Annotated in this window: 48 protein-coding genes, 1 tRNA gene and 1 riboswitch (1 of these 50 running past the window's edge); of the genes, 29 read left to right on the top strand and 20 right to left on the bottom strand. The window is 69.1% G+C overall.

Annotated features, from left to right (window positions below; all coding sequences use genetic code 11):
* Positions 1–180: 180 nt before the first annotated feature.
* The 4 genes from MKK55_RS15900 (at position 181) to MKK55_RS15915 (ending at position 4,352) form a co-directional block, all read left to right on the top strand.
* The gene (locus tag MKK55_RS15900; protein WP_243936239.1) at positions 181–1,293 is read left to right on the top strand and encodes a hypothetical protein; all 1,113 of its coding nucleotides are present in this window, start codon (positions 181–183) and stop codon (positions 1,291–1,293) included.
* A gap of 433 nt (positions 1,294–1,726) precedes the next feature.
* Positions 1,727–2,461, top strand: a complete 735-nt coding sequence (locus tag MKK55_RS15905) for a hypothetical protein (RefSeq protein ID WP_243936241.1) — start codon at positions 1,727–1,729, stop codon at positions 2,459–2,461.
* Positions 2,462–3,383: 922 nt separating this feature from the next.
* Positions 3,384–3,836, top strand: a complete 453-nt coding sequence (locus tag MKK55_RS15910; protein ID WP_243936243.1) for a hypothetical protein — start codon at positions 3,384–3,386, stop codon at positions 3,834–3,836.
* A 291-nt stretch (positions 3,837–4,127) separates the two neighbouring features.
* The gene (locus tag MKK55_RS15915) at positions 4,128–4,352 is read left to right on the top strand and encodes a hypothetical protein (RefSeq protein WP_243936252.1); all 225 of its coding nucleotides are present in this window, start codon (positions 4,128–4,130) and stop codon (positions 4,350–4,352) included.
* A 181-nt stretch (positions 4,353–4,533) separates the two neighbouring features.
* On the opposite strand, the gene MKK55_RS15920 is transcribed toward MKK55_RS15915, so the two are convergent.
* The 6 genes from MKK55_RS15920 to MKK55_RS15945 all read right to left on the bottom strand — a co-directional run bounded on the left by MKK55_RS15920 (position 4,534) and on the right by MKK55_RS15945 (position 14,290).
* Positions 4,534–6,558: an ATP-binding protein gene (locus MKK55_RS15920; protein ID WP_243936254.1), complete on the bottom strand. Its 2,025-nt coding sequence runs from the start codon at positions 6,556–6,558 to the stop codon at positions 4,534–4,536.
* A gap of 167 nt (positions 6,559–6,725) precedes the next feature.
* On the bottom strand, positions 6,726–8,429 hold the full coding sequence (locus MKK55_RS15925) for a site-specific integrase (protein WP_243936263.1): 1,704 nt from the start codon (positions 8,427–8,429) through the stop codon (positions 6,726–6,728).
* 93 nt (positions 8,430–8,522) lie between these two features.
* Positions 8,523–8,607 (bottom strand) — tRNA-Leu (locus MKK55_RS15930).
* A 152-nt stretch (positions 8,608–8,759) separates the two neighbouring features.
* Positions 8,760–9,503 carry a TetR/AcrR family transcriptional regulator gene (locus MKK55_RS15935; RefSeq protein WP_243936265.1) on the bottom strand — a complete coding sequence of 248 codons (744 nt, stop codon included), beginning with the start codon at positions 9,501–9,503 and terminating at the stop codon, positions 8,760–8,762.
* A 421-nt stretch (positions 9,504–9,924) separates the two neighbouring features.
* Positions 9,925–13,068: an efflux RND transporter permease subunit gene (locus MKK55_RS15940; RefSeq protein WP_243936267.1), complete on the bottom strand. Its 3,144-nt coding sequence runs from the start codon at positions 13,066–13,068 to the stop codon at positions 9,925–9,927.
* A gap of 10 nt (positions 13,069–13,078) precedes the next feature.
* Complete coding sequence (locus MKK55_RS15945; protein WP_243936269.1) at positions 13,079–14,290, bottom strand: efflux RND transporter periplasmic adaptor subunit; 1,212 nt, start codon at positions 14,288–14,290, stop codon at positions 13,079–13,081.
* A 192-nt stretch (positions 14,291–14,482) separates the two neighbouring features.
* Here MKK55_RS15945 and MKK55_RS15950 point away from each other — a divergent pair, with 192 nt between their 5' ends.
* Complete coding sequence (locus MKK55_RS15950) at positions 14,483–14,665, top strand: hypothetical protein (protein WP_147841615.1); 183 nt, start codon at positions 14,483–14,485, stop codon at positions 14,663–14,665.
* Between the two features lie 90 nt (positions 14,666–14,755).
* On the opposite strand, the gene MKK55_RS15955 is transcribed toward MKK55_RS15950, so the two are convergent.
* Positions 14,756–15,988 carry an NAD(P)/FAD-dependent oxidoreductase gene (locus tag MKK55_RS15955; RefSeq protein WP_243936271.1) on the bottom strand — a complete coding sequence of 411 codons (1,233 nt, stop codon included), beginning with the start codon at positions 15,986–15,988 and terminating at the stop codon, positions 14,756–14,758.
* Positions 15,985–16,947, bottom strand: coding sequence for a LysR family transcriptional regulator (locus tag MKK55_RS15960; protein ID WP_243936273.1), 963 nt, complete (start codon positions 16,945–16,947; stop codon positions 15,985–15,987). Before MKK55_RS15960 ends, MKK55_RS15955 begins: the two co-directional genes overlap by 4 nt.
* Before the next feature lie 188 nt (positions 16,948–17,135).
* Here MKK55_RS15960 and MKK55_RS15965 point away from each other — a divergent pair, with 188 nt between their 5' ends.
* From MKK55_RS15965 to MKK55_RS15980, 4 genes are all read left to right on the top strand, one after another.
* Positions 17,136–18,194 (top strand): class 1 fructose-bisphosphatase, encoded by a 1,059-nt coding sequence (locus MKK55_RS15965; protein ID WP_243935487.1) that lies wholly within the window; start codon positions 17,136–17,138, stop codon positions 18,192–18,194.
* Positions 18,195–18,218: 24 nt separating this feature from the next.
* The gene (locus MKK55_RS15970) at positions 18,219–19,079 is read left to right on the top strand and encodes a phosphoribulokinase (RefSeq protein WP_147727025.1); all 861 of its coding nucleotides are present in this window, start codon (positions 18,219–18,221) and stop codon (positions 19,077–19,079) included.
* A gap of 109 nt (positions 19,080–19,188) precedes the next feature.
* A complete protein-coding gene (gene rpe / locus MKK55_RS15975) occupies positions 19,189–19,875 on the top strand; it encodes a ribulose-phosphate 3-epimerase (protein WP_243936277.1) in 687 nt (228 codons plus the stop codon).
* 10 nt (positions 19,876–19,885) lie between these two features.
* Entirely contained in the window at positions 19,886–20,629 is a 744-nt protein-coding gene (locus MKK55_RS15980; RefSeq protein WP_243936281.1) for an HAD-IA family hydrolase, read from the top strand.
* Positions 20,630–20,633: 4 nt separating this feature from the next.
* Here the strand turns inward: MKK55_RS15980 and MKK55_RS15985 are convergent, their stop codons facing one another.
* Positions 20,634–21,689 carry an SDR family oxidoreductase gene (locus tag MKK55_RS15985; protein WP_147841610.1) on the bottom strand — a complete coding sequence of 352 codons (1,056 nt, stop codon included), beginning with the start codon at positions 21,687–21,689 and terminating at the stop codon, positions 20,634–20,636.
* Positions 21,690–21,891: 202 nt separating this feature from the next.
* Here MKK55_RS15985 and MKK55_RS15990 point away from each other — a divergent pair, with 202 nt between their 5' ends.
* Positions 21,892–22,638: a YebC/PmpR family DNA-binding transcriptional regulator gene (locus tag MKK55_RS15990; protein WP_147727021.1), complete on the top strand. Its 747-nt coding sequence runs from the start codon at positions 21,892–21,894 to the stop codon at positions 22,636–22,638.
* Between the two features lie 17 nt (positions 22,639–22,655).
* Here the strand turns inward: MKK55_RS15990 and MKK55_RS15995 are convergent, their stop codons facing one another.
* Positions 22,656–22,946, bottom strand: coding sequence for a hypothetical protein (locus MKK55_RS15995; RefSeq protein WP_147841609.1), 291 nt, complete (start codon positions 22,944–22,946; stop codon positions 22,656–22,658).
* A gap of 178 nt (positions 22,947–23,124) precedes the next feature.
* Here MKK55_RS15995 and ruvC point away from each other — a divergent pair, with 178 nt between their 5' ends.
* Positions 23,125–23,688 (top strand): crossover junction endodeoxyribonuclease RuvC, encoded by a 564-nt coding sequence (gene ruvC, locus MKK55_RS16000; RefSeq protein ID WP_147841608.1) that lies wholly within the window; start codon positions 23,125–23,127, stop codon positions 23,686–23,688.
* Between the two features lie 6 nt (positions 23,689–23,694).
* On the opposite strand, the gene MKK55_RS16005 is transcribed toward ruvC, so the two are convergent.
* Positions 23,695–24,309, bottom strand: a complete 615-nt coding sequence (locus MKK55_RS16005) for a YceI family protein (protein ID WP_243936283.1) — start codon at positions 24,307–24,309, stop codon at positions 23,695–23,697.
* 176 nt (positions 24,310–24,485) lie between these two features.
* On the opposite strand from MKK55_RS16005, the gene ruvA reads away from it, so the two are divergent.
* The 3 genes from ruvA to bfr all read left to right on the top strand — a co-directional run bounded on the left by ruvA (position 24,486) and on the right by bfr (position 26,158).
* Positions 24,486–25,103 (top strand): Holliday junction branch migration protein RuvA, encoded by a 618-nt coding sequence (gene ruvA, locus MKK55_RS16010; protein WP_243935490.1) that lies wholly within the window; start codon positions 24,486–24,488, stop codon positions 25,101–25,103.
* A gap of 230 nt (positions 25,104–25,333) precedes the next feature.
* Entirely contained in the window at positions 25,334–25,612 is a 279-nt protein-coding gene (locus MKK55_RS16015) for a bacterioferritin-associated ferredoxin (protein ID WP_243936285.1), read from the top strand.
* Between the two features lie 48 nt (positions 25,613–25,660).
* Positions 25,661–26,158: a bacterioferritin gene (bfr, locus tag MKK55_RS16020; protein ID WP_147727192.1), complete on the top strand. Its 498-nt coding sequence runs from the start codon at positions 25,661–25,663 to the stop codon at positions 26,156–26,158.
* Positions 26,159–26,204: 46 nt separating this feature from the next.
* On the opposite strand, the gene MKK55_RS16025 is transcribed toward bfr, so the two are convergent.
* The gene (locus MKK55_RS16025) at positions 26,205–26,834 is read right to left on the bottom strand and encodes a pyridoxamine 5'-phosphate oxidase family protein (RefSeq protein ID WP_279596234.1); all 630 of its coding nucleotides are present in this window, start codon (positions 26,832–26,834) and stop codon (positions 26,205–26,207) included.
* A 254-nt stretch (positions 26,835–27,088) separates the two neighbouring features.
* On the opposite strand from MKK55_RS16025, the gene MKK55_RS16030 reads away from it, so the two are divergent.
* Positions 27,089–28,081 carry an NAD(P)H-dependent flavin oxidoreductase gene (locus MKK55_RS16030; RefSeq protein ID WP_243936287.1) on the top strand — a complete coding sequence of 331 codons (993 nt, stop codon included), beginning with the start codon at positions 27,089–27,091 and terminating at the stop codon, positions 28,079–28,081.
* Here MKK55_RS16030 and MKK55_RS16035 read toward each other — a convergent pair.
* The 5 genes from MKK55_RS16035 to MKK55_RS16055 all read right to left on the bottom strand — a co-directional run bounded on the left by MKK55_RS16035 (position 28,066) and on the right by MKK55_RS16055 (position 33,927).
* Positions 28,066–29,265: a sensor domain-containing diguanylate cyclase gene (locus MKK55_RS16035; RefSeq protein WP_243936289.1), complete on the bottom strand. Its 1,200-nt coding sequence runs from the start codon at positions 29,263–29,265 to the stop codon at positions 28,066–28,068. The two genes, MKK55_RS16030 and MKK55_RS16035, sit on opposite strands and share 16 nt — an antisense overlap.
* 177 nt (positions 29,266–29,442) lie before the next feature.
* Positions 29,443–30,741: an HlyC/CorC family transporter gene (locus tag MKK55_RS16040; RefSeq protein WP_147841603.1), complete on the bottom strand. Its 1,299-nt coding sequence runs from the start codon at positions 30,739–30,741 to the stop codon at positions 29,443–29,445.
* 113 nt (positions 30,742–30,854) lie between these two features.
* Positions 30,855–32,114 carry a glycosyltransferase family 87 protein gene (locus MKK55_RS16045; RefSeq protein ID WP_243936291.1) on the bottom strand — a complete coding sequence of 420 codons (1,260 nt, stop codon included), beginning with the start codon at positions 32,112–32,114 and terminating at the stop codon, positions 30,855–30,857.
* A gap of 81 nt (positions 32,115–32,195) precedes the next feature.
* Complete coding sequence (gene aroB / locus MKK55_RS16050) at positions 32,196–33,314, bottom strand: 3-dehydroquinate synthase (protein WP_243936293.1); 1,119 nt, start codon at positions 33,312–33,314, stop codon at positions 32,196–32,198.
* A 7-nt stretch (positions 33,315–33,321) separates the two neighbouring features.
* Positions 33,322–33,927 carry a shikimate kinase gene (locus MKK55_RS16055; protein ID WP_147727186.1) on the bottom strand — a complete coding sequence of 202 codons (606 nt, stop codon included), beginning with the start codon at positions 33,925–33,927 and terminating at the stop codon, positions 33,322–33,324.
* Between the two features lie 338 nt (positions 33,928–34,265).
* Here MKK55_RS16055 and MKK55_RS29225 point away from each other — a divergent pair, with 338 nt between their 5' ends.
* From MKK55_RS29225 to MKK55_RS16085, 6 genes are all read left to right on the top strand, one after another.
* On the top strand, positions 34,266–34,418 hold the full coding sequence (locus MKK55_RS29225) for a histidine kinase (protein WP_147730042.1): 153 nt from the start codon (positions 34,266–34,268) through the stop codon (positions 34,416–34,418).
* Positions 34,415–35,401 carry a site-specific tyrosine recombinase XerD gene (locus MKK55_RS16065; RefSeq protein ID WP_313898914.1) on the top strand — a complete coding sequence of 329 codons (987 nt, stop codon included), beginning with the start codon at positions 34,415–34,417 and terminating at the stop codon, positions 35,399–35,401. The genes MKK55_RS29225 and MKK55_RS16065 overlap by 4 nt, the downstream gene beginning before the upstream one ends.
* A gap of 61 nt (positions 35,402–35,462) precedes the next feature.
* Positions 35,463–36,698, top strand: coding sequence for an App1 family protein (locus MKK55_RS16070; protein WP_243936295.1), 1,236 nt, complete (start codon positions 35,463–35,465; stop codon positions 36,696–36,698).
* A gap of 84 nt (positions 36,699–36,782) precedes the next feature.
* A riboswitch (cobalamin riboswitch) is annotated at positions 36,783–36,991 on the top strand.
* A 293-nt stretch (positions 36,992–37,284) separates the two neighbouring features.
* On the top strand, positions 37,285–39,498 hold the full coding sequence (locus MKK55_RS16075; RefSeq protein WP_243936297.1) for a TonB-dependent receptor: 2,214 nt from the start codon (positions 37,285–37,287) through the stop codon (positions 39,496–39,498).
* Position 39,499: 1 nt separating this feature from the next.
* A complete protein-coding gene (locus tag MKK55_RS16080) occupies positions 39,500–40,990 on the top strand; it encodes a PepSY domain-containing protein (RefSeq protein ID WP_243936299.1) in 1,491 nt (496 codons plus the stop codon).
* A 144-nt stretch (positions 40,991–41,134) separates the two neighbouring features.
* On the top strand, positions 41,135–42,064 hold the full coding sequence (locus MKK55_RS16085) for a 3-keto-5-aminohexanoate cleavage protein (protein ID WP_243936302.1): 930 nt from the start codon (positions 41,135–41,137) through the stop codon (positions 42,062–42,064).
* A 6-nt stretch (positions 42,065–42,070) separates the two neighbouring features.
* Here the strand turns inward: MKK55_RS16085 and MKK55_RS16090 are convergent, their stop codons facing one another.
* The gene (locus tag MKK55_RS16090; RefSeq protein ID WP_243936303.1) at positions 42,071–43,456 is read right to left on the bottom strand and encodes an FAD-binding oxidoreductase; all 1,386 of its coding nucleotides are present in this window, start codon (positions 43,454–43,456) and stop codon (positions 42,071–42,073) included.
* Between the two features lie 224 nt (positions 43,457–43,680).
* Here MKK55_RS16090 and MKK55_RS16095 point away from each other — a divergent pair, with 224 nt between their 5' ends.
* Positions 43,681–43,938: a hypothetical protein gene (locus MKK55_RS16095; RefSeq protein ID WP_147729370.1), complete on the top strand. Its 258-nt coding sequence runs from the start codon at positions 43,681–43,683 to the stop codon at positions 43,936–43,938.
* A 103-nt stretch (positions 43,939–44,041) separates the two neighbouring features.
* On the opposite strand, the gene MKK55_RS16100 is transcribed toward MKK55_RS16095, so the two are convergent.
* Together MKK55_RS16100 and MKK55_RS16105 are read right to left on the bottom strand one after the other, a co-directional pair.
* Positions 44,042–44,743, bottom strand: a complete 702-nt coding sequence (locus MKK55_RS16100) for a hypothetical protein (RefSeq protein ID WP_243936305.1) — start codon at positions 44,741–44,743, stop codon at positions 44,042–44,044.
* Positions 44,744–44,785: 42 nt separating this feature from the next.
* Positions 44,786–47,482 carry an ABC transporter ATP-binding protein gene (locus tag MKK55_RS16105; protein WP_243936307.1) on the bottom strand — a complete coding sequence of 899 codons (2,697 nt, stop codon included), beginning with the start codon at positions 47,480–47,482 and terminating at the stop codon, positions 44,786–44,788.
* A gap of 279 nt (positions 47,483–47,761) precedes the next feature.
* Between MKK55_RS16105 and MKK55_RS16110 the strand changes: the two genes are divergently transcribed.
* The 7 genes from MKK55_RS16110 to MKK55_RS16140 form a co-directional block, all read left to right on the top strand.
* A complete protein-coding gene (locus MKK55_RS16110) occupies positions 47,762–48,964 on the top strand; it encodes a glycosyltransferase family protein (protein WP_243936309.1) in 1,203 nt (400 codons plus the stop codon).
* Positions 48,961–50,271 (top strand): glycosyltransferase, encoded by a 1,311-nt coding sequence (locus MKK55_RS16115; protein ID WP_243936311.1) that lies wholly within the window; start codon positions 48,961–48,963, stop codon positions 50,269–50,271. The genes MKK55_RS16110 and MKK55_RS16115 overlap by 4 nt, the downstream gene beginning before the upstream one ends.
* Positions 50,259–52,208, top strand: a complete 1,950-nt coding sequence (locus tag MKK55_RS16120; RefSeq protein ID WP_243936313.1) for a glycosyltransferase — start codon at positions 50,259–50,261, stop codon at positions 52,206–52,208. Before MKK55_RS16115 ends, MKK55_RS16120 begins: the two co-directional genes overlap by 13 nt.
* Positions 52,205–54,046: an ABC transporter ATP-binding protein gene (locus MKK55_RS16125; protein ID WP_243936315.1), complete on the top strand. Its 1,842-nt coding sequence runs from the start codon at positions 52,205–52,207 to the stop codon at positions 54,044–54,046. The genes MKK55_RS16120 and MKK55_RS16125 overlap by 4 nt, the downstream gene beginning before the upstream one ends.
* Positions 54,043–54,957 carry a hypothetical protein gene (locus MKK55_RS16130; protein WP_243936317.1) on the top strand — a complete coding sequence of 305 codons (915 nt, stop codon included), beginning with the start codon at positions 54,043–54,045 and terminating at the stop codon, positions 54,955–54,957. Before MKK55_RS16125 ends, MKK55_RS16130 begins: the two co-directional genes overlap by 4 nt.
* 137 nt (positions 54,958–55,094) lie before the next feature.
* Complete coding sequence (locus MKK55_RS16135) at positions 55,095–56,951, top strand: ABC transporter substrate-binding protein (protein WP_243936319.1); 1,857 nt, start codon at positions 55,095–55,097, stop codon at positions 56,949–56,951.
* Positions 56,948–57,671, top strand: the 5' portion of a protein-coding gene (locus tag MKK55_RS16140; protein ID WP_147724992.1) for an ABC transporter permease. 293 nt of this gene lie beyond the right edge of the window; only the first 724 of its 1,017 coding nucleotides appear in the window; its start codon is at positions 56,948–56,950; its stop codon lies off the right edge, out of view. Before MKK55_RS16135 ends, MKK55_RS16140 begins: the two co-directional genes overlap by 4 nt.

The raw sequence follows: 57,671 nt of genomic DNA on the forward strand, positions 1-57,671 counted from the left end.
CCGCGACGAGTGCTTCGAGCCGAAGGCGATCCGAGGTGGAGAGCGTGAAAGAGATGCCACTGCGCATCCCGCCAGACTCGCAGGATGGGGCGCAAACCGAAACCCCACACGGACTCAACCGTCAGGGCTCAACCACTAGGAAACGGCAAGTACGGCACTCCCTCAAAGCCGGTCTCCACGATGACGCTCGATGAAGCCTTCGCGTTCGGGCGTGAGGTGAAAAGCCGTCACGGCTCATCGTCGGCACTCGGCCGCTACCAAATCGTCGGCAACACCATGCGATCTGCGCAGGCAGCGTTAGGTCTCCCCGGCACAGCCACGTTCGATGCCGCCACTCAGGATCGCATGGCGCGGTGGATCGCCCGAAATCAGGGTCTTGGCGCATGGGAGGGCTTGAAGTCCAACCCTGGGGCGATGGCTCGGGCTCAGTCCGCCATGTCGCGAGGTGGTGCGAAAGACGTTCCTGGCGGTGGTGCTGTTCCTCCGTCCACAGATGGCGGCGACGTTCTCGGCCGGATGCGGGCACTTCGTTCAAGCGGTTCAGTGATCAATGAGCAATGCGTCGCCCTGGCGAAGGCTGCCGTTGGTGTTTCGGGCTCGGTGACTGAGTGGCGTAAGGGCGTCGGCGCCGAGGCAGGCACCCTTACGCCTGGAACACCTGTTGCGACCTTCCTCAATCGAGATGGTTCTCAGTCATCTCGATACGCAGGCAGCGGAACCGGAACCATGGGCGCCGGCACCGATCACGCGGCCGTATTCCAGAACTACATCCGCGACAAGGCCGGCAACATCACTGGGATGCGGGTTGCCGAACAGTACAAGGGCTCAGGCGGAGTGAAGTCGAAAGACTACTCGTTCGGCTCGGGTTTCGGAGAGAAGAACGCGTCGAACTACAACGCCATTCTCGGAAAGACCGGCGACTTCCTCGGTGGCTCTGCCAATCCCATGAACCGCACGTCGAACGCCGTTGCCGAGGAGTCCAGGAAGCTTCGCGACGTTGGCGACGGGATCAAATCGACGGGATGGCGAAAGGCTGGCGAGGCTGGTGGTCTCGGTTCCGGCCCGAATGCTCCTGCGGCACCCTTGGGCGAGTCTGCTCCGATCCGCAACGTCAACACGCTGCAATCGAGCGGTGTATCGCCGGCTGGCGGTGGTGGTTCAAGTGGTTCTGGTGCCGTCATTCAGATCAACGGACATAACGGCGATCCCGAAGCTCTAGCGAATGCCGTTCAACGTCGGATTAACGAGGCCATGAACCGTCGTTCCCACGACGTGGACCACGTCTATTCGTAACACAACGACAGGCCGAGGCGCTGAATACTGATGCCTCGGCCAAGCTTGAACGCTGCATGGCTTCTTTGCCATGAATCAAAGTGTTCCTGGCCATTTCGATTTATGCAAACGCACACGCAAGACCACTCGACTTGCTGTAGCGGTGCAAGTCGAGTAGAGTCGTTTCTTCGATTGATCGAAGCGATGAATTTAACGTCTAACCCTAACAGGCAGTCAGGAACAGGCAGTCAGGGTAGTTTTTCCACCAAAGACTTCGGTTGCAGCCGAAGTCTTCAGCGCAGGGCGACACGGCGACGATACTCGGCAGGGGGTCGCAATGTCGATATGATCGATGGGTTCTAGTAACACGGCGGCGGCAAAGCGGCAAGGCTTTGTCGGGCCTAACACTAATCAGCGCTCGCCTCGCATGGCTGAATCGCCTGCTGGGACGACGATGTTCGTCATCCGCGACGCGATGAAGCCCAAGCGGCGGAACCCGCTGCGGAACAAGCGGACGCTTTGGTCTCCGGCGAGGGTGGTTTCCGTCGCCAACCTCTTCAAGTCGGATATCGAGAAGTTCATCACCGGTACGTTCGGCGGCCCGTGCCTGACTGACGACGCCGTGATGTTCTATGAGCCGCTGGTGCGAATTCTGTGTGTGAGGTTTGTCGCGATGGAAGAGGATGGTCGCAACCCCAGGCCGGTCGACTCCTGCGGCTGGGCCATGAAGTTCATGCCTCGGTTCGCTCTTGAGCAGGGCCGGGCATGGTTCGAAGAGCAGGAGCGGGTGATCACCGCGTCGTTCGGTGCTGCCCTTCCCGCGCTGCCTAGCGCCGACGAACTCGCAGATGCAATCGGTGTTCGCCATCAGAACGTCGTCGACTTCAGGCTGAGGTCTATCGGCGCTACCGACCGTCGCGCACCTCAGCGTGCCGTGGAGAGGAAGGCGAAGAAAGCCGTGTGTGAGCGCAAGCGACGGGCTAAGGCTGGCGCGAAGGCTCAGGCGAATTCCAAGGCGTCGACAAAGCCGTGGGAGTCTTTGGGCATGTCTCGTTCCACGTTCTACCGGAAGCTCGCCGATGGGACTGTGGTCGAGGTCCAGAGCCCGTACGATGTCGCCCAGGATGCACCGAAGCGCCCGAACCTCCGCCTCGTGAAAAACGACTCGGTTCGCTCTAAGTCATTGTAACCATGCGTATTTTCGTGAGGCTTGGTATCTCCGGTGCTTGTGCAGGAGATTTGAGAACATGCGCAGAACGTCGAGCTAAGTCATTGATTTCAAACGATAATTTTTGGACGAAATGCACAGAAATCCGGTATCTCGCATGCGATAAGTCATTGTAATCGTTAGTGTTTTTTGAACCGTGAGACTGTTTCGTGGCACGAGACCAAATCGTGGCGGACAGCTATAGCAGGAAGCTCACGCTTCCTGAATCCTGCATCACCTCGAACGCGTCGGCATCGTGCCGGCGTGGGCGATGGGGAGACGAAACCCAGATCACTCCGAACGCCGCGTAGCCACGGAATGGCCCGGCCAGGGTCGTGGAGAGGCGTGAAGCGCGGACCCCTGTGCTGCACGGTCTGCACCTGATCAGCTTCATCTGGGGAACACGGCGCTCGATGAACCTTTCTTTCTTTACCAAGGAAAATCTGGGCTCGAACGGCGGCTCCCTACCTGCATCGTTGCGGCTGTGATCAGCCGTACTAAGACCTTTACCATGATAAATGCTGATCTTACGTCTGCGCTTGTCCCAGAACGTCGAGCATAACCCATCCGTCACTGTATCTCGGTCCAAGTCTGGAATACTCGACCAAGGGCAAGAACCAACATCAATCCTGGTAAAGGAAAGTCGGCGATAACGTCCAAACATGCTCCAACGATTAGTCTGACACTGAACCCCAGACGTCATTCTGTGCTATAACGTTTGCATGGACACACTCCTTTCGAATCAAGCATATCCATGAGCGACATTGTTCCGACGATCTCGCCCAAGATCACGGACAAGCGCCGGGAGACCGGAACCTGCCGCGTCTGCACGATGTGAACCGCACGCCGATCCAGAACGACCTCAACGCCGCCCAACCATCCATCTTGGAAAAGAAAGCATCACGTGATCACCGCCCGCCGTCGTGGCCGTCAGAACCGCACCGTTACGCCACCCACGCCAGACACTCCGCCGGTTTCCGCCCAGGTCGCCCGCCTTCGTATGTTGCTCCGCGAATTCTCATCGAAAGCGCCGATCACATTGCCGCTGGTAACGATGCCCGAGTCGACGGACGAAGCGGTGGGTCTCGTTCCTGACGCACGCGCTCAAGCTCGGGCTGAGGAATACCTGCGGGCTGCCATAGGCTATCGTCTCCGGCAGGATGAGCAGCGACGGACGGCCGAGAGAGAAATGCGGGCCGCATTCAACGTTGATCACCGAACGGTGGCCGTCGAGGTGCCCGATAGCTCCTTCACCCTGCTCTCGGCGACAGATGTGCTCTCGCCCGTCGAGGCCGAGATCGTTGAGCAGATGATGCGGATCGCGTCTCTTCCGTACCGGGACCAACCAACCGCTTGACGCCATCGGGAAACCACCCGTTGCCGGGAGCTCTAGCAAATCAGGCCCGGCGCCAGCGAGTCGGCGTCATTTCGTTCACTGCCTCGCCGCCCCGCCCGTCCACACAGCGGCCCGCTGGCGGCGTTGGCGGCCTCCCGCCTCACTCGGATGCCCTGAACGACGAACGGGCCTCCACGGGGCTCCTACGCGGTTGTTGGCGAGACGATCCGTTTCAGGACGGCCGCCGACGCTGAACCAAGCCACATTCCTGGTAAAGCAAAGACTTTGCCAACAATCAAAGGACTAACCGAAATGAACACCACTGATACCGACGAAGGTTTCACCGGCCAGGGTCGCAGCATCACGTTGTTTCTCGATGACGACATTCGAGACGACATCGACATCATCGCCAGCGTCAACGGGATTTCGAGGTCCAAGGCCGCACGGGCGCTGCTCCGCTTCGGAATCTGCGTTACTCTGTCGGAAGACCCCGATGTTGCCGCTCTGGTCGGACGGCTGGCGCAGCCCCAGAATTAGATCCTATTTTCGCTTGACGTCAGCACTGACTCGGGTTAGGGGCGCATCGCTAACTCGGGTTAGGGGCGCATCGCTAAGTCATTGCTTTGGAATGGTTTTTAACGATTTTGAATTGTCTGCGAATCACAGCAAATAGGAGCTTTGTCTCTAAAAAACACGCTCATATGCCGATGGACAAATGTTATATTTTAAGCCGTTTGAAGAAAGCTTCGTTTCTGAGTCTCGCGTCCTTTAAGACGTATTTGTAGCTGAGCGCTTGGATAAACGCATTGTAATTAGCATTGAAACCATAGTACCCACTTCCTCCAGGGAGTGGAACGTTGATTTGTGCCATGCGAAGCCATTTTTTCATATTCGGCGTTATGTCAGCAATGATGTAGCAAAAGAACGGAGTATTATCCGTCACCTCTTGTATTTGACCACCGCTTTTATCTAAAACTTTGTGGGCTCGCATATCTTCGATGTATGAATATATCTGAGTAAATGGATTTTCATCGTCGTCATAGTCGTTTCGAACAGGCTTCTTAAACTCAATGATTACGACGGGCTGATCTGTTCCAGGTCGGTGATATGCCGACCTGCCGGTGAACAGCACAACATCTGGCCGATCGTCTGAGTTAGAGCCGTTGATGAACGTTCGAAGCTTTCTATCGGATGCCCAATATTCGTAGTACGTAAGCTTATCGTCTATAATCCAAAGATTATGATCATCAACGCGGACTTGCTGATTTTCAACGCGCATTGGTACTACGAAGCTGTGGAGGGCGGCTTCGGCTTCATGCTTCAATTCGCCGTTTGGTTTGTACCCCAACCGACGCTCAAGCAAATCTAAAACTACTTTTCTTTTGACAGTGTAATCAGCAAGAACAGAATACTCTTGTTGCGATAGCTTCGAAAGGATCGCCTGTACACCAGCCTCGATTGTATCCTCAGATGCGTTCGCAGCGTTTTTTGACAGAGCTTCGACACGCCGCTCAACCTCTCGATTTTCTCGGAAGTCATAGAGAGCAAGTTGTTGATATACCTGTTCCGCGGATCTAAAATTCCGCGGCATTTTAGTCTCAGCGAACTCCCGAGGATTTTCGATTAAATACGAATAACGCGGATACTTCTTTACGATCTGACGCGTAAGCTCTGTTTGTTGAGCAATAACCCGCTCAATTTGAAAATGCAAAGCATTCCCGATTTGAGCGATTGCGAGTCTTTTGATCGTATCAAGGGTGTATTGATCAAAATCGAAGCTGGTTCGTTCGGAATTTACTGTATTATCGAGGAATTCACCGGACAAGACACCTGCGTAAACATGCTTGCCGTCGCGCTCTTCGATGTAAGTCGTCAGTCCAAGCGTGTTACCTATATCAAATTCAGCAACGACCCTGTCATGGGCAGTGAAATATAGTTTATGAGAGGCTTTGCCTTCGACGATTCCGCGCTCTAGCAGATTATGATTGAGTTTTAGGGTCTCGCCTTCAGCGCCAGTGAATGAGAATGAGCCAAAGTCATGCTTCTTCTCTCGTAGAAATTCTCCCAGATCAACGGTATCTTCATCGGTTTCTACAGTGATTTTCGGGAAACTAGATGACATCAGGTACGGGAGGAAGTGAGCTATAAGCTTTCTGATAATTGTATCGATCTGGGTGGGCATACGCGAAACATACTCAGCCCTCATGTTCTGCAGAGTGACAGTAGTCCCCGTATCTGAGACTTCGCCATTTAAGGTATTGATAGCCCGGTTGTGATAGTTGCGAATTGGCCGTGCATTGTCTAGGACAAAATCAAATGAGCGTTCTTGCAATTGCTTACCAACTTTGTAACGGCTTAAAACTGTAGCGCCCTCAAAGACCTTCAGCCAAGACAATCGTCCAACACCTTTACCACCCCGCTTTAATTTCCAATCGCTATCGTAAGTGCGGAACGACGCATAATTTTTATCATCAAGACCAATACCGTTGTCTCTGACTTCGACGCTCCGGCGGGGTCCATCGAAACCGATCAGCGAGACCGCGATTACTCCTCTCTCGGCCCAATCATCTTTGAACCTATCGTTTACAGCGTGAAGCGCATTATAAACCGCTTCAAACATTGGGATCAGCGCGTTAGACGGTGCCGAAGGACCTAACGCCAAATTCCGAACACGCCGTTTTAGATCAGGGATAAGGGAGGTCTCATCATCATAATTGCCGTCAAAATCGGGCGTGGCGGGCATGGATATGAATCACCAATGCGTGTTTGGTCACCGACCGTACTGGGATCGGCTTTGTGTTCCAACGATAGCGATACTCGCTTCGTTTAGAAATGCGCACCGGCAAGGTAGCCACAGGCGTGTGCGTGGCGTGTCCCTCCAGCAATCTCCCTGTGCGTTCTCGAAAATGATCAAGCTCGTGCATCCGGAGATGTAATGTCATTATCGTCCGGATCTCGCCTCGAACAACACGATGCGGTGGGAATGGGTATGGATGCGACAGCGCGTGCAAGCGTTTTCATATCGAAATGACGATACGTGCCGCCTTCTGTCTTGGGAGCATGTCCCTGGATGTGATCAGCAACAGAGTCTAGCATACCAATTTTGGGAGCAGCCGACTTGAACCAATGCCTCAAAGCGTGATTCGGAGCTTTCCGAGGATTGTTAAAACCCTGTTGCCGAATCCATGACGCCAAATGATTGCTAACGCCTTTGCTTGCGTGTCGTGCGGTATCGGATCGATTGTGCTTGTAGAACAGGGGCCCCGTTCCCCGCTGCGCTACAAAATCTAAAAATCCGGATTCAAGTACCGCAGGATGAAGTGGAACTACCCGCTCGCTCCATGCCGTTTTGAGATTTCCACCATCAACCGCCGGTTCAAGTTCCATACACGGAACCCCGTCGATCTCTCGGACCTTCTCGGCCCAAAGCTGTGCGACCTCCGCGACGCGTGCACCGCTCGTTGCAAGAATGAGGGGAAGGAAGCGTCTGGCTGGATGGGTCTCCGCCGCGCACAATGCGAGCAGGCGTGCCAATTCGGCGTCTTCGTAAGGGAGTTTCCGCATACCCGCCTTCGCCTTCGCCGAGACCTTCACGCCTTCGGCCGGGTTGGTCTTCAAGCGCTTGTTTGAAACGCCGAACCGATAAAGCGCCCGAAGGCAGGCCAAATCGCTGTCGTTGATCGTCTTGGCCGCTCGGCCGGCGGCAACGCGGGCATCCTTGAAGGCCACCACGTCGCGATCTGTGACGCGTGCGGCATCATCGTGACCCAGGTGCTTGGCGAAGGCCGTCACGATGCCGCGCCATGTCGTTTCCGTGCTGCCCGCCGGCTTGGTCTCGGCCTTCCATCTGTCGAAAAGCTCCGACAGAGTGATGCCAGAAGCCTTCCCTTCGAAAGGAGGAAAGCGGCTTGCCTTCGGATCGGGCGTGTAGTCGCCAGCCGCCGCACGCTTCAAGGCCAAACCTGCATCGAGGCAAGCGTCGGCAACGTGCTCAAGCAACTGAATCCGTGTCGCCCGATCGACGTGAAGTCCACGCTGTTGCAGCACCCACAACGTGAGCCGCCCGCAGCGATCCTCTAGCGCGGCGCGATCACCGGATGGCGGCATGGCATCGATCCCGGCGGTAAGATCGGGGCCGAACAGCCGAGCGGCTTCAGCCCTTTCGTCCGCGAGTTCGCCGGGCGTGATCGTTGGCGCGGTCGGGATACGTCCCTCACGTGCCGCCCGAACAAACGCCTTCCACGCCGACCACATCTCCGGCGTCCCCGGATCGTCATCGAAATTCGCTCGGAGAAGCTGGTAGACATCGCCTGCGAGCCCGACCAGTTGCCGATGGTTCAGCTTCGATCCGCCCTTTCGGACCTGATCGTAAATCCGCTCAAGGTGTTCCAGCACCCGGAGCCGGCGGGCCGTCGCCACCACGTCGTCGCGGGTGTGTAACGAACCCTTGATTCGATCGCTGAGCTTGAGGGAGAGAATCGCCTCAGGGTCGGATCGCATCGCCGGCAGGACGACTGCGACATGCATCCCACGCAACCGTTCAGCGACATCGGTCGGAACGCGCGCCTGGATTTGATGGATGCGGGAGTCAGTTCGGAAGGCGTGGCGTTGCATAAGCCGGATCATCGGATCGTGTACCCCGGTGTTGTACCCCGGTCCGATCCGAAAAATCCAATGTTTTCAGTGTTTCAACGACTTAGTTTGGCGTGGTGCCCAGGAAAGGACTCGAACCTTCACCTCTTGCAAGACTGGTACCTGAAACCAGCGCGTCTACCAATTCCGCCACCTGGGCTCGCCGGGCGCTCGGCGCCGACGAAGGCTCGTTTAGGGGGTGGCATCGGTGGCGTCAATCGGGATTCCGCATGTGCGGGCGTTCGACCGCCCGGTGTGATCGCGGCGCTCGCCTCGACGCGGATGGCCGGCCCGATGGCGAGCGCCAGCGCGTCAGAGGCTCGGCGCCGGCTCGCCGTCCTCCACGTCCGGCGTGCGCGACCGGGACCGGCGATCGAGCAGAGACCGTCCGAGCGCGCGGAACGGCGCGACGAGCCGGCGGGCGTCCTCGGCGCGTTCCATGAAGTGCTCGCCGCTGCGGATCTCCTTGTCGAGGCGGGCCATGGTCCGGGCGAGCGACGGATCGTCGTCCTGCAGCCAGGTCTCGACCACGCGGGCGAAGGCGATGACGACGCCCTGGAGCTTGAGCCGGCCGAGCGGGCCCTCGGTGTCGATCCCGGCCGCGGCTAGCATGTACCGGTGGGAGTTCAGGGCCACGCCGTTCAGGGCCAGCATCGACAGCACGTCGCCGCGCAGCGCGAACGAGATGCGCCGCAAGGCCGGCTTGTACGGCGTCATCGCGTCGAGCCGGCGCATCAGCACGTCGAACAGCCGCTCGCGGGTCGGCTCCTCCGCGAGGTCGGCACCGTCCTCCTCGAGCACCTTACGGTCGATGATCCGGGCGAGGCCGGCGAGAATCGCGCCCTTCGACGGGAACAGGTCGCGCAGCTCCGCCAGGCTCAGACCCGCCTCGCGGGCGATGTCGCCGACCTCGATGTCGTTCCAGGGCTGCTCGGCCGCCAGCCGCATCAGCGCCTCCACCGCCGCCTCGCGCGGGGGCTGCGTCGGCGGCTCGTGATGGGTGCCGGGATCCGCCGGCTTGCGGCCCTTCTTCGGCGAGCCTGCTGTCTCGGTCATGCGGCCTGCTCCTGCCTGATGTCGCGCGCGCTCCGAAGGGGCGACGCGCCTCGTGACGATCGACCCGCGAAACGGCCGATCCTGTCTCGCTCCCTATGTAGGAACGCGGGCGGACGAGGGCAGTGCCTTTGTGCGCGCTTGCCGCACGAGGACGATGGCACGACATGCCCATTGGGCGCACGCGAGGCGCGGTGTTCGACGATGGCGGCACGATCGCGCGCCGGCCTTGCCCGCCCTGCTCTCCATCGCGGCCGTGGTCGGCAACGCGGTGGTGGATCATGGGCCGAAGGCGCTTGCGGCGCCGGCGCGGTGAGCGACAGGCCTCTCATCGCGGGATGACGGAACCGCGAAGCGCTCGGATCGACCGCCCGAACGCGATGTCCGCGCCCCGATCGAAGATGCGCGTGCGCCGAAGCGTCCCCTACTCTGCCGCAACCCGAGGCGGCGCCGGGTAGCCCCGCCCATCGTTGGCGGGATGGCCGGAAGGCGCTCGCCCCGCCTCCTCCGGGTCGTCGCGCGCGCCGACGAAGCGGGAGAACAGGCGGACGATCAAGCGGGAGAGGTCGTCCATCAGCACGAAGATCGCCGGCACGAAGACCAGCGACAGGCCGGTCGAGACGATGAGGCCGCCGATCACCGCGATCGCCATCGGGGCCCGGAACTCGCCGCCGATGCCGAGCGCCATCGCGGAGGGCACCATGCCGGCGGCCATGGCGATCGTGGTCATCACGATCGGCCGCGCGCGCTTGCGGCCGGCATCGATGATCGCGGTGGCGCGGTCGACGCCGCGACCCATCTCCTCGACGGCGAAATCGACGAGCATGATCGCGTTCTTCGTGACCACGCCCATCAGCATCAGGATGCCGATGACGACGGGCATCGAGATCGGCTTGTGGAACACCAGCAACCCGAGGATCGCGCCGCCGATCGACAGCGGCAACGAGAACAGGATCGTCATCGGCTGCAGGAACGAGCCGAACAGCAGGATCAGCACGCCGAACACCATCATCAGCCCCGCGCCCATGGCGAGGGCGAAGCCGGAGAACACCTCGCCCATCACCTCGGCGTCCCCGGTCTGGCTGATGGTCACGCCCGGCGGCAGGGCCTGGGCGGTCGGCAGGTGCATGACCTGGTCGATCAGCGAGCCGAGGGCGTCCGAGCCCTGCATGTCGCCTTCCAGCGCCACGCGGATCGCCCGGTCGTAGCGGTCGATTGCGGTCGGGCCCTGCCCGAGAGACAGGTCGGCCACCGTCGAGAGCGGCACCGCGGCGCCGCCCTTGACCGGGACCTTGAGGGTCTCGAGTTGGGCGAGGTCGCTGCGCAGGGTCTCGGGCAGCTGCACCCGGATCGGCACCTGACGGTCGCGCGCGTTGAACTTGGCGAGGTTGGCGCCGATGTCGCCGATGGTCCCGACGCGCACCGTCTCGGCGATCAGGTCGGTGGAGACGCCGAGATCGGCCGCGACCCCGGCCTTGGGGCGGATGCGGATCTCGGTGCGGTCGAGCGGCGCGGTCGAGATCACGTTGACGAGGTGGGGCACCTGCGCCGCCTCGCGCTGGAGGCGCTGCGATACGTCGGCGACCACCGCCTTGTCGGGGCCGGCGATGATGAGCGCGAGATCGCGCTGGCCGCCCTCGCGCAAAGCCCAGAACCGGATGTCGGGCTGCTGCCGCAGGATCGCGCCGACGGCGACGTCGACCTCCTTCTGCGTGCGGTGTCGCGTGTTCTTCGGCGTCAGGTTGATGGTCAGCGAGGCGAGCCGCACCTCCTTCTTCCCCGGCAATTGCCGGCCGCCGTCGACGAACACGCTGCGGACCTCGGGCAGCGTCCGGATCTTGTCCACCAGCGCGTCGGTGACGCGCGTGGTCTCGGCGAGCTTGGCGCCGGGCGGCAGCTCGACCACGAACAGCGTGCGGGCCGCGTCCTCGGCCGGCAGGAAGCCGGACGGCAGCAGGCCGGTGGACAGGATGGAGGCGGCAAAGCAGGCCAGCCCCGCCACCAGCGTCACGAACTTGTGCCGCACCGACCACGCCACGAGGCGGGTGTAGCCGCGCATCACGACGCCTTCGCGCGTGTCCTCCGGCCCGTGGTCGCGCAGGAAGTAGGCGGCGAGCAGCGGCGTGATCAGGCGCGCGACCAGCAGCGACATGAACACGGCGGCCGCGATCGTCAGGCCGAACTGCTTGAAGTACTGCCCGGCGATGCCGCCCATGAACGAGACGGGGGCGAAGATCGCGATGATCGTCGCAGTGATGGCGATGACCGCGAGGCCGATCTCGTCGGCCGCCTCGAGGGCCGCGCGATAGGGCGTCTTCCCCATCCGCATGTGGCGGACGATGTTCTCGATCTCGACGATGGCATCGTCGACCAGAATGCCGGTCACCAGCGTGATCGCGAGCAGGCTGACGGCGTTCAGCGAGAAGCCGAGCGTGCTCATCACCCAGAAGGTCGGCAGCACCGAAAGCGGCAGCGCCACCGCCGCGATCAGCGTCGCGCGCCAGTCCTTCAGGAACAGCAGCACAACGATCACCGCCAGCGCCGAGCCCTCCAGCAGCCCGAGCATCGCGGAATGGTAGTTGCCGACCGTGTTGGTGACGGAGGTGTCGATCAGGTCGAAGCGCACGCCCGGGTTGGCGGCGTGCAGCGACGCGATCCGGTCGGCCACGCCGACCGAGACCTCGGCGTCGCTGGCGCCGCCCGAGCGCGAGATCGCGAAGGCGACCACCGGCTCGCCGTTGAAGCGGGCGAAGGTGCGCGGCTCCTCGGCGGTGTCGGTGAGCGTGGCGAGCTCGTCGAGCCGCACCTTGCGGTTGCCGGAGACGACGATCGATGTGGCGCCGAGCGTGTCGAGGGTCGCCGAGGCCGCGAGCGTGCGGATCGACTGCTCCTGGCCGCCGACCTCGCCGCGTCCGCCGGCCATGTCGGCCGAGGTCAGGCGCAGCTGCCGGTTGACGTCGGCCGCGGTGATGCCGAGCGCGAGCAGCCGGTCGGGCTTCAAGGTGACGCGGACCTCGCGGGCGACACCGCCGAGGCGCTCGACGCCGCCGACGCCGCGCACGCCCTGGATCGACCGGGCGACCACGTCGTCGACGAACCACGACAGGTCCTCCGGCGTCATCGCGGGCGCGGACGCGCCGTAGACCATGATCGGCAGGCCGGCGATCTCGACGCGGTTGATGATCGGCTCGTCGATGGTCCGCGGCAGGTTCAGGCGGATCTTCGAGACCGCATCCTTCACGTCGTTGACGGCCCGATCGGTGTTCACCTCGAGCCGGAACTCGATGGTGGTGACCGACGAGCCCTCGGTGATGGTCGAGAGGATGTGCTTGACGCCCTTCACGCCCGCCACCGAATCCTCGACCCACTTCGTGATCTGGGTCTGAAGCTCGGAGGGCGCCGCGCCCGACTGGGTGATCGTCACCGAGACGATCGGGATGTCGATGTTGGGAAAGCGCGTGATCGGCAAGGAGCGGAAGCTGACGAAGCCCAGCAGCATCAGGACGAGGAACAGGACGATCGACGGCAGCGGCCGGCGGATCGACCAGGCGGAGATGTTGAGGCGCATGACGTCGCCCCTAGCGCGCGGTCGCGTCGGCGAGCGGCGTCAGGGTCTCGGGCGGCACGGGCCGCACCCGGTCGCCGTCGCGCAGGAAGCTTCCGGCGCGCGCGACGACGGTTTCGCCGGCGGCAAGCCCGCTGCGAACCTCGGAGAACCCCGCGGCGGAGAGGCCAGGCACGACCTTGCGCGCCTCGACCCACTCGTCCTTCACCACGAGGACCCCGGCATTGCCGTCGGCAGCGAACAGGAGGCTGGAGACCGGGACCGCGACGCCGGTTCGCCGCGCCACCTCGACGGTGCCGCGGCCGAAGGCGCCGATGCGGAGCGCGGGATCGTCGCCGAGCGCGATGCGGACCTTGCCCAGCCGCGTGGTGCGGTCGACCTCCGGGTAGACCCGGCGGACCTTGCCGACGATCTTGCGCCCCTCCTCCAGGTCGAGCTGGGCCGGATCGCCGATCTTGATCCGCGGCAGCCAGGTCTCTGGCACCTCGCCCTCCAGCTCGATCTCGCCGCGCGCGATCAGGCGGAACAGCGGCTCGCCGGCCGCGGTCGCGGTTCCGCCGACGCGGGCGGTGCGGCGATTGACGATCCCGGCTTCCGGCGCGCGGATCGCGGCGCGGGCGCGCTTGAGCGCGATCTCGGCACCCGAGGCCTTGGCGGTGGCGAGATCGGCCTCGGAGGCCTGCAGGCCGCCGCGGGCCGAGGCGAGCCTGCCGTCCGCGCCCTGTGCCGCGGAGACGCGCTGCTCGAGGATCGCGGCGGTGGCGTTTCCGGTCTTGATCAGGGCCTGGGCGCGCTCCAACGACAGCCGCGCCTCGGTCTGGGCCGCCTCCGACTGCACGATCTGGCTCTTGGCCTGAACGATCGCGGCTTCGGCCCGGGCGACCGCCGCCGCGTTCGCGGCTTCCTGGGTCGCGATCATCTCGGTGGAGAGTTTCGCGAGCACCTGGCCTGCGGCGACCCGGTCGCCCTCCTCCGCCAGCAGCTCGATGATGCGGAAGCCCTCGATCTCCGGCGATACCAGGATCTCGTCGCGCGGCACCAGCGTGCCGGTGATGACCGCCCGCTCGACGATCTCCCGCGTCTGGGCCGGCACGACGCTGATCGCCGGCGCGATGGATTGCGGCTCGGGCACCGCCGCCGTTTCGACCGCGCCGACGGACGATGCGCCCGCGCAGAAGGCCGCCGCGAGGCCGGCGACACGCAGGGCGGCAACGAAGGATCGCATCACGGCAGTGGTCTCGCTGGCGTCCATGGGCTCGCCTGAGCCTGCCCTGTCGCACCGCAGCCCGGCGTTTTGAAGGCACGCGCCGACGCCCCGGGGAGCGTAGACGACGGCCTGGAAATAGGCGACCGAATACCTGCAACCGCGCCGCATTAAGGACGTTAAGCTTTCAACATCCCATGCGACGGGGCTCCCATGAGCATCTTCCAGATTCGTCAGACCAAGAACGGCATCGTCCTGTGGACCGGCTCGGCCGACGACGAGGCGACCGCCCTCGACGCGATGGCGCGCGAGGCCGGCTACCGCGACTTCCTCGCGCTGCCGGAATCGGTCCGCAGCAACGGCCTCGAAGCCGCGAAGCTCGACCTGATCTCCTAAGGGCGATCGCCCGGCCCGGGCGGGTCGGGCCTCACCCCATCCGACGACCATCGACCCCGTTCGGCCCCGGCCGTGCGGGGTCGATGCGTTTTACGCCACCGCGAACGCCTTGAGGTCGAAGGCGGGGTCGGCGGCCTGCTCCGGCGTCGGCGTCCGTCCGGCGCCGAGGATGCGACGGGCCATCATGTGGTCGCCCGCGCGGTTGATCGACTCGACCGCGACCAGGCGCGCCGCGCGGTAGCGGAACACCGAGAACGCCTCGCCGGCACCCCGCCGGACCGACAGGTCCGACGGCCCCGAGAGGCCGGCGATCTGCAGCTTGTAGCGACCCTGGTCGCTCCAGAACCACGGCAGCGCCGCGTAGGCCGCCGGGCGGCCGGCGAGGCGGGCCGCGAGGCACCGCCCCTGGTCGATCGCGTTCTGCACCGATTCGATCCGCACGGTGCCGTCCGCGGACAATCCCGTCGCGAAGGCGCTGGGATGGCGCGTACAGTCGCCGATCGCCGAGATCGCCGGGTCGTCGGTGGCGAGAAACGCGTCGACCCGGATGCCGTCCGCGACGGACAGGCCGGCCTCGGCCGCGAGCTCCTGGTTCGGCAGCACGCCGATCCCGACCACGACGAGGTCGGCCGGCAGCTCGCGATCGTCCGACAGGCGGACGGCGCCGGCGCGGCCGCCCTCCCCCGCGATCGATGCGACGCCGGCACCGAAGGCGAAGCGGACGCCGAGCCCCTCGTGCGCGCCGCGGAAGAAAGCGCCGGTCTCGGTCGAGACCGCCCGCGCCATCGGGCGGTCGGCGGCCTCGATCACCGTCACGTCGAGGCCGCGCGCGGCGGCGACGGCCGCGAACTCGAGGCCGATGAAGCCGGCGCCGACCACGACGATCCGCCGCGCGATCTCCAAGGCCGCGCGCAGGGCGTCCGCGTCGGCGAGGTCGCGCAGCTGGCGCACGCCGGCAAGGTCGGCGCCCGGCACCGGCAGCGGGCGGTTGCGCGCGCCGGTGGCGAGGACGAGGTGATCGTACGGGAGGACGGTCCCGTCGCCGAGCCGCAGCGTCCTGGCCGCCCGGTCGATCGCGACGGCCCGGGTCTGCGAACGGACCGCGATGCGGTGCTCGGCGAAGAAGGCGTCCGGGCGAAGGTGCAGCCCCGCGGCGTCGGTCTTGCCGGCGAGATAGGCCTTCGACAACGGGGGCCGCTGATACGGGAGGCCCGGCTCGTCGCCAACGATGGTGACGGGATCGGCGAACCCGGCCTCGCGCAGCGACGCGGCAACCTGGAACCCCGCCTGCCCGCCCCCGACGACGACGAGGCCGGCGCTCACGCCCTGCCCCCGGCGGCGATCGCGGCGACCGTCTCCTGGCCGAGCACCTCGACCCCCGGCAGCCAGCGGGCGCCGTCCTGCATCAGGTACTTCCAGAACGCGGCGGCCGCCGGACCCAGGACCTTGTCGGCCCGGCGGACCGCGTACCAGTCGCGACGGATCGGCAGGCCCTGGACGTCGAGCAGAACCAGACGGCCGGCCTCGACCTCGGCGGAGACCGTGTGCGCGGAGAGCAGCGCGATTCCGAGCCCGGCCATCACCGCCTGCTTGATCGTCTCGTTCGAGCCGGAATCGATCCCGAGCTTCGCCCGCTTGATGATGATCCCGTTCATGAATTCCTCGAACACCGTGCGGGTGCCCGATCCGTCCTCGCGCACGAGGTAGGCTTCCTCGGCGATGTCGGCCTTGGTCAGCCCGCGGCGGCCCGCCAGGGGGTGGTTGGGATCGGCGATCAGCACCAGGGGGTGCGGCCCGAAGATCTCGGCCTCGATCGCGAAGTCGCGCGGCGGCCGGCCCATGATCGCGAAGTCGATTTCGTAGTTGCGCAGCGCCTCGACCGTGTTGCCGCGGTTGCGCACCGACAGGTTGATCTCGACGCCGGCATGCGCCTTCACGAAGCCGGCGATCACCTGCGGCGCGAAGTACTTCGCGGTCGAGACCACGCCGAGCGTCACCCGGCCGCCGGCGCCGCCCTTGAGGATGCGGAGCTTGTCGGCGCAGGTCTCCAGCACGGTGTTGATGCTGTCGATCGCCCAGAGCATCTCGCGGCCGGCATCGGTCGGCTTCAACCCGGTCGGCGTCCGGTCGAACAGCAGCAGGCCCGCCTCCTCCTCCAGCTGGCGGATGCGGGCATAGAGGGCGGCCGAGGTGACGTTGAGCTCCTGGGCGGCCCGCGTCATGGTGCCGAGACGTGCCACCGCCGCGACGGCCTGAAGTTGCTTGAGGGACAGGTTGCGCATGCGCTGTTTTTAGTTTTTTTGTAATCGGCCGCAAGAAGTTTTAGATTTCTTGCCCACAGGCGGCGTCGGTCTCTGGTGAAGGGCGACCCGCGTGCGGTATCCTGCCGGCATTCGGGCAGGTAAGGCGTGCGGCAGGCGCCGTCGCACGCATGACGGCGCGGCAGGATCTCGGGCGGAAAGGCAAGCGGATGTCGACAGGTTCACCGGCACTCGGATCGCGGCTCGATGCATGCCTCGCCGAGGCTGTCGCGGCGGAGCCGCACTTGGCCGACACCGCCGCCGTGATCGCCGCGATCGCGGCGGCCTCCATCGACATCAGCGAGGTCATCGGGCGCGGAGCGCTCGGGGGCGACCTCGCGGCGGCCGGCGAGCACAACAGCGACGGCGACGTGCAGAAGGCGCTCGACGTGATCGCCCACCAGCGCGTCACGGAAGCCCTCCAGGGCGCGCCCGTCGCCGAGGTCGCCTCCGAGGAGGCCGAGGGCGTGATGCACCTCAACGCCGGGGCGCCGCTCGCGGTCGCGATCGACCCGCTCGACGGCTCGTCGAACATCGGCGTGAACATGGCGGTGGGCACCATCTTCGGCATCCGCCCGGCCGTGACCGCCGAGGGCGACCCGATCGCCTCCTTCACCACGCCCGGCACGGCGCAGACGGCGGCCGGCTTCGTCACCTACGGGCCGGCCACGGCGCTGATCCTGACGCTGGGCCACGGCACCCAGGTCTACGTGCTCGACCGTGCCGAGCGCGCCTTCCGCCTGACCCATGCCGCGCTCGAGGTGCCGGCGGCCGCCAAGGAATACGCGATCAACGCCTCGAACGCCCGGCATTGGGACGGCCCGATCAAGGCCTACATCGAGGATTGCCTGCGCGGCGCCGAGGGCCCGCACGACAAGGACTACAACATGCGCTGGCTCGGCTCTCTGGTGGCCGACGCGCAGCGCGTGCTGATGCGCGGCGGCGTGTTCCTGTACCCCGGCGACGGGCGCAAGGGCTACGCGCAAGGACGCCTGCGCCTGCTGTACGAGGCTGCCCCGATCGCCATGCTGATGGAGCAGGCCGGCGCCGGCGCCACCGACGGCGAGCGCCGCATCCTCGACATCGCCGCCGCCGGCATCCACGAGCGCGTGCCGCTGGTCTTCGGCTCGGTCGAGGAGGTCGCCAGCGTCGCCAAGTACTACGACGGGCGCAACCACGCCGCCGGGCGCTCCCCCCTGTTCGGGCAGCGCGGGTTGATGCGGTCGTGACCTCGGGACACGCCCGGTAGCAGCATGTCGGCGCGGCATCCGATCATCTCGGTCACCGGTTCCTCGGGGGCCGGCACGACCTCGGTGCGCAACACCTTCGAGCAGATCTTCCGGCGCGAGGACGTGTCGGCGGTCTACATCGAGGGCGACGGCTTTCATGCCTTCGACCGCGAGACGATGCACGCGATGATGGCGGCGGAGCCGACGCTCTCGCACTTCGCGCCGCGCGCCAACCTCCTGCCGGAGCTCGAGGAGGTGTTCCGCACCTACGGCGAGTCCGGGCGGGGCCGGACCCGGCACTACGTCCACGACGTCGAGGACGCCGCGCGCTACGGGCGGCCGCAGGGCAGCTTCACCGAGTGGGAGGATTTCGCGCCCGGCTCCGACCTGCTGTTCTACGAGGGCCTGCACGGGTGCGTCGTCGACCAGACCCTAGACCTCGCGCGCTACCCCGACCTGAAGATCGGCGTCGTGCCGGTGATCAACCTCGAATGGATCCAGAAGCTGCACCGGGACCGGTCGTTCCGGGGCTATTCGACCGATGCGGTCACCGACGTGATCCTGCGGCGGATGCCGGATTACGTGCAGACCATCTGCCCGCAATTCTCCTGGACCGACATCAACTTCCAGCGGGTGCCCACGGTCGACACCTCGAACCCGTTCATCGCCCGCTGGATCCCGACGGCCGACGAATCGATGGTGGTGATCCGCTTCAAGGACCCCAAGGGCATCGACTTCTCGTACCTTCGCTCGATGCTCGAGGGCAGCTTCATGAGCCGGGCCAACTCGATCGTCATCCCCGGCGGCAAGCTCGACCTCGCGATGCAGCTCATCCTCACGCCGATCATCATGCAACTCGTCGAGCGCAAGCGCCGGCTCGCCTGACCGCACGGGTCGTCGCGGGCAATAAGTCCGGCTGTTTTGGCCGGGCTTCCCCACCCATCATCAGCCCGCGCGAGGGCGTGTCGGCCCCGCGCGTCTCGGAACCTGCCGCATGCCAAAGGCCACTATCGCCCCCTCGATCCTGTCGGCCGACTTCGCACGGCTGGCGGAGGAGACCCGCGCCGTGGACGCGGCCGGCGCCGACTGGATCCATCTCGACGTGATGGACGGGCATTTTGTGCCCAACATCACCTTCGGGCCGCCGGTGGTGAAGGCCTTGCGCCCGCACACGAAGAAGTTCTTCGACGTGCACCTGATGATCGCGCCGGCCGACCCCTACCTCGCGGCCTTCGCAGACGCCGGCGCCGACGGCATCACCGTCCACGTCGAGGCCGGGCCGCACAGCCATCGCTCGCTCCAGACGATCCGAAGCTTGGGCAAGCGCACCGGCATCGCGCTCAACCCGGGAACGCCCGCCGCGATGGTCGAGCCGCTGCTCGACCTCGCCGACATGGTGCTGGTGATGACGGTGAACCCGGGCTTCGGCGGCCAGAGCTTCCTCGGCAGCGCGCTGGAGACGGTGGCGCGGGTGAAGGCGATGATCGCGGGCCGCGCCATCGATATCCAGGTCGACGGCGGCGTCGACGCCGAGACGGTCGGCCGTGCGACGGCCGCCGGCGCCAACGTGTTCGTCGCCGGCAACGCGGTGTTCAAGTACGGCCCCGACCGCTACGCCGAGCGGATCGCCGCGATCCGCGCCGGCGCCGAGGCGGCGCGCGGCCGGGCGATCCGATGCTGATGGCGACCTCATGCTGAAGGCGCTGATCTTCGACGTCGACGGGACGCTGGCCGAGACCGAGGACCTGCATCGCCAGGCCTTCAATCACGCCTTCTCCGAGCTCGGCCTGCCCTGGCACTGGGACCCGGCGTGCTACGCCGACCTGCTGACGGTGATGGGCGGGAAGGAGCGGCTCGCCCACTACGTCGCGACCCGCCACGGCGATGCCGCGGGCCTGCGAGCGCGCATGCCGGAGATCCACACCCGCAAGACCGCGATCTACGGCGGCCTCGTCGCGGAGGGCGCGCTCGCGCTCCGCCCAGGCGTCGCGAGGCTGATCGCCGAGGCGCGGGCGGGCGACGTCCGGCTCGCGATCGCGACGACCACCACCCGCGCCAACGTGGATACGCTCCTTGCCGTCAACTTTCCGGCCGGCGACCGCCCCTTCGACGTGATCGCCTCGGGCGACGAGGCCGCCCGCAAGAAGCCGGCCTCCGACATCTTCGATCTCGCGGTGCAACGCCTCGGCATCGCGCCGTCGGAGGCGATCGCGTTCGAGGATTCCGCCGCCGGCATCCGCTCGGCCCTCGATGCCGGCCTGCCGGTGCTGGCGACCCGCAGCCGCTACACCGAGAGCCACCGCCTCGACGGCGCGTTCTCGGCGGTGTCGGATCTCGGCGAGCCGGGGCATCCGCACCGGCACGTCTTCGGGTTCGCGTGGGCGGACGGGGTGGTGACGCTCGCGGGCCTGAGGGAGTGGCACGAGAGCGCCTGACCCGTCAGTCGCGACGGGCGAGCCGGCGCCCGGCCGACTGCCGGCGCGCATCGTGCCGCCCCTGCGCTTCCGTCGCGAACAGCGTCGTCCCCGCGACGAGACCCAGTGCCGCGGCAAGCCCGAGCTTCAGCCATTTCGGGTCGGCGGCGGCGACGTGGCCGACGGCGCGGTCGTCGAAACGGCCATGGGCGCCGGGATCGGTGTCCACCGGCTCGTAGAGGTTGTCGGCTCGGTGCTTGTTGGCGCGCACGCTGGTCATCTCCCCGCGATATCCGTGACGGGCGAGATACCCGTCGATCCAGCCCGGGATCACCATGTTGCCGACGATCGCCTTCCAGGCCGACGTCCCGATCCAGAGCTCGCGCGGCGCTGCCTGCGCGGCCGCGTAGACGTGGCGGGCGATCGCCTCGGGCTGGTAGATCGGCGGCACCGGCTCGAGCTTGCGCGGCAGCACCGAGCGGGCCCAATCGAATTGCGGCGTGTTCACCGCAGGCAGCTGCACCATCGTCAGCCGTACCTTGCTGCCGTCGTGCAGCAATTCGCTGCGCAGCGAGTCGACGAAACCGCGCACCGCCGCCTTGGCCGCGCAATAGGTCGCCTGCAGGGGAATCGAGCGGTAGGCCAGGGCCGAGCCGATATGGACGATGGTGCCGGAATCCTTGGGCACCATGTGCTCGAGCGCGGCGAGCGTGCCGTGGACCTGGCCGAGATAGGTCACCTCGGTGACGCGACGGAACTCCTCGGCGGAGGTCTGCTGGACGGGCGCGTAGACCGTCACCATCGCGTTGTTGACCCAGACGTCGATGCCGCCGAACGCCGCGACGACCTCGGCGGCCGCCTGGCTCACCGCGTCCGCGTCGGCGACGTCGGCCGCGAACGCCATCGGGCGTCCGCCGGCCCGCACCACGTCCTCGATCGTCCCGTGCAGGCCGGCCTCGCCGCGGGCGATCAGGCCGACGTTCCATCCATGCCGGGCGAACTCGCAGGCGACCGCCCGGCCGACGCCGGCGCTGGCGCCCGTGACCACGACCGTCCGTTTCCGCTCAACCTGTTTTCGCATTCTGTCCTCGTCGGCGCGCCGGTCGGCCGCGGTTCGGGAACGCCCGTCGCCGCCGATCTTTCCGTCGTCGGCCGATCGCGTTCCCGTGTGCCGCCCGCGTTGCCTCCCCGCGCCGCACGCGCGTATAAACCGCGGCATCCCCGCCCGGCGGCGTCGAGGGCGCGAGCCCTCCGCCGCCAAGACCCAAAGAACGCGCGACGCCATGGCCGGCCATTCCCAGTTCAAGAACATCATGCACCGCAAGGGCCGGGTGGACGCCGTCCGCTCGAAGCTCTTCGGGAAGCTCGCCCGCGAGATCACGGTGGCGGCCAAGCTCGGCCTGCCCGATCCGGCGATGAACGCGCGCCTGCGCGCCGCGATCATCGCGGCCCGCGCCGAGAACGTGCCCAAGGATAACATCGAGCGGGCGATCAAGAAGGCGGCCGGTGCCGACGGGGAGACCTACGAGGAGATCCGCTACGAGGGCTACGGCCCGGGCGGCGCCGCGCTGATCGTCGAGGCGCAGACCGACAACCGCAATCGCACGGCCTCCGACGTGCGCTCGGCCTTCACCAAGTCCGGCGGGAGCCTCGCCGAGACCGGCGCCGTCGCGTTCATGTTCGACCGCGTCGGGGTGGTCGGCTTCGCGGCCTCGGTAGCCGACGCCGACACGATGCTGGAGGCGGCGATCGAGGCCGGCGCCGACGACGTGCGCTCGGACGAATCCGGCCACGAGATCACCTGCGCGCAGGACTCCTTCGGCGAGGTCACCAAGGCCCTGGAGGCGCGCTTCGGCGAGCCGACCCGCACCGGCCTCGTCTGGAAGGCGCAGAACACGATCGACGTCGACGACGAGACCGGCGAGAAGCTGATCCGCCTCGTCGAGGTGATCGAGGACCAGGACGACGTGCAGAACGTCTACGTCAACTTCGCCCTGTCCGACGCGCTGGTGGCCAAGCTCGAGGCCTGAGGCGCGGGGCGCGGGCGTCAGCGGGGCGAGGCCGCCCCGCTGCGGTCGCAGCGGTAGGGCGCGACCCCGATCGCCGGGTCCTGCAGCACGCGGCCGCCCGAGGCCTCGCAGCGGACCTGGAAGGAATCGTGCGGCCCCCAGAAGCTCCAGATCGTGAACATCGGCAGCACCATCATCAGGCAGACGCTGCCGATGACCATGCCCGCCGCCCAGGCATTGCCGCGCAGCGGTTTCGGCGGCTCCGGCCGCATCGGCGGCATCGGCGCGAGGAAGGCCAGGGTCGGCACCAGCCAATCGAGGGTGTTCATCCGCCAGCCCGCCCGAGGTTTCGGCCCGCATCGTGGCGCGCCGCGAAGCCGACGGTAGTTCGATCGCCTCAGTTTCGAAAGTCGGCCAGCCGCGACCGTTTGGCGAAACCCTTCGTTCACGCTATGTGCTCAGACAGAGCCGGTACGGCGTTCCGGCCGTGCGGCCAAGGTCCGGTTCATGACGCCCATCCGCATCCTCGGCATCGATCCGGGCCTGCGCCGCACCGGCTGGGGCGTCGTGACGGTGACGGGGGCGAAGCTCGCCTACGTCGATTGCGGCGTCGTCACCTCGGACGGCGACCTGCCGCTGGCGCTGCGCCTGCGCGAATTGCACGAGGGCATCACCCGGGTCGTGCGGGACTTCTCGCCCGACGAGGTTTCGGTCGAGGAGACCTTCGTCAACAAGGACGCGCAGGCGACGCTCAAGCTCGGGCACGCCCGCGCCATCGCCCTGCTGGTGCCGGCGCTCGCCGGCGTGCCGGTGTTCGAGTACGCGGCGAACCTGATCAAGAAGTCGGTCTGCGGCTCGGGGCATGCCGAGAAGGCGCAGATCCAGGCGATGGTGCGCTTCCTGCTGCCGAAGGCCGAGTTCAAGCTGGCGGATGCGGCCGATGCGCTCGCCATCGCCATCACCCACGTCAACCATCGCGGCGCCCATGCGCTCAAGCGCGCCAACCCGCCGCCCGGCGCGGCCGGGCCGGGCGCCGCGCGGATCGCGGCGGCGTTGGCCAAGCTCGGCTGAAGCCGATCAGTTCACCGCCTTGAACTCGCCTTCGAGGCGCAGGACGACCTCGTCGCCGAGCATCGGCAGGTAGGCGTCGATGCCGAAGTCCGACCGCTTCAGCACGGCGCGGCCGTCGAAGCCGACGGTGTAGGCCTTGTCGACGGGATGGATGCCGGCCTGGTTGAAGGTCGCGTCGAAGGCGACTGGCTTGGTGACGCCGCGCAGCGTCAGGTCGCCGGTGACGCGCGCCGTGGTCGGGCTCGTCGCCTCGACCGCGGTTGCGGCGAAGGTCGCGCTCGGGAACTTCGCGGTGTCGAAGAAGTCGGGCGCCTTGAGATGCGCGTCGAGCTTCGGGTTCACGCCGGTGATGCTGTCGGTGCCGATCGTGACCTTGAGCCGGATCTTGGTCGTGTCCTTGGGGTCGAGGGTCGCGTCGCCGGTGACGTCGGTGATCTGCCCGTAATAGGTCGAGAAGCCGAGATGGCTCAGCGACCAGGTGATCTTGGCGTGGTCGGGATCGAGGCGGTAGGTGCCCGGCCGGACCTGCGTCGGGTCGGCGCTGGGGGCAGTCGGGGTGTCGGCGGCCCGCGCCGGCGAGAGGGCGAGCGTCAGGGCGAGGAGAAGCAAGGGTCCGCGCATCGGGATCGCCTGGGTTGTAACCGACCGTTTCCCTGCCCTGATCCCACGAAGCTCGGCCGCTCTCAAGACTGGCCTGCCGAAAGACTCGCCACGCTTCGCCGGATGGCGGCGATGCGCGGCATTCTGTAGGCAGCGGACGGCACGCTGGACGCGGCAGCGCGAATGATCGGGATCTCATGATCGGGAAGCTCAAGGGCGTGGTCGATTCCTACGGCGAGGATTTCGTCCTCCTCGACGTCCAGGGAGTCGGGTACGAGGTGCATTGCTCGGCGCGCACGCTCCAGCGCCTGCCGAAGCCCGGCGAGCCGGCCGTCCTTTCGATCGAGACGCATGTCCGCGAGGACATGATCCGCCTCTACGGCTTCCGCTCGGATGCCGAGCGCGAGTGGTTCCGCCTGCTCCAGACCGTGCAGGGCGTCGGCTCCAAGGTCGCCCTCGGGCTGCTCTCGGTGCTGGAGCCGCCTCAGCTCGCCTCGGCGATCGCCATGGGCGACAAGACCGCCGTCGCGCGTGCGCCCGGCGTCGGCCCGCGGCTGGCCGCCCGGCTGGTGGCCGAACTCAAGGACAAGGCGCCGGCCTTCGCGCCGATCGATCCGGCGCTCATCGCCTTGTCGGGCGCGGTCGAGAACCGCTCCGCGCCCCAGCCCGTCGCCGACGCGATCTCGGCGCTGGTCAACCTCGGCTACGCCCAGCTCCAGGCTTCGGCCGCGGTCGCCGCTGCCTTGAAGGCTGGCGGCGAGGACGCCGAGGCAAAGGTTCTCATCCGGCTCGCGCTGAAGGAGCTGGCGCAATAGGGAGCCGCGAAACGCGACGACGCGATCCGATCGTGCGCTCGTGATCGCCGGAGCCTTGACCCATACGGTGCCGGATGGCATGTGGCGTTCGCTAACACGTTGAAAACGCTTAGTTTTCAAGAGTTCTAAACTGGCGACGGTCGAGGACCGGGACGACGCACGGCGAGCGCTCTCGAACGATTCGAGGGCGTCGAAGGAAACGAGCCTCCAGCCATCGGGTTTTGGATCGTATGATCGTCTGTTCCTGCAACGTCCTCTCGGATGGCGCCGTGCGCGGGTGTCTCGGCCCGGGTCCTGGCTGCCCGCGCACGCCGGCCCAGGTCTACGCCTGCCTCGGCTGCAGCCCGAAATGCGGGCGTTGCGCCCGCACGATCCGCTCGATCATGCAGAACGCCCTCGGCGCCGCGGCGCTCGAGGCGGGACAGGACGCCCATGCCTGCTCGACGGGTTGCGCAACCGGCTGCAGTTTGGGAAAGGTCCAGCCTGCAGAGGAGGGGATCGCCGCCTGAGGCGTAGCCCGGCTTTTCCCTCGCACGGCCAAGGGGAGAACGGGTTTCATGAAGGGCGACATCAAGGTCATCGAGTATCTCAACCGCGGCTTGCGCAGCGAGCTGACCGCGGTGAGCCAGTACTGGCTCCACTTCCGGATGCTCAACGACTGGGGCTACATCGACCTCGCCAAGTTCTGGCGCAAGGAATCGATCGAGGAGATGAACCACGCGGACCGGTTCGTCGACCGGATCCTGTTCCTCGACGGCTTCCCCAACCTCCAGGAGCTCGATCCCCTGCGGATCGGCCAGAACGTCGAGGAGATCATCGCCTGCGATCTCGCCGCCGAGTGCGAGGCCCGCGCGCTCTACCTCGAAGCCGCCAAGTACTGCGATTCGATCAACGACCGGGTGTCGAAGCGCCTGTTCGAGGATCTGGCCGAGGACGAGGAAGGCCACATCGACTTCCTCGAGACCCAGCAGGAACTGATCCGCCAGATCGGCCTGCCGCTCTACGCCCAGCGCCACGTCGGCGGCCTGGAGCCGATCGCCCCCGAAGCCGAATGAACGGGATGCGGGATCGCCGGGGACCTCCGGCGATCCCGCGCGATGCTCAGTAGAGCCGGGTGCGGTAGGCCTCCTCGGTCGAGCGCTCGGCATCGGCGACGCTCACGGTGCCGGTCTGCTCGGCGAGGATGCGCCCGAGGCTCGGGAAGCTCTTGCGCTCGACCTGCGCCTTCGGCGACCACAGCTTGGCCCGCATCAGCGCCTTTGCGCAGTGGAAGAACACCTCCTCCACTGCGACGCGCAGACCCGTGACCGGGACCTTGCCCTGGGCGACCAGGGGCGCGAGCATCTCGGCCGACGTGACCAGCGCCGCGCGCCCGTTCACCCGCAGCGTCTCGTCGATGCCCGGCACGAAGAAGATCAGCCCGACCCCGGGATTGCCGAGCACGTTGCCGAAGCTGTCGACGCGGTTGTTGCCACGGCGGTCCGGGATCAGCAACGTCGCATCGTCGAGGATCCGGACGAAGCCGGGAGCGTCGCCGCGCGGGCTCGCGTCGGCCCGGCCTTCCGCGTCCATCGAGGCGAGCACCAGGAAGGGCGATAGCGCGATGAAATCGCGCGCGAAGTGATCGAGCCGCGGGAGCACCTTGTGCTCGGCCATCGGCCTGATCGCGCCGACATGCGTGCGCAACGCCTCGGGAACGCCGAGAATCGTGTCGTCGATCGTCCCGCTCAAGCGGCATCCTCCGGGTTCGGGCCGTCGCGGCCCTCTGACATGGCCTCGAGCCGGCCGGCACGCGCGATCGCCGCGCGAGACCGGACCGGCTCCGATTGAGCCTGCACCTCGGCCCCGGGCTGCACAACCCGCGCCACGGCCTGGAAACGGCCGACGCCGGTGTCCGTCGATGTCGTCGGCAAACCTGCATCGGAGCCTTGACGGCGCGACCGCCGGCCCTTGATCCTCGCCGCGACGATCGAGAGGCAGGGCGCATGGCCGAATCCGCATCGAACGAACGGCTGCCCCCGGCGCTGCGCGGCACGCTGGCCCTGCCGGTGATCGCCGCGCCGCTGTTCATCGTGTCGGGGCCCGACCTCGTGATCGCCCAGTGCCTGTCGGGCATCGTCGGGTCGTTTCCCGCGCTGAATGCCCGGCCGGCCGAACGCCTCGACACCTGGCTGTCGCTCATCACCGGCACGCTCGCCGCGGCGCGGGCGGCCGAGCCGACGCGGCGGATCGCGCCGTTCGCGGTCAACCAGATCGTCCACGCCTCGAACGACCGTCTGGCCCGGGACGTCGCCGCCTGCGTCGCCCACGCGGTCCCGATCGTCATCACCTCGCTCAGGGCGCCCGACGCCGTGGTGCGGCCGATCCACGGTTACGGCGGCGTGGTGTTCCACGACGTCACCACCGTCCGGCACGCGGAGAAGGCGCTGGAGGCCGGCGTCGACGGGCTGATCCTGGTCTGCGCCGGCGCGGGCGGGCATGCCGGCACGCTGAGCCCGTTCGCCCTGCTCGGCGAGGTGCGGCGCTTCTACGACGGGCCGATCATCCTGTCGGGGGCGATCACCACCGGCAGCGCGATCCTCGCCGCACAGGCGATGGGCGCCGACCTCGCCTACATGGGCACGCGCTTCATCGCGACGGCGGAGGCCAACGCCGCCGACGGCTACAAGGCGATGATCGTGGAAAGCGCGGCCGCCGACATCCTCTACACCCCGTTCTTCACCGGCGTGCCCGGAAACTACCTGAGCCCCAGCATTCGCGCCGCCGGGCTCGATCCCGAGAGCCTGCCGGATGTCGGCAAGAGCGCGATGAACTTCGGCAGCAGCCGGGCGAAGCCGTGGCGCGACGTGTGGGGTGCCGGCCAGGGCGTCGGGACGATCGCGGACGCGCCGCCCGTGGCGGACGTGGTCGCACGGCTCGCGCGCGAATACGCGGCTGCCCGCGCACGCCTGGGGGCCGCAGCCTACTCGGCTGCCTGAGGCCAAGGCAGTCGCCGATTTCGGGCGGCCTGCACATCCGGACCGTCCGCCTCGGCCAGTTCCGTCCGGCTGCGGCCGTTGCGCTTGGCGCGGTAGAGCGCGAGGTCGGCCCGGCGCATCAGGTCGTCGAAACGCTCATGTCCCGGCGTGCTCACCGCCACGCCGATGCTGCAGCTGACCTCGAGGTGCGGCAGCGTCGGCAGGCGCAGGGCGGCGAAGGCGCGGCCGAAGCGGACCGCCTCGCGCCGGGCGGCCTCCGGGGTCTGGACCGGGATCAGGCACGCGAACTCCTCGCCACCGAGCCGGCCGAACGCGCGATCGCCCGGCAGCAAGGCCCGCCCCAGGGCGCAGAAACCGACCAACACCCCGTCGCCGACCGCGTGGCCGTAGGTGTCGTTCACACGCTTGAAGTGATCGAGGTCGAACAGCAGCAGCGCGCTCGGCGAGGGCCGCGCCAGCATCGCCTCGGCCTCCAGCACGAAGGCGCGGCGGTTGGCGATGCCGGTCAGCGGATCGACCGATGCGGCGAGCCGCTGTGCCCGCTCGGCCCGCTCCTTGGTCAGCGCCATGAAGGTGAAGGCGATGGCGATCGTGAACAGCATCGCGGCAAAGCACAGGATCGCGACCCAGCGCGATTGCAGGGCGTCGGGGCTGGTCGGCAGGGGGGCGAGGAAGGCTGCGGGGATCCGGACCGCGTAGCAGATCCCGTAGATGCACAGCAGGATCATCGCGGGGTAGCGCGAGACCAGCCGCTCCGCCCGGCCGCGCCAGATCTCGTACGCGCTCGCCGTGCAGAAGACGGTGGCGATCGACGAGGCGAGGACGACCCGCGCCGCGATCGAGCCGTAGAACGCCGGGACGAGGCAGGCCGCCGCGAAGGCGCCGCCGCTCAGGATCGCGATCGACAGGCGCAGGCTCCGCCCCTCGAAGGCCCGCACGCCGCTCCAGATCAGACCGTAGGCGGCGATCATCATCGCGTTGGCGACGCCGATGGAGAGCCAGTCGGGGATCGTGCCGCGCAGGGCCAGCCCGCCGGAGGCGATCGCGCCCACGAGGTGCGCGACGCCCCAGATCGCCAGAGCGTGCGTCCGACGTGCCTGAACCCACGACAGCACGAAGAGCACGCCCACGAGGAACGTGAGGACGAAGGTCACCAGCAAGAGGGTCGCGATGTCGAGACGCATGGTCCGCTTGACGTCTCCCGACGATCACTCCGATGGCCGAGACCACACCTGTGATACGGCACCCGAGACTGAGCACAACATCAGACTAGAGCATATTCAACATCTAAACGCCTGTTTCGGGCCTGGCTACTACCAAAACTCCGTAACATAGGTTATCGAGATGACGGGCCAAATCATTCATCCGTCGCCACGCTTGCTCCCCGTCGGCTCCAGCGGCGTGATCCGCAGGGTCGTGATGCGATTCTTTGCCTTGCGCAGGACCTGGAAGCGGAAGCCGTGGAAGTTGAAGGCGGTTCCCTGGTCGGGGATGGCGCGCGCCTCGTGGATGACGAGCCCGGCGATGGTGGTCGCCTCCTCGTCCGGCAGGTTCCAGTCCATCGCCCGGTTGAGGTCGCGGATCGGCACGCCGCCGTCGGCGTTGACCGAGCCGTCGCCCTGCGGCCGCACGCCCGAGACGGTGACGTCGTGCTCGTCGGCGATGTCGCCGACGATCTCCTCGAGGATGTCCTCCAGGGTGATGAGGCCCATCACCTCGCCGTACTCGTCGACGACGAGGGCGAAGTGGGTCTTCTTCGAGAGGAAGGCCTTGAGCTGGTCGCGCAGGCTGGTGGTGTCCGGCACGAACCAAGTCTCGAGCGCCAGCGCCTCGACCTTGAGGCCGGACGCGTCGCCGCCGGCCGCGTCGAGGGCCCGGAGCAGGTCCTTGGCATGCAGCACGCCGACGACGTTCTCCGTGGTGCCGCGCCACAGCGGCATCCGTGTGTAGGGCGAGGCCAGCACCTCGCGCACGATCTCCTCGGAGGGCAGGTCGGCGTTGATGATCCGCATCTTGGTGCGGTGGACCATCACCTCCGAGACCGAGAGGTCGTTGAGGTCGAGCAGGCCGCCGAGCATGTCGCGCTCGGCCTTGGCCACCCCGCCCTCGCGGTGCAGCAGCGCGACCTGCCCGCGGATCTCCTCGGTCGGTGACAGGATCGACTGGTGGTCGCCGATCGTGACGCCGAACGGGCGCAGCATCAGCCGCACCAGGCTCTCGATCGCGAGCGCCGCCGGGCCCATCACCGCGACCGCGAAGGCGACGGGGCGGGCCATCATCAGGGCCGCCTTGTCGGGCTTCGAGATGGCGAGCGTCTTCGGCAGCACCTCGGCGAAGACGATCACCAGCACCGACATGCCGACGGTGGCGTAGATGACGCCGCTCTTGCCGAAGACCGCGGTCAGCACGCTCGTCATGAAGGCGGAGGCGCCGATCGCGACGATGTTGTAGCCGATCAGCATCGCGCCGATGAAGCGCTCGCGGATCGCCAGGATGCGGTTGACGATGCCCGCCCGCGCATCCCCCGCCTCCTCCAGGGAATGCATCCGCGCGCGGGACGCGGCGGTGAAGGCTGTCTCCGCGCCCGCGAAGAAGGCCGAGAGCAGCAGCGAGATCACGACGATGCTCGCGGCCAGCCAGAGGTCGGTGTGGGTTTCCATCGCGCCGGGTTTTCGAGCTCATGCCGTCGCGGCAGGCTCGGGATCGAGGCGCGACGGCGACATCCCTCATAGGGGATTCGGCGCCGGATTGCCCTATCGCCGGGCGCGCAGGATCAGGATTTGGCCGGCACCGCCGGTCCCAGGCGCGGCACGGGGCGCGGCAGCGCCCGCGCTGCGATGCAGGCGAGCGTCGCGAAACCGAGGAGGAAGCCGAAGGGGAGGCTCGTCGCCGCCATCGCCGGGCGCAGCAGCGCGACGAAGGGGGCGGCGAGCATCAAGGCCCGCTCGCGGTCGTGCAGGCCGCCGGCGCGGTGGGCGGCGATCGCGAGAAGGATCGTCGCCGGAACCAAAGGGACGAGGTCGTAGACCGGCACGTAGGGCGAGACCATCGGAGCCGCGGCGAGCAGCGTCGCGGCGCGCAGGCCGAGGTCGCCGTTGCCGGCCCAGACCCGCCAGGCGACCGCGAGCGCCGCGAGGCTCGCGCCGATCTGCAGCGTCCAGGCCGCTGCGAACGAGCCGCCGGCCAGCCGGACCGCGCCGAAGGCGCTGGCGTTGAGATCGAGGCCGGCGCCGGCCTCCTGCAGGATGATCCGGTTGGTCTCCGACAGGCTCGCGGCAAAAGCCTGCCACGGCGCGAGCCCGAACAGGACGACCGAGGCGAGGCACAGGGCCAGTGACGTGGCGAGGCAGGCGGCGAGCGCCTGTCGGCGGCCCGTCATGAGCAGCAGGAACGGCGCCAGCGCTGCGAGTTGCGGCTTGTAGGCGACGAGCCCGAAGCAGAGACCGGCGAGCCAGGGCCGCCCGTCGACCAGCATCGCTCCGAGCGTCAGCAATCCGGCGGTGACGAGGCCGTTCTGGCCGTAGGCGAGATTGCAGAGCACCAGCGGGTGCGCGAGCCCGATCAGCACCGCGTCGCGCCGCCCCGTCGCACGGTGGAGCGCAGCGGCGAAGATCGCGAGCGAGAGGGTGATCCAGACGAGGAAGGCTCCTTGCGGGCTCAGCAATGCGAGGGGGGACGCCGCCAGCAGGAACACCGGCGGGTAATGCCACGCGAACCGGCATTCCGGCCCGAAGGCCGCAGCGAGGTTCTGCAGGTGCACCGGCAGGTCGTAGGCCTCCGTCGCGCGTCCGCCCAGCGCCGTCCGGCCGACCACCCAGACCTGGGCGAGATCGCTGCCCATCACGTCGCCGAGCCAGTTGTGGCGCGGATCGGGACCGGTGCCGAAGGCGAGGTAGGCCAGCGCCAGGATCGTCGGAACCAGGAACGCGGCGGCCAGGCGCGCGAAACGGAGCAGGCCGGCATCGTCGGCGAGACGTTCCCGCAGGCTGGCCGCGAAGCGCTCCGACGCGCTGACACCCTCCGACGCGCCCATGGTCCGACCCGCATCCTGGCCGAGCGCCAGCGCGGCGACGATAGGGCCGCGAGGTTCCGCCGCGGTTAATGCGGGTCGGGCTCAGCCAGCCCGCAACTCGTCCTGCAGGAAGGCGCGCACCGCGTCCCGCTCGATTCCCGGCGCGATGAAGCTCCGGCCGATGCCGCGGGCGAGGATGAAGGTCAGCGCGCCGTCCTTCACCTTCTTGTCCTGCGCCATCGCGTCGAGCAGCGCGTCGGCGTCGCCGCAGCCGCCGGGCACGGCCTGGAGGGTGGTCGGCAGACCGGCGAGCGCGAGGTGGTTGGCGACGCGGCCCGCATCCTGGCCCGCGCACAGGCCGAGACGGGCCGAGAAGCGGAACGCCAGCGCCAGCCCGATCGCGACGCCCTCGCCGTGGACGAGGCGGGCCGACTCGTAGCCGGTGAGCCGTTCCAGCGCGTGGCCGAAGGTGTGGCCGAGATTCAAGAGGGCGCGCTCGCCGTCCTCGCGCTCGTCGCGGACGACGACGCCGGCCTTGGCGCGGCAGCAGATCGCCACCGCCTCGTCGCGCTCCGGCCCGCCGGAGAAGATCCCGCGCCAATGGGCCTCGCACCAGTCGAAGAAGCCGGCATCGCCGATCAGCCCGTACTTGGCGACCTCGGCGTAGCCCGCCCGCATCTCGCGCTCCGAGAGCGTGTCGAGGGTCGCGGTGTCGGCGAGCACGAGGCGGGGCTGGTGGAAGGCGCCGATCAGGTTCTTGCCGAGCGGCGAATTGATCCCGGTCTTGCCGCCGACCGAGGAATCGACCTGGGCGAGCAGGCTCGTCGGCACCTGCACGAAGCGCACGCCGCGCCGCAGGGTCGCCGCGGCGAAGCCCGCGAGATCGCCGACGACGCCGCCGCCGAGGGCGACCACGAGGTCGCCGCGCTCGACCTTGTGGGCGAGCAGGCCGTCGCAGACCGACGCGTAGGTCGCGTAGGATTTCGAGGCCTCGCCCGGCGCCACCGCGACGAGTGCGGAGCGCAGGCCCGCTTCCTCCAGGCTCCTCCGCAGGGCGTCGCCGTAGAGCGCCGCGACGGTCTCGTCGCTGACGATCACCGCCGCCTTGCCGCCCAGCGCCGCCACGCGCGCGCCGGCGCCGGCGATGAGGCCGCGCCCGATCAGGATGTCGTAGTCGCGGCCCTGGTCGAGGGGGACGTGGACGGCGAATGGCTCGGTCATGACAGCTTCACTGCGCGGCGACCGCGCGGCTCTCGTCCGGCGGGTTGAGGTAGGCGTCGAGGGCTTCGAGCACGTCCTGCACGACGCGGTCGTGGGCGACGTCGCGGGACAGCGCGGTCACGTCGGAGGCGGCATAGACCGGATGGCGCAGGTCCATCAGGTCGCGCATGGTCCGCTCGGGATCCTCGGTCTGGAGCAGCGGGCGGTTGCCGCGCTTGCGCACCCGCCGCATCAGCACGTCGAGCTCGGCCTTGAGCCAGACCGACACGCCCGATTCCGCGATCCGCGCGCGGGTCGACTCGCGCATGAACGCGCCGCCGCCGGTGGCCAGGACCAGAGGCCCCGCCCGCAGCAGGCGCGAGATCACGCGCTCCTCGCCGTCGCGAAAGCTCGGCTCGCCGTAGATCGCGAAGATGTCGGGGATGGTCAGGCCGGCGGCCGCCTCGATCTCGATGTCGGCGTCCTTGAAGATCAGGCCGAGCCGGCTCGCGAGGCGGCGGCCGACGGTGCTCTTGCCCGCTCCCATCAGGCCGACGAGCACGATCGAGCGCGAGCCGAGGGCCCGGCGCAGGCGCGCTTCGATCGGATCGCCCATCGGCTCGGGCGTGGTCATCGGGCGGGGCTCGGCATGGACGGCAAAGGGCGGGTCGGCGACGGGGCTGGAAGCGGGTGCGGCGGTGTCCCGGGTCTTATACCAAGTCTGCGGGGTTATCACCCATGCGGTCGGGCCCGCGGCCGCCGCCCCCTGAAATCTCGGAAAAGGCCCGGAGACGGCGTGGAGCCGGCCCGATGCGCCGGCCCATCGTCGCGGCGAGACGGGCGCAGGATGTGGCCTTCCGGGCCTTGCCAGCGCGGCGGCGGCATGGTGCAACCCGGGTCGCCGCGGCGCAAAACTTAAGTCCCCGCTGCGCCCTGCTCCATCGCGTCCGCGTGCCCCGAGGTTCGACCGCTGTGCCGACCCTATTCCGTTTCTTCGCCACCCTCGCGATCCTGGCCGGCCTCGTCTTCGCCGGCATGTTCGCGCTCGCGACCTTCGTGACGCCGACGCCGCGGGAAATGAGCGTGACCATCCCCGCCTCGAAGCTCCAGCCGGGCGGCCGGTGAGGGAGGAGCGTCCGCCCGAGGCCGAGCGGCGGACGCCGCCCGAGATCGCGGCCTACCTCGACATGCTGGCCGCCGAGCGCGGGGCGGCGAAGAACACCCTCGAAGCCTACCGGCGCGATCTCGACGACTACTTCGGTCACCTCGCCGACGAGGGCCTCGACCTCGCCGAGATCGAGGCGGCGGACCTCCGCGCCTACGTCGCCTCCCTCGAGCCGCGTGGCCTGAAGCCGGCCTCCGCCGCCCGGCGGCTCTCCTGCATCCGCGGCTTCCACAAGTTCCTCTACGCGGAAGGGCTGGCCGAATCCGATCCGAGCGCGCCGCTCACCGGCCCGCGCCGCGGCCGCGCGCTGCCGAAGGTGCTGTCGGTCGCCGAAGTCGACCGGCTGCTCGCGACGGCGCGCGCACAGATCGATGCGGCGGTCGAGGCCGAGGCGCCGGGCCAGGCGCGGCGGGCGCAGCGGATGCTGTGCCTGCTCGAGCTGCTCTACGCCACGGGCCTGCGCGTCTCCGAGCTGATCGCGCTTCCGCGCTCGGCCGCCTCGACCCGCGAGCGCTACCTCGTGGTGCGGGGAAAGGGCGGCCGCGAACGGCTCGTGCCGCTCACCGAGCTGGCGCGCGACGCGATGCGCCGGCACCTCGCCGCCTCGCCGAGCGACGCGCCGTGGCTGTTTCCCGCCGACAGCGAGAGCGGCCATCTCACCCGGCAGGCCTTCGCCCGCGACCTGAAGGCGGCGGCGGAGGCCGCGGGCCTGCGCGCCGACAAGGTCAGCCCGCACGTACTGCGCCACGCCTTCGCCAGCCACCTGCTGCACAACGGCGCCGACCTGCGGATCGTGCAGGAGCTGCTCGGCCACGCCGACATCTCGACGACGCAGATCTACACGCACGTCCTCGACGACCGCCTGAAGAGCATGGTCCGCGACCTGCATCCGCTGATGGACGAGCCCTCCGGCCCCGACGGCGCACCGGAGGTGCAGCCGTGAGGGCTCCGATCCGCCGCGTGCGGCGTTGACCGGCTCAGGCGACGGAAGCGGGCGATCGGCGATGGGAGTGCGTTTGCGGCGTTGGAGGAAGGGCGCGGTCCGGGCGCTGAAGCTCGTCGCCCGCCCGGTCCGCCGGGCGCAGGGGCGCGGCGGCATCGTCATCGAGCCCTATCGCGGCTACGGCTCCGCCGACGAGATCTTCCTGATCGGCCGCATCTTCCGCCAGTCCCATCCCGATACGGCACCGGGCGACGAGAGCCTGCGCGCGCAGCTGCGGGACATCGCCCGGCGGATCGCGCGGCGGGCGCTGAAGGACGCCGCCGTCACCGCCCGCTTCGGCGGCGCGCAGGCGCGGGTCGTGACCGACCGCGACGGCTACTTCCGCGTCCATCTCAGCCCGGAGGCGTTGCCCGCGGGCGACCATGGCTGGCACGACGTTGACCTCACGCTCGAGGCGGAGCCGCCGGTGCGGGCGCGGGGGCAGGTGTTCGTGCCGCCGGGCGCCACCGGCTGCGTCGTCGTCAGCGACATCGACGACACGGTGATGCGCACGGGCGTCGCCAACAAGGCCAAGATGCTGTGGCGGCTGTTCGTGGAGGATGCCGAGAACCGCGTCGCCTTTCCCGGCGTCGCCGCGCTCTACCGGGCCCTCTACGTCGGCCCAGACGGCATCGAGGCCAACCCGATGCTCTACGTCTCGCGCGCGCCGTGGGGCCTGTACGAGATGCTGTCGGAGTTCTTCACGATCCACGGCATCCCGGTGGGCCCGATCCTGTTCCTGCGCGAATGGGGCCTGTCGTGGAAGCACCCCCTCCCCCGCCGGGCGGAGGATCACAAGCGCGCCCTGATCGTCCACATGCTGTCGCTGTATCGCGACCTGCCCTTCGTGCTGATCGGCGACAGCGGGCAGCACGATCCGGAGGTCTACGGCCGGATCGTCGCCGACCATCCGGGCCGGGTGAAGGCGGTCTACATCCGCAACGTGTCGCGGGACGCCGACCGCATCCGCGAGATCGAGGCGCTGGCGCAGGTCGTCGCGGCCGCCGGGAGCCACCTCGTCATTGCCGCCGACAGCACCGCCATCGCCCGGCACGCAGCGGGCCTCGGCCTGATCGCACCGGGCGCGGTCGCCCTGGTGGCGGACGAGCACGCGGCCGGCGGCGAGCCGGCGGAGCTGACCGCGGAGACCGCCCTGCCGGGCGACCTCGGCTCCGTCCTCGGCGGCGCCGGAGGAACCTTGCCGCCGAGCGTCGTCGTCGAGGCGTCGGCGCAGGACGGATCGCATGTCTCGACCTAACGCCACCAAGCGTGCCGTCGCTGTCGCCGCCGGGTCACACTTCACAGAAGCGTGATTCCGGCCGTTGACTCTTCGGGACCGCGGAAGCCACTTGGCGGGGACGGTTCCCCTCGGGGATCAAAAGGGAACGCGGTGAGGACGAGGCTCCGAGGAGCCTTTCCGATGCCGCGGCTGCCCCCGCAACTGTAAGCGGCGAGCCTCCATCAACACGTCACTGGGTCACGGCGCCTGGGAAGACGATGAGGGGCAGCGACCCGCGAGCCAGGAGACCTGCCGTCAGTCGTGGTCACACGCGAAACGCGTCGGGCGGGGTGCCTCGACGGGTGTCGAGACGCATGGGCCCGCGCGGCGCATGCGGGGCGGCCTCGTTCGCGGTGACGTGCCACCACACGCGTCCGCACGTCCCTCCCATGCCCTTGCCTACCGCGAGACCCGCGCCGAACGACGCACAGGAAGCCGCCCGGCATCCGTGCGCCGGCGGCCGAGCCGCGTTCGGTCGATCGCCTAATTGTAACATTGTTACATTCGATGTAGGTCGAGGGTCGGGCAGGCCGTCGCGTCGCGCCGATAGAGCCGAATCCGATCCATGCTCGTTCTTCTGCAAACCGCTCGTTCCCTCGGGCGCGCGATGCGCTGCCCGCTCCTCGCCGGCACGGCGCTCGTCATCTTCGCTCCGCCGCGAGAGGCCGGCGCCCAGCCGATCGCCGGCGAATCGGCGAGCGTCGTGCTCGACACCCTCACGGTCGCGGGCGACGGCGTCGGCTTGAGCCGCGCCGCGCCCGTCGGCCTCAACCTGCGCACGCCCGACCGCGGCGCGAGCCGCCTCGGCCTCACGCCGCTGGAGACCCCCGGCAGCGTCGACGTCATCTCCGGCGAGACCGCGCGGCTGCGCGGCCAGGACACGATCGCGGACGCCGTGACGCAGAACGCCACCGGCATCACCACCATCGCCTCGCCGGGCAACGGCAACGGCGCCTTCACCAGCCGCGGATTCTCGGGGCCGAACTCGATCCAGCAGCTCTACGACGGCACGCGGCTGTTCGTCGGCGCCAACACGGTGACCTTCCCGTTCGACACCTGGAACGTCGAGCGCATCGAGGTGCTGCGCGGGCCGGCCTCCGTGCTCTACGGCGACGGGGCGATCGGCGGCGTCATCAACGTGGTGACGAAGAAGCCGACCTTCACGCCCATCAACGTGGTGCGGGCCGGCGTCGGATCGGACGGGATCGCGCGGCTCGCCCTCGATTCCGGCGGCCCGATCGGCGACGCGGTGGCCTATCGCCTCAACGTCAGCGGCAACCGCGCCGGCGGCTGGATCAGCCCGGACGGCGACTTCCGCAACCTCGCGGTCTCGGGCGCGATCCTGCTCCAGGCCACGCCCGACCTCGCCTTCACCCTGAGCCACGACCTCGGCTATCAGGAGCCGGCGCGCTACTGGGGCACGCCGCTGGTCCACGGGCGCATCCCGGATTTCATCCGGTTCAAGAACTACAACGTCCGCGACGCCAAGATCACCTGGGCGGACAACTGGACCCAGCTCAAGACGGAATGGACGCCCACCGCCGACATCACGGTGCGCAACACCGCCTACCGGCTGCAGAGCAGGCGCCACTGGCTCGACGTCGAGACCTACAGCTTCAACCGATCGACGCGATTGGTCGACCGGAGCGACTACACCGAAATCTACCACCAGCAGGAACAGCTGGGGAACCGGTTCGACGCCGCGTTCAAGGGCACGCTGTGCGGCTTCCGCAACGAGTTCCTGGCCGGCTTCGACGTGAACCACATCGACTTCCGGCACATCAACAACTTCTCGACCGTCGGATCGGGCCTCGTCATCAGCGTCCCGCTGACGGATTACGACCCGGGCTCGTTCCCGCTGAACGGCCGCGCCAGCCCGGCCTACGCGACAAGCACCGACCAAGCCTCGGTCTTCGCCGAGGACCGGCTGATCCTCACCGACCAGCTCTCGTTCCTGTCCGGCGTCCGGTTCGATGCCTCGACCCTGCAGCGCGAGAACCTGATGAGCAACGCGCAGTTCGAGAAGTCCTTCCAGGGCCTCGGCTACCGCTTCGGGCTGGTGTTCAACCCGACGCCGGACACCGCGCTCTATGCGCAGGTCGCCACCGCCACGGACCCGGTGAACAGCCTGATCACGCTGTCGCAATCGCTGGCCGGCTTCAAGCTCTCCACCGGCGAGCAGGTCGAGCTCGGCGCCAAGGGCGTGTTCTGGGACGGCCGAGGCGAGTGGACGCTCGCCGGCTACCGCATCGTCAAGGACAACCTGATCTCGGCGGTGCCGGGCCAGCCGAACGTCTCGACGCAGGTCGGCCGGCAATCCTCCTACGGGGTCGAGGCGGCGCTCTCGCTGCAGGTCACGCCGCTCTGGCGGGTCGACGCGAACCTCGCCCTGCTGCACGCACAGTACGATTCCTTCGACCTGGCCGTGAACGGCGCGACGATTTCGTACGCCGGCAACCGGCCGATCGACGTGCCCGAGCGGGTCGCCAACCTCTGGCTCAATTACGCCTTCGCGCCGACCTGGGAAGCACGGGTCGGGTTCCAGTACGTCGGCGAGGTGTTCAGCGATTTCGGCAACACCGCGCGACGCCCGGCCTACGGGCTGGTCAACCTCGGCCTCGACCATCAGGTCACGCCGGCCTCGCGCCTGTCCTTCCGCGTCTTCAACCTGTTCGACAAGGTCTACGCGATCAGCGGAAACGCGGTGGACGGGGTCGGCACAAACTGGCTCCTCGGGCGACCGCGCTCGTTCGAGGTCGCCTTCACGACGGCGTTCTGAGATGGCCTCCGCGGCGCGCACGCTCGCCAAGCTCGCTAAGCTCGGCAAGACGGGGAAGCGGTGGCTGCATCTCGGCCATCGCTGGCTCGGCATCGTCACGGGGCTGTTCTTCGCGACGTGGTTCGTGAGCGGCGTGGTGATGATGTACGTCGCCTACCCGTCGCTGACCGAGCCCGAGCGCCGGGCCGGGCTGCCCGCGATCGCCTGGGACGCGGTGCGGGTCTCGCCGGACGCGGCATTGGCCAACGAGCCTGGCTTTCCCCGGGCGCTGAGCCTGTCGATGCGGGGGGCCGAGCCAGTCTACCGGGTCGCGCGTTGGGACGGGTCCCGCCGCGCCGTCTCCGCGGTCGACGGCCGGGCGATCGGCCCCGCGTCACCGGACGAGGCCCTCGCCATCGCCGGCCACGATCCGCGCAGCCTGCGCCCGGCCTACCGCGACACGCTCGCCTACGATCTGTGGACGGTGCACCAGCGCTACGATGCGGTGCGCCCGCTCCACCGCATCGCGCTCGGCGATGCGGACGGCACCGAGCTCTACGTCTCGCAGCTGACCGGTGCCGTGGTGCTCGACACCACGGCGCACGAGCGATTCTGGAACTGGTTCGGCGCCGTCCCGCACTGGCTCTACGTCGCGCCGCTGCGGGCGCAGGCCGCGCTGTGGCGCAGGGTGATCGTGTGGGTCTCGGGGATCGCGATGGTCGGGGCCGTCACCGGGTTCGTGCTCGGGCTCCTGCGGATGCGGATCGCCCGACGCTATCGCTCCGGCGCGGTGACGCCCTATCGCGGCCTCGCGCGCTGGCATCATCTCGGCGGCCTGATCGGCGGGCTCGCGCTGTTGAGCTTCATCGTCAGCGGCTGGCTCTCGATGAACCCGAACCGCTGGTTCTCCTCCTCCAGCCCGTCGCAGGCGATGCTCGAACGCTACGCCGACGCACCCGGCGCCCGCACCGGGCTCGACCGCGCCGCGATCCGCCAGCGCGCCTGCACGGACGCGGCGGAGGTGCGGTTCACCTGGCTCGGCGGTGCGCCTCTCGCGGTGATCGCCTGCCGCGACGGACGGGAGATCGCCTGCTGCGGAACGGCGCCGGTCGCGCCCGACCGGCTGGACGCCGCCGCGCGCCGCCTGGTCCCGGAGGCTCGATCGATGACGACCTCTCGGCTCGAGCACGAGGACTTCTACTGGACGTCGCACCACCGCGCCCGGCGCCTGCCGGTGCTCCGGGTGGTGTTCGACGACCCGGCGGCGACGTGGTTCCACATCGATCTCGAGACCGGCGAGATCCTGAACCGGCTCGACCGGTCGGGCCGCGTCGAGCGCTGGGGCTTCGACCTGCTGCACACCCTCGATCTCCGCATCCTCCTGCGCCACCGGCCCGCCTGGGACGGGGTCATGCTGCTGCTGCTCGCGGCCGGATCGGTGATCGCGGGCTCGGGCGTGGCGATGGGCTGGCGCCGGCTGAGACGGCCGGCGGCCGGATCGCGCCCGGCTTGAGTGCGGGCCGATCCCCTCGCTCGGCTCGGCGAGGCTTGCTCAGCGAGGCTTGCTCAGCGAGGCTTGGCCCGCACGGGGCGGCAGCGCTACCATCGCAGCGAAGGGCCCGGAGCGGTTCGCGAACAGACAGGGACGGACGCTGCCATGGCGCGCGCGCGAAAAGTCATCATCACCTGCGCCGTAACCGGCGCGATCCATACGCCGAGCATGTCGCCCTACCTGCCGGTGACGCCGGAGGAGATCGCCGACGCCGCAATCGGCGCGGCGGAGGCGGGCGCGGCCATCGTCCACCTGCACGCCCGCAACCCGCAAACCGGCGAGCCCGACCAGACGCCGGAGGCCTTCGCCAATTTCCTGCCCGTCATCAAGCAGCGCTCGAGCTGCGTGGTGAACATCACCACCGGCGGCGCGCCGACGATGACCATCCAGGAGCGCGTGCGCCCGGCCGCGACCTTCAAGCCGGAGATCGCCTCGCTCAACCTCGGCTCGATGAACTTCGGCCTGTTCGGGATGCTCGACCGCTTCAAGGATCTCGAGCACGAATGGGAGCGGACGTATCTGGCCAACAAGGACATCATCTTCCGCAACTCGTTCGGGCAGATCGAGCACATCCTCACCACCTGCGCCGGCAACGACACACGATTCGAGTTCGAGTGCTACGACACCGCCCACCTCTATAATCTCAAATACTTCTTCGACCGCGGCCTGGTGAAGGCGCCGCTGTTCATCCAGACCGTGTTCGGGTTGCAGGGCGGCATCGGCTCGCACCCGGACGACGTGATGCACATGAAGCGTACCGCCGATCGGCTGTTCGGTGACCAGTACCGCTGGTCGGTGCTGGGCGCCGGACGCAATCAGATGAACATCGCGGCGATGGCGGCGGCGATGGGCGGCAACGTCCGCGTCGGGCTCGAGGACAGCCTCTGGGCAGGCCCGGGCCGGCTCGCGCAGTCGAACGCCGAGCAGGTCGCCCAGGTCCGCCGGATCATCGAAGGGCTGGGGCTCGAGGTCGCGACGCCGGATGATGCCCGCGAGATGCTGTCGCTGAAGGGCGGCGACCGCGTCGGGTTCTGAGGCCCGTCACCCGGCGGGGTTCGCGAGAATCTTGCCGGGATTGAGGATGTTCCTCGGGTCGAGCGCGCGCTTGACCGCGCGCATCGTCGCGATCTCGGCGGTCGAGCGCGAGAGCCCGAGCTTGCCGCGCTTCTCCAGCCCGATGCCGTGCTCGGCCGAGACCGAGCCTTGAAGCGCGGCGAGCGGCTCGTAAATCGCCGCCTCGACCTCTGCTTCGAGGGCGGGGTCCGGCAGGCGCGCGGTGTTCCAGTGGATGTTGTTGTCGCCGACATGCCCGTAGGCGACGCTGGCCGCGTCCGGGTGGATCGCGGCGATCCGCGCGCGCGCCTCGGCGACGTAGCCGGCCATGGCCGAAAGCGGGACGCTGACGTCGAACGGGCGGGCGAGCCCGGCCTCGACCAGGATCTCGACGCGGTCGCGGATGCGCCACAGTGCGCGGCGCCGCTCCTCGGACGCCGAGACCACGGCATCGTGCACGACCGCCTCGGCCATCAGGGTCTCGAGCAGGCTCAAGAAGCGCGGTTCCTCCTCGGGCACGCACTCGACCTCGATCAGCGCGTAGTACGGGTGCTCCCGGGGGAGCGGCGGGGTGAAGCGGCCGGGCGCGGTCATCGTCCGGTAGAAGTCGGGCCACATGCCCTCGAAGGACGACACCCGGCCCTGGAACGCCCGCTGCGCGCGGGCGAGAATGGCGGCGGCGGCGTTCACGTCGGCGCAGGCGACGAGCGCGGTGGCGTAGCCGGCCGGCGCCGGGCGCAGGCGCAGCACCGCGCGGGTGACGACGCCGAGCGTCCCCTCCGTGCCGACGAAGAGCTGCTTCAAGTCGAGCCCGGTGTTGTTCTTGATCAGCGGCCGCATCGACGAGACGATCGTGCCGTCGGCGAGCACCGCTTCGAGGCCGAGCACCATCTCGCGCATCATCCCGTAGCGCAGCACCCGCAGGCCGCCGGCATTGGTGCTGATCGTGCCGCCGATCGTCGCCGAGCCGCGGGCTCCGAGATCGAGGGGAAAGAACAGGTCCGCCACTTCCGCTGCCGCCTGCACCGCCTCGAGCGTGGTGCCGGTGCGGACCACCATCGTCATCGCCGAGGGATCGAGCGCCTCGATCCCGGTCATGCGCTCGAGCGACAGGGCGATGTCGCCGGGCGCGCAGAGGATGCCGTCGACGAGGCCGGTGGCGCCGCCGCGCGGGACGACGGCGCGCCCCGCCGCGTGGCAGGCGGCGAGCACCGCCGAGACGTGCTCGGTGCTGCGGGGGCGGACGAGCGCGGCCGCGGCGCAAGGCTCGTCGGCACGGGTCCAGCTCGCGGGTCGGCTCGCGAGCTCGTCGCCGACGACGAGGCCGTCGGGTCCGAGGATGTCGGTGAGCCGGTCGAGAAGCGGGTCCGTCATGGGCGTGCGCGGCGTTCGGCGATCATGGGGTCGGGCGACGACGGTCTACACGATCGCGTGCGCGGCCGAAGCCGGCGGCGTGACATTCCGCACCTGCGTTCGGGGGATCGATGCGGCTCCCGCGGGCAACCGCCGCCCGCCGCATTGCAGCATCCCACCCCTCGCCCTTCCACGGCCGGAAAGAGCTCATACGGTCCGGCGCTTCGAAAACCGCGGAGCGCGCCATGGGAACCTACACGCTCGCCATCGCCGACGGCGTCCTGTTCGCCTGCCTGCCGGACGAGGCCGACATCGGCTCGGCCATCACCGAGGCGACGGCGACCAATTACGGTTTCGGCATCGCGCTCAGCATCGTGCGCGGCACCGAGCTGACCGATGCGGCGCGGCCCGAGGACGACGTGGTCTGGCGCGAGACCTCCGACAGCGAGCTGCTCGACGCGGAGGGGCGCCGCTATCGCTACGCCGTGCGCCGGGCGGCCTGACGCCCCGCGCCTGGCTGCGACCAGGATCCCCGGATCACAGGACGTTCGTGCGACGGGTGCCGTCGCAGGGGGCGAGCCGGCGCCCGGCTCGCACGAACGTCGGCTAGCGGCAGGAGCGCGGCAGGCGCCGCTTCCAGCGCTGGCCCGGCGCGAGGGCGGGTTCGGTCGATCGCGACTTCGTCGGCCTGCGCATCACGACAGGCGCTGCGGCGACCGGAGCGACGGCGGTCACCGGCGGAGCCGGGATCGCCGGGGCAGCGACGGCCGGCTCCGAGGACGCGTCCGCGATGTCGGCGAACGACCAGATCGCATCGGGGCGCACCATTTCGGATCGTGCCTGATCCGAACGGCCGGCTTCGGAGCGCGGGCTTTCGGACCGCATCTGCGGAGGCTTCACCCGCTTCACGCGCGGAAGCCGAAGCTCGCGCTCGATCACGGGTTCGGCCACCTCGGGCTCGGGCTCCGCCACCATCAGGCTCTGCAGGATTCGCCGAGGCTTCTCCGCCGGCACCGGCGGCGCGGGGGCGGCGGCCTGGTCGGGCCAGACCGTATCGAACGGCGACGGCGTCTCGGGCGCCGGATCGAGCGCGGCCCAGTTCAGGGGCGCCGGGGTAGGATCATTCGGCCAGGACAGGGAGTGGCGGTTCTTCGACTTGACCTCGACGGTAAAGGACCGTCGCACACGGCTGCGCAACATGCGGCGTATGATTCTCTTGGATTTGGACAGGAACGCGCGGACGCGTACCGTATTCCATGACGCTTCTTCGGCATTTTGTCGAGACGACAGTGCAGAATCGGTTTCCAACACGGAAATTCCAGGCAGAAAGCCGGCGTTTCACGCGCCGCCTCAGGCCGAACGCGCGGTCGGCACCGAGACCTCCGGCTCCGGCGCGGTCTCGACGCGGACCGAACCGGTCGTGTCGAAGCGCAGACGAACCGGGAACGGCGCCGCCTCGGCTTCCGTCGCCGCGACCGCGACGAGGCTGATCTGCGGCCCGCCGCTGGTGACGGCCGCGATCAGGGCCGATGCGCCGCCGTCGAGATGCGGGATCGTTCCGTCGACCACCAGGATCTCCGGCCGCCGCAGGATCGCGCGGGCGAGGTCGACGAGCGCCTGCTGGCGCGGGGTGAGCAGGCGGCCGCGGTTGCCGACGGGGAAATCCAGCCCGCGCAGGCGGATGCGGCGTTCCAGGTCGAACTCCTGCACGACGAGGCGGACCTGGCGTTGGATCTCGGCTTCGCCGTGCATCCGCGCGGTGTTGATCCGCCCGAAGAGCAGCGCATCGAGGATCGAGCTGTGCCGGTTGATTCGCTCGGGATCGTAGGGCTCGACGTCCTCGGTGCCGTCCTCCCGTCGAAGCGCCTCGCGGACCGTGTAGCGCGCCGCCACCAGCCGCGCCCGATAAGGCGCATCGAGGAGGCCGAGCCGCTGGCGCGGCTCGACGTAGGCCAGGGCGAGGGCGAGGAACGCCTCGTTGTCGGCCGCCGGCGGCGCCTCGTCGGCACCGAGGGCCGAGAGCCGCTGCTCGAAGACCGGCAGCTCGTCCGGCGCGATCAGCGAAAACCTGCGGAACAGCGGATGGCCCGGTGGCACGTCGCGGAAGATGTCGACCAGGTTCCGGGCGATCGCCACGCCCATCCGGGCGAGGTCGTCGAGCAGGAACAGCTTGTCGAGCGCAGCGCGGAAGCGCGGTTCGGACGCGAGGTTGCGCCCGGTCAGTTCCGGAACGGTCGGCACGCCGAACAGGAGGTTCTCCGCGATCGTCGCCTGCTCGTTGTAGCGGCGCGGATCGAACGGGATCACGAGGTCGGCCATGCCCGCGGCCGCGAAGTGCTGCTGCAGGTGCCGGCGCGCGGCGACGACCCGGCGCCCGGGCTCGGACTCGTGGTGCACCAGGCTGTAGGCGCTGAGGCCGAAGCGGTAGAGGTCGTCGCCCATCCCGAGGCGCTGCAGCAGGTCGAGCATCCGCGCGTCGAGGGCGGCGGCGTCCGCCAGGCCCAGGGCGGCGTAGTCGATCCAGGGATCGCTCGCATCCTCGACCGGGTTTCCGGTCCGCCGCGCCTCCGCGCGCCGGCGCCGCGCACGCTCCGGGCTGCCGGCGTCGTCGCGGATCACCGGGCGCCGGCGCAGGCCGTAGGCGAGGTTGTCGCGGATCGTGCCGGGAAACAGAACCGGCTCCGGGCCGGCATAGGCGAGCGCGCGGGCCCGGCGGGCCTGCGGCAGCGTGGCGACGTCCGCGCCGCCGATCCGCACCGTTCCGCCCTGCGGCGCCTGCAGCCCGGCGACGAGCCGCGCGACCACGTGGCCGAGGCCGCCCGCGGGGGCGAGGATCGCGGCCTGCACCGGCATCGGCAGGCTGACGGCCCCGAGCTCGAGCGCCGGGCCGCCGAGGGGATCCTTGAGGCTGACGCCGTCCAGCTCGAGCGGGCCGCCGAGGGGCCGGACCAAGCCCTGGCCCTCCGGCTCGGACGGCCGCAGCCGGTGCGGCGCGAAGTGGGCGGCGACGGTCTCGTACTTCACCTCGACGTCGAGGCGCTGCTGGTCCCAGTCGATCAGCTCCTTGAGCGGCGGCGGCAGGTCGCGATAGGCGGCCAGCACGGCAACGAGCTGGCCGATGTCGAGCTCGCCGCGCAGCGCGAACAGACCGCCGATCGCGTAGAAGAGGAAGGGCGTCACCTGCGCGAGCAGGTTGTTCAGGTACTTCACCAGGAACTTGCGCCGGTAGATCCGCAGGCGCAGGTCGTAGAGGCTGAACAGCCGCCCGCCGATCTCGGCACGCTCCCAACGCCCGGTGTCGTTGACGGTGACCGCCTCGAGCCCGTCCAGCACCTCGCCGACCCGGCCGGCGAAGCTCCGCGACGCGATCTGGCGCTTCCGGCTCAAGCGGATGATCTCGCGGCGCAGGCGCGGGATCACCACGATCTGCACGAGGACGATCGAGCCGGCGACGAGCCCGAGCCACAGGTTCTGCATCAGGATGAAGATCAGCGCGGTCGCCGCCTGCGTGCCGAGGAAGCACGGCACCACGATCGCGTCGCCGATGAAGGCGCCGATCGGCTCGACCTCGTCGCGGATGATGGTCGCCGTCTCCGACGACTTCACCTCGCGCGTCGTGTCCGGGGTGAAGCGGAGCATCAGCGAGAACAGCTCGAAGCGCAGGCGCCGCAGCATGCGCTCGCCGAGCACGCCCTTGCTGAGGTTGATCCAGAACTTGAACGCGCCGTTGATCAGCACGAGGGTCAGGAACAGCCCGGAGAGCCCGAACAGCAGCCCGGTGCGGTCGACCTCGAAGCCGGAGAACAGCACCTCCTGCTCGCCGCCGAGCCAGCCGGGCCAGTGGATGATGAGATCGAGGAAGTCGACGGTCTCGCGCCCGCCCTTGAACGCCTTGCCGGAGATGGCGTCGTTGACGATTCGCTTCGGCAGGTCGAGCGAGGCGAAGTAGAACGGCAGCGATGCGAGCACGACGGCGCAGATCGCGAACTGGTCGCGCTTCGAATGTCGCCAGATATAGCCGAACAGCGTCGGCTCCAGATCCCGCATCGCCCGTCCCCGGCCCCCGTTCCGGCTCCCATACCCTCTCGCGAGCCCGCGCGTCACACGCATGTCATCGTGCAACGAAAAGGCGAAGCCCGAGCGTGCGCGGACTCACAGCCTCGGGCCTCCGTCACTCCGGAATGCGGTGTCGTCCCACGCGAGGCATTGTCACGGCGGCCCGGCTTGTGCGACCGCAGACCGGCTGCGACGCTGCGCCTGCATGCGCTGCGCGTGCCGGGGCGCGGATGGCGGCGGCGCGAGGGGGCGTTCGAGGATGAGACCGTGATGCGCCCGAGCCGCGTCCTGATCTACAGCCACGACACGTTCGGGCTCGGGCACCTGCGCCGCTCGCGCACCATCGCGAACGCGCTGGCCGGCACCGGCGAAGTCGAGGCGATGATCGTCTCCGGCTCGACGGTGGTCGCCCGCTTCGCCTTCGCCCGCGGCGTCTCCTCCGTGCGCGTGCCCGGCGTGACCAAGCGCGCCGACGGCAGCTATGCCGGGCTCGACCCGCAGGCGTCGCTGCAGGAGACGGTCGCCCGGCGCGCCGACATCGTCCTGCGCACCGCCCGCGACTTCCGGCCGAACCTGGTGATCGTCGATAAGGAGCCGACAGGCTTCCACGGCGAGATGCTTCCGACCCTGGAGCACCTGCGCGCCCGCGGCTGCCGCGTGGTGCTGGGCCTGCGCGACGTCCTCGACGACCCCGACCGCCTCGTGCCGGAATGGGAGCGCAAGGGCGCTTCGGAGGCGGTCCGCCGGTTCTACGACGAGATCTGGATCTACGGCCTCGCGCGCATCCACCGGCCGCTAGCGGCGCTTCCCGTGGGTGCGGAATTCTCGGATCGGACGACCTATACCGGCTATCTCCACCGCGCCGCGCCGCGCCCCCGACCGGACCGGGCCGAGCCCGACGTCGCAGCCGAGCCGTTCATCCTGGTCACCCCCGGCGGCGGTGGCGACGGCGACGGGCTGATCGACTGGGTGATCTCGGCCTACGAGGCCGATCCCGCGATCCCGCTTCCCGCGCTGATCGCCTTCGGACCCTTCCTCGCCTCGAAGAGCCGGGCGGCGTTCCTGGGCCGGATCGCGCGGCTGCCGGGCCGGCTCTCCGCGATCACCTTCGACAGCGAGATCGAGCTCCTGATGGAGAAGGCGTCGGGCGTCGTGGCGATGGGCGGCTACAACACGTTCTGCGAGATCCTGTCCTTCGACAAGCGAGCGGTTCTGGTGCCGCGCACCACGCCGCGGCGCGAGCAGGAGATCCGCGCGGTGGCCGCCGAAGGCCTCGGTCTCGCCCGCACCGTGCTGGAGGCGGACGGGCGCGACCCCATGCGCATGGCGGCGGCGCTCCGGGCCCTGCCGGACCAGGCGCCTCCGTCGCGCGCGCGGATCCCCGACCTGCTCGGCGGCCTCGACCGGATCGCCGAGCGCGTCCGCGTGCTGAACGCTGGCGGACCCATCCTCGCCCTCGGTGACAGGCCGTGAGCGAGGCGCGCATCGCGATCGTGCTGAAGGGCTATCCGCGATTGTCGGAGACCTTCATCGCGCAGGAGATCCTGGCGCTCGAGGGCCGCGGCCTCGCGCTGGCGATCTGGTCGCTGCGCCGCCCGACCGACGCGAGCCGCCATCCGATGCACGACGCGATCGCGGCGCCGGTGGCTTACCTCCCCGAATACCTGCACGAGGCGCCCCTGCGGGTGCTGCGCGGGCTGGCCTGGGGCCTCCGCCGCCGGCGCTTCGTCGCGCTGGCGCTCCAATTCGCCACGGATTTCCTGCACGACCCGACCGCCTCGCGCATCCGCCGCCTCGGGCAGGCTCTGGTGCTGGCGCGGGAGCTGCCCGAGGCGGTCCGGCACCTGCACGCGCATTTCCTCCACACGCCGGCCAGCGTCGCGCGCTACGCCGCGCTCCTGACGGAGCGAAGCTGGAGCTTTTCCGCGCACGCCAAGGACATCTGGACGACGCCGGACCGCGAGCTGTCCGACAAGCTCTTCGACGCGGCCTGGGGGGTGACCTGCACCCGCGACGGCCTCGGCCGCCTGCGGGCGGTGTCGGCGGGTCGGGCGGCAGCGGAAGCCGGCTCCGTCGCGCTGGCCTATCACGGCCTCGATCTCGCCCGCTTTCCGGCGCCGCCCCTCCGGCCGCCGCGCGACGGCACGGATGCGCAGGATCCGATTCGGATCCTCAGCGTCGGCCGGCTCGTCGCCAAGAAGGGGCACGACGACCTGATCGACGCGCTCGCGGCCCTTCCGCCGGACCTGCATTGGCGCCTCGACCTGATCGGCGGCGGCGAGCTTCGGGAGGACCTGAAAGCCCGCGTCGCGGAGCGCGGGCTCGGCGGCCGCGTCGCCTTCCGGGGCGCCCTGGCCCAACCGGCGGTGATCGCGGCGATGCGGGCGGCCGACCTTTTCGTGCTGCCGACCAAGCCTGCGCCGTCCGGCGACCGCGACGGCCTGCCCAACGTGCTGATGGAGGCCGCCTCGCAGGGGCTGCCGATCCTCGCGACCGCCTTCGCGGGCACGCCGGAATTCGTCACCGACGGCGTCGAGGGATGCCTGGTCGCGCCGGGCGATCCCGCGGCGTTGTCCGCGGCGATCCTGCGGCTCGCCGGCGATCCGGTTCGGCGCCGACGCTTCGCGGACGCCGCCCGCGCGCGCCTGCTGCGGGATTTCTCGCTCGATGCCGGCATCGACCTGATCGGCGGGCGGCTCGCCGCCTCGGCGGGAATCGCGACGCCGCGTCCCGCATCGGCGCCCGAGCGAGCGGCGGAGGCCTGCGCATGCGGGTGCTGATCGCGGTCACGCATCTCCTCGGCGCCGGTCACCTGACCCGCGCCGCCGCGATCGGCCGCGCCTTCGCCGCCTCGGGCCATGCGGTGACCCTGGTCTCGGGCGGCGGCCCTGCGCCGATGGTGCGGCTCGACGGCCTGCGCCTCGTGCAACTGCCGCCGCTGCACATCGTCGGCACCGCCTTCGCGCGGCTTCTTGGCGCGGACGGGCACGCGGCCGGCGCCGACCTGCTCGCGGCACGCCGGGCGCTGCTTCGGCAGGCGCTGGCCGAGACGGCTCCGGACGTGGTGATCACCGAGCTGTTCCCGTTCGGCCGCCGAGCGCTCGAAGCCGAATTCCTCGACCTCGTCGAAGCGGCATCCGAGCGGCGCCCGCGACCGCTGATCCTCGCCTCGATCCGCGACGTGCTCGTCGCGCCGGAGAAGCCGCGGAAGATCCGCATCGCGCATGCGCGCGTGGCCGGGATCTACGACGCGGTGCTGGTGCACGGCGACCCCGATCTCGTCGCCCTCGACGCCTCCTGGCCGGTGGACGAGGATCTGCGCGCCAAGCTGCGATACACCGGCTACGTCGACGAGGACGCGGCGCCGATCGAGGATGCGGATGCCCGCGCGGGCGTCCTGGTCTCGGCCGGGTCGAGCGCGGCCGGGCTCGGCCTCTGCCGCGCCGCCGCGGACGCGGCGCGGCGGAGGCCGGACCTCGGCTGGCGCATCCTTGCCGGCCACGGCATCGCGCAGGCCGAGATCGATGCCATGCGCGCGAGGCTGGCCGACGGCGTCCTGACGCGGGCGCAGCCGAATTATCGCGCGCTTCTGGCGCGGGCTGCGGTGTCGGTGAGCGCCTGCGGCTACAACACCGCGGTGGATCTCCTCGCCACCCGGACGCCCGCCGTGCTGGTGCCGTTCGCGGCAGGCGCCGAGACCGAGCAGAGCCTGCGTGCCCAGCACCTCGCCGCCCGCGGCCTGGCCCGGATCGTGCCCGAGGACGCACTTTCCGCGGCGACGCTGCTCGACGCCATCGCGTCTGCAGCCGGAGCGCCGATCCCGGCAGATCACGGCATGGCGCTCGACGGCGCACGGCGCACGGTCGCCATCGTCGAAACGCTCCTCGCCGCGAAGAAACGGAGCGCCCGTGCGGAGAAGACCCCGCTCGACCGCCTGCGCGCCGTCCTCGACGAGTCCGGCGCGCGCGGCCGCCGCGTGCCGATCTGGTGGCGGGACGACGATGCCGTCGCCGCGACGCCCGCCCTGGACCGCCTGCTCGACCTCTCGGACACCTTCGCGTCCCCGCTGCTCGTCGCGGCGATCCCGGCAGGCATCGAGCCGTCCCTCGGCGAGCGTCTCGCCGACGCGCCACGCGTCAGCCTCGCCGTGCACGGACTGGCCCACACCGATCACGCCGCACCCGGCAGCAAACCATCGGAGTTCGGCGCCGACCGTCCCCTGCCGCTCGCGATCGCGGACGCCGCGGAAGGCCTGCGCCTCGCCCGCGCGCGGCTTCCGGCGGACCGGCTCCTGCCGGTGTTCGTGCCGCCGTGGAACCGCCTCGCCCCCGAAATCGCCGCCGCCCTTCCGGCGCTGGGCTATCGCGGGCTGTCGTCGGTGCCCGGAGCGGCGGTGCCCGGCCTGATGCGGGCCGACGTCGCGATCGACCCGATCGACTGGCGCGGCACGCGCTCGCTCGTCGATCCCGCACGGCTGATCGACACCCTGTGCCGGACCATCGCGGAGGGAAACGATCGGCCGGTCGGGCTGCTCACCCACCACCTCGCCCACGACGAAGCGATCTGGGACTTCCTCGGCGCCCTGTTCGCGATCCTGTTCCGGCATCCGGCGGTAACGCTCTGCGACCCGCGGCATCTGTTCCGGCCGCCGGCGGTGGACGGGGCGGTGCCGGCGTGGTGGACTTGCCCGGCCGACGCGCCTGCGAGGATCGCTTGAGCCCGCTCCTGTCCATCCAGAACCTGCAGGTCGATTTTGGCGGACACGGTGCGCCGTTCCGCGCCCTGCACGGCCTGTCGCTCGACGTGATGCGCGGGCGGACCCTGGCGCTCGTTGGCGAATCCGGCTCGGGCAAGTCGGTGACCGCACAGGCGATCCTGCGCATCCTGCCCCGGGTGGCCACGATCAGCGCCGGCCGCATCCTGTTCGACACCGGCCGCGGGGCAACCGACATCGCCGCGCTGCCCCCCGACGGCCCGGCGATGCGCGCGATCCGCGGCGCCGGCATCGCGATGATCTTCCAGGAGCCGATGACCTGCCTGTCGCCGCTGCACACCATCGGCGACCAGGTCGGCGAGGCGCTGCGCATCCACGGCAACGCCACCCGGGCCGAGGCCGACGCGCAGGCCAGGGACGCCTTCGCCCGCGTCGGCTTCCCCGATCCGGCGCGGGCGCTGCACACCTATCCGTTCGAGCTCTCCGGCGGCCTGCGCCAGCGGGCGATGATCGCGATGGCGCTGATCCTCAAGCCCGCCCTGCTCGTCGCCGACGAGCCGACGACGGCCCTCGACGTGACGACCCAGGCCCAGATCCTCGCGCTGCTGACCCGGCTGCAGGACGAGACCGGCATGGCGATCCTGCTGATCACCCACGACCTCGGCGTCGTCGCCAACGTCGCCCACGACGTGGCGGTGCTCTATCGCGGCCGCCTCGTCGAGTCCGGCCCGCGCGGCGCGGTCATGCGCGACCCCGGCCACCCCTACCTCAAGGCGCTGCTCGACGCCGTGCCGCGCTTCGACATGGCGCCGGGCGAGCGCTTGACGCCGATCCGCCCGGCCAGGGCGGTGATCCCGCCGGCACGCAGGCCGGCGGCGATCGACGGGCCGATCCTGCGCATCGAAGGGGTCTCGAAGGTCTTCACCCTGCGCTCGGGGCGGTTCGGCGGGCCGCTGCGGGTCGTGCGGGCGGTCTCCGACGTGTCGCTCGACCTCGTGCCCGGCAGGACGCTCGGCCTCGTTGGCGAATCCGGATCGGGCAAGACCACCGTTTCGAAGATGGTGATGCGCGCGCTCGCCCCCGATGCCGGCCGCGTGCTGTTCGACGACGGCACCGGCCCGCGCGACGTCCACGCCCTCGCCGGCGCCGACCTGTTCGCCTACCGCCGCGCCGTGCAGTTCGTGTTCCAGGACCCCTACGCCTCGCTCGATCCGCGGATGACCGTGCGCCAGATCCTCACCGAGCCGATGGAGATCCACGGGATCGGCGGGCGCGAGCGCCGGGCTCGGGCCGAGGCGCTGATGGCGATGGTCGGCCTCGAAGCCGGCGCGCTCGGGCGCTATCCGCACGCTTTCTCCGGCGGCCAGCGCCAGCGCATCGGCATCGCCCGGGCGCTCGCCCTCGATCCGAAGGTGCTGGTGCTCGACGAGCCCGTCTCGGCGCTCGACGTCTCGGTGCAGGCCCAGATCCTGAACCTGCTGAAGGACTTGCAGGCCGCGCTCGGCCTGACCTACCTCATCGTCTCTCACAACCTCGCGGTGATCGACTACATGGCGGATACCATCGCGGTGATGTGCCGGGGGCGAATCGTGGGGCAGGCCCCGAAGGCCGCCCTGTTCCGCAACCCGGTCCATCCCTATACCCGCGCGCTGCTCGCCGCGGTGCCCGACCCGAGCCTCGACCACCCGCTCGATTTCTCGGCGGTCACCGGCGACCATTCCGACCCGGGCCGCTGGCCGGAGCCCTACCGGCTGGCGCCCGACGAGGCCGGCCATATGGTCGAGATCGAGCCGGGCTACCACGTCCGCCACGGCGCGGCCGATGCGCGGCGGGCCGCATGAGCACGCCCCGCCCCTCCCGCACGCTGGAACGGCTCCGCCGCCGCGTGCTCGCGCCGTTCTTCGACAGGCTCGGCTACGACCTCGTGCCCGCCGCCCCCGACTGGTCGCACCGCCCGACCTCGCCGCGCGAGGTCGACCAGTTGCTCGGCTCCGCGGCCGACAGCCTGCAGCGCGACCTCGCCGCGTCGGGCATCGCGACCGGCCTCGACGTGCCCGCGGCGGTGCGGCGGTTCTGGACGCTGATCCCGACGGCGCCGGTGCGCCAGCGCCGCGGCGGCAGCGGATTCAACGGCGCGCTCCAGCTCTACGTGGCGATGCGCGCGCTGGCGCCGGCCACGGTCATCGAGTCCGGGGTCTTCCGCGGGCTCACCACCTGGGTGATCCGGCAGGCCTGTCCGGACGCGACGATCCATTGCCACGATCCGGACCTGTCGAACCTGCATTATCGCGACCCGAGAGCGCATTACAGCACCGCCGACTGGTCGACGGCCGACTGGTCGCAGCTCGATGCGGCGACGACGGTCGCGTTCTTCGACGACCACGTCTCGCAGGGGCGGCGGGTGATCGAGGCGAGGCGCCTGGGCCTCACCCGCCTTCTGTTCGACGACGACGCCGCCGGCCATCGCATCCATGCCCATGGCGGCCCGGCGCATCCCACCATCGCGATGATCGAGACCTTGCGTGACGAGGCTGGGCGCGACGAGGCTCGGCGCGACAGGGCCGAGCCGATCCGCTGGCAGCGCAACGGCCGCAGCTTCGAGCAGCCGGCCGACGACCCGCTCGCCCGCGAGGCCGCAGCCGGCATCGCCCGCGCGCACGCTTTCGACGACCTGCACCGCGCCACCGGCTACTCGCCGGCCCGGCTGACCTACGTGGCGCTGCATCCGCCGAAGCGAGGAATAGCCGCTTGATCGGGCTTCGGAACGACGAAAGCGCGGGCTCCCCCTCCCCCCCTGCTGCGCAAGGTACCCTTTCCCGCAAGGGGGGGAGGGAGACGCGCGCCGAGGCGGCGCGCACATCGGATGCCGGGATTTCGCGCCGTGCATTGTTGATCGGCGTCGCGACTGCCTCGACGGTTTTCGCCGCTCCACGTTTCGCCCGCGCGGATACCCCTCGGACAGGGGCGCCCGAAACCCCGCTCGTCGTCGATCCCGCCGCCGCCGCGCGCAAGCTCGGCACCAGCGGCGGGACGATCCGCACCCTGATCGCCAAGGCGCGGGACGTGCGCTACCTCTCGGTCTACGGCTACACCCGCCTCGTCGGCTACGATGCGGACCTCGTGTTGAAGCCCGACGTGCTGGCGGCCGTCGCGGTCGAGGGCGGGCGCTTCACCTTCACCCTGCGCAAGGGCCATCGCTGGTCCGACGGCGAGCCCTTCACCACGGAGGACTTCCGCTACTACTGGGAAGACGTCGCCAACGACAGGGATCTGAGCCCCGGCGGCCCGCCCGATTTCCTGCTGGTCGACGGCAAGCCGCCGACCGTCGAGATCGTCGATCCGGTCACCGTGCGCTTCACCTGGGATCGGCCGAACCCGCGCTTCCTGCCAGCCCTCGCCGCGCCGCGCGACCCGCTGATCTACCGCCCGGCGCATTACCTGAAGCCGGTCCATCCGCGATACGTCGGGCGCGAGAAGGCCGAGGCGGCGGCCAAGGCGCAGAAGCTCCGCGGCTGGGCGGCGCTGCACAACCGGATGGACGACAACTACGAGCTGAACAATCCCGACGCCCCGACCCTGCAGGGGTGGCGGCCCCGCACCCGCGCGCCGGCGACGCGCTTCGTGTTCGAGCGCAACCCCTACTACCACCGCGTCGACACGGCCGGCACGCAGCTCCCCTATCTCGACCGCATCGTCATGGACGTCGCCTCGAGCGGGCTGCTCGTCGCCAAGACCAATGCCGGCGAGGCCGACCTGATGTTCCGCGGCCTGACGATGGCCGACATCCCGAGCCTCAAGGAGGGCGAGCGCGCCCACGGCTACCGCACCAACCTGTGGCCGCTCGCGCGCGGCTCCGAGATCGCGCTCTACCCGAACCTGACGACCCTCGATCCCGGCTGGCGCGCCCTCAACCGCGACGTGCGCTGGCGCCACGCGCTGTCGCTCGCCATCGATCGCCGCACCCTCAACAACACCCTGCTGTTCGGCCTCGGCACCGAGGGCAACGACACGCTGATCCCCGAGAGCCCGCTCTACGCGCCCGAGATGCGCACGCTGCATGCAGGCTACGATCCGGCGGCGGCCGAAAGACTGCTCGACGCCGCCGGCCTCGACCAGCGCGACCCCTCCGGCATCCGCCTGATGCCGGACGGCCGGCTGCTCGAGCTCGTCGTCGAGAGCGACGGCGAGGTCTCCATGGTGCTCGACGGGCTGCTGCTGATCGGCGAGTTCTGGCGCGAGGTCGGGATCAAACTCGTGGTCAAGCCGCAGGAGCGCACGAACCTGCGCCGTCGCTCGGTGGCCGGGATGACGGTGATGGTGGCGGCGCAGGGGCTCGACCTCGCGGTGCCGACGGCGATCATGCCGCCGACCGAGCTGAGCCCGGCGCAGAGCGACCATTATTCCTGGCCGCGCTGGAGCCTTCACGTCGAGACGCACGGGGCGAGCGGCGAGGCGTGCGACGTCGAGGCCGTCCACCGCCTGATCGACCTCGACCGCCAGTGGCGCGACACCGACGACGCGGGCAGGCAGGCGGCGATCTGGCGCGAGATGCTGATGAACCACGCCAAGAACACCTGGGTCATCGGCACGGTCGGGGGCGCGCTGCAGCCGGTGGTCGCGGCAAGCCATCTCGCCAACCTGCCGGCCAAGGCGCTGTACGCCTTCGAGCCGACGGCGATGATCGGCGTCCAGCGCCTCGACGAGATGTTCTGGGACCGCCCGGCCGAACGTCAGGCCCAGCTATGACGATCGCCGTGCTGCGCCGCGTCCTCACCATGGCGGTGACGCTGCTGGTGATCTCCGCCCTCGTCTTCGCGATCATCAAGCTGCCGCCGGGCGACTTCCTGACGAACCGGATCATGGAGCTGCGCTCCATGGGCGAGGCGGCCTCGGTCGCCAAGGCCGAGCTGCTGATCCGACAATACGGCCTCGACCGGCCGGTCTACGAGCAGTACCTGATCTGGATCGGGCTGATGCCCGGCCCGGCGGGCTTCTCCGGGCTGCTGCAGGGCGATTGGGGCTGGTCGTTCGAGTACGATCGCCCCGTTTCCGAGGTGGTGGGCGATGCGCTCTGGCTGACGCTGGTGGTCAACCTCGCGGCCCTGGTCTTCGTCCATTTGGTCGCGATCCCGATCGCGATCTACTCGGCGACGCATCGCCATACCGCGGGCGATGCGGTCGTCACCGTGCTCGGCTATGTCGGCCTCGCCGTGCCCGGGTTCCTGCTGGCGCTGATCCTGCTGTTCTACGCCAACATCTGGTTCGGCCTGTCGATCGGCGGCCTCTACGACGCATCCTTCACCGGCAAGCCCTGGGACTGGCCGAAGGTCCAGTCGCTGCTGGCCCACCTCGCCGTGCCGACGCTCGTGATCGGGCTCGGCGGCACGGCGGCGATGATCCGGCGGATGCGGGCGAACCTGCTCGACGAGCTCGCGAAGCCCTACACCGTGACCGCGCGGGCCAAGG

This window comes from Methylobacterium sp. J-059 (assembly GCF_022829485.1).
GTDB lineage: Bacteria > Pseudomonadota > Alphaproteobacteria > Rhizobiales > Beijerinckiaceae > Methylobacterium.

Coding starts and splice junctions, on each gene's coding strand:
- MKK55_RS15995 (WP_147841609.1), bottom strand. CDS start 22,946: ATGAACACCCTCGATTGGCTGGTGCCGACCCTGGCCTTCCTCGCGCCG.
- MKK55_RS16105 (WP_243936307.1), bottom strand. CDS start 47,482: ATGCGGGATCTGGAGCCGACGCTGTTCGGCTATATCTGGCGACATTCG.
- MKK55_RS15940 (WP_243936267.1), bottom strand. CDS start 13,068: ATGCGCCTCAACATCTCCGCCTGGTCGATCCGCCGGCCGCTGCCGTCG.
- MKK55_RS15990 (WP_147727021.1), top strand. CDS start 21,892: ATGGCCGGCCATTCCCAGTTCAAGAACATCATGCACCGCAAGGGCCGG.
- MKK55_RS15905 (WP_243936241.1), top strand. CDS start 1,727: ATGTTCGTCATCCGCGACGCGATGAAGCCCAAGCGGCGGAACCCGCTG.
- MKK55_RS16120 (WP_243936313.1), top strand. CDS start 50,259: ATGCGGGTGCTGATCGCGGTCACGCATCTCCTCGGCGCCGGTCACCTG.
- MKK55_RS16070 (WP_243936295.1), top strand. CDS start 35,463: ATGGGAGTGCGTTTGCGGCGTTGGAGGAAGGGCGCGGTCCGGGCGCTG.
- MKK55_RS15980 (WP_243936281.1), top strand. CDS start 19,886: ATGCTGAAGGCGCTGATCTTCGACGTCGACGGGACGCTGGCCGAGACC.
- MKK55_RS15950 (WP_147841615.1), top strand. CDS start 14,483: ATGAGCATCTTCCAGATTCGTCAGACCAAGAACGGCATCGTCCTGTGG.
- MKK55_RS16075 (WP_243936297.1), top strand. CDS start 37,285: ATGCTCGTTCTTCTGCAAACCGCTCGTTCCCTCGGGCGCGCGATGCGC.
- MKK55_RS16090 (WP_243936303.1), bottom strand. CDS start 43,456: ATGACGGACCCGCTTCTCGACCGGCTCACCGACATCCTCGGACCCGAC.
- aroB (WP_243936293.1), bottom strand. CDS start 33,314: ATGACCGAGCCATTCGCCGTCCACGTCCCCCTCGACCAGGGCCGCGAC.
- MKK55_RS16005 (WP_243936283.1), bottom strand. CDS start 24,309: ATGCGCGGACCCTTGCTTCTCCTCGCCCTGACGCTCGCCCTCTCGCCG.
- MKK55_RS16055 (WP_147727186.1), bottom strand. CDS start 33,927: ATGACCACGCCCGAGCCGATGGGCGATCCGATCGAAGCGCGCCTGCGC.
- MKK55_RS16045 (WP_243936291.1), bottom strand. CDS start 32,114: ATGGGCGCGTCGGAGGGTGTCAGCGCGTCGGAGCGCTTCGCGGCCAGC.
- MKK55_RS15915 (WP_243936252.1), top strand. CDS start 4,128: ATGAACACCACTGATACCGACGAAGGTTTCACCGGCCAGGGTCGCAGC.
- MKK55_RS16130 (WP_243936317.1), top strand. CDS start 54,043: ATGAGCACGCCCCGCCCCTCCCGCACGCTGGAACGGCTCCGCCGCCGC.
- MKK55_RS15960 (WP_243936273.1), bottom strand. CDS start 16,947: ATGCGCAACCTGTCCCTCAAGCAACTTCAGGCCGTCGCGGCGGTGGCA.
- MKK55_RS16080 (WP_243936299.1), top strand. CDS start 39,500: ATGGCCTCCGCGGCGCGCACGCTCGCCAAGCTCGCTAAGCTCGGCAAG.
- ruvC (WP_147841608.1), top strand. CDS start 23,125: ATGACGCCCATCCGCATCCTCGGCATCGATCCGGGCCTGCGCCGCACC.
- MKK55_RS15935 (WP_243936265.1), bottom strand. CDS start 9,503: ATGACCGAGACAGCAGGCTCGCCGAAGAAGGGCCGCAAGCCGGCGGAT.
- MKK55_RS16015 (WP_243936285.1), top strand. CDS start 25,334: ATGATCGTCTGTTCCTGCAACGTCCTCTCGGATGGCGCCGTGCGCGGG.
- rpe (WP_243936277.1), top strand. CDS start 19,189: ATGCCAAAGGCCACTATCGCCCCCTCGATCCTGTCGGCCGACTTCGCA.
- MKK55_RS16040 (WP_147841603.1), bottom strand. CDS start 30,741: ATGGAAACCCACACCGACCTCTGGCTGGCCGCGAGCATCGTCGTGATC.
- MKK55_RS15925 (WP_243936263.1), bottom strand. CDS start 8,429: ATGCAACGCCACGCCTTCCGAACTGACTCCCGCATCCATCAAATCCAG.
- MKK55_RS15920 (WP_243936254.1), bottom strand. CDS start 6,558: ATGCCCGCCACGCCCGATTTTGACGGCAATTATGATGATGAGACCTCC.
- MKK55_RS16030 (WP_243936287.1), top strand. CDS start 27,089: ATGGCCGAATCCGCATCGAACGAACGGCTGCCCCCGGCGCTGCGCGGC.
- MKK55_RS15970 (WP_147727025.1), top strand. CDS start 18,219: ATGTCGGCGCGGCATCCGATCATCTCGGTCACCGGTTCCTCGGGGGCC.
- MKK55_RS16110 (WP_243936309.1), top strand. CDS start 47,762: ATGCGCCCGAGCCGCGTCCTGATCTACAGCCACGACACGTTCGGGCTC.
- MKK55_RS15900 (WP_243936239.1), top strand. CDS start 181: ATGACGCTCGATGAAGCCTTCGCGTTCGGGCGTGAGGTGAAAAGCCGT.
- MKK55_RS15985 (WP_147841610.1), bottom strand. CDS start 21,689: ATGCGAAAACAGGTTGAGCGGAAACGGACGGTCGTGGTCACGGGCGCC.
- MKK55_RS15945 (WP_243936269.1), bottom strand. CDS start 14,290: ATGCGATCCTTCGTTGCCGCCCTGCGTGTCGCCGGCCTCGCGGCGGCC.
- ruvA (WP_243935490.1), top strand. CDS start 24,486: ATGATCGGGAAGCTCAAGGGCGTGGTCGATTCCTACGGCGAGGATTTC.
- MKK55_RS16095 (WP_147729370.1), top strand. CDS start 43,681: ATGGGAACCTACACGCTCGCCATCGCCGACGGCGTCCTGTTCGCCTGC.
- MKK55_RS16035 (WP_243936289.1), bottom strand. CDS start 29,265: ATGCGTCTCGACATCGCGACCCTCTTGCTGGTGACCTTCGTCCTCACG.
- bfr (WP_147727192.1), top strand. CDS start 25,661: ATGAAGGGCGACATCAAGGTCATCGAGTATCTCAACCGCGGCTTGCGC.
- MKK55_RS15965 (WP_243935487.1), top strand. CDS start 17,136: ATGTCGACAGGTTCACCGGCACTCGGATCGCGGCTCGATGCATGCCTC.
- MKK55_RS16085 (WP_243936302.1), top strand. CDS start 41,135: ATGGCGCGCGCGCGAAAAGTCATCATCACCTGCGCCGTAACCGGCGCG.